Annotated in this window: 44 protein-coding genes and 1 tRNA gene (2 of these 45 only partly in view); 17 read left to right on the top strand and 28 right to left on the bottom strand. The window is 36.7% G+C overall.

Translation table 11 applies throughout. The annotated features are described in order from the left end of the window. Positions 1 to 342 carry the 3' portion of a 2-isopropylmalate synthase gene (locus R1X58_RS08280; RefSeq protein ID WP_240573652.1) on the top strand. The gene continues 834 nt to the left of window position 1, outside the view, so the window shows 342 of its 1176 coding nt (coding positions 835-1176); its start codon lies beyond the left edge, outside the window; the stop codon is at positions 340 to 342. A 13-nt stretch (positions 343 to 355) separates the two neighbouring features. Beyond that, positions 356 to 1474, top strand: a complete 1119-nt coding sequence (gene leuB / locus R1X58_RS08275) for a 3-isopropylmalate dehydrogenase (protein ID WP_240573653.1) — start codon at positions 356 to 358, stop codon at positions 1472 to 1474. A gap of 77 nt (positions 1475 to 1551) precedes the next feature. Here the strand turns inward: leuB and R1X58_RS08270 are convergent, their stop codons facing one another. The 12 genes from R1X58_RS08270 to R1X58_RS08215 form a co-directional block, all read right to left on the bottom strand. Further along, positions 1552 to 2625 (bottom strand): acyltransferase family protein, encoded by a 1074-nt coding sequence (locus R1X58_RS08270; protein ID WP_240573654.1) that lies wholly within the window; start codon positions 2623 to 2625, stop codon positions 1552 to 1554. Positions 2626 to 2757: 132 nt separating this feature from the next. Further along, on the bottom strand, positions 2758 to 4032 hold the full coding sequence (gene argH / locus R1X58_RS08265) for an argininosuccinate lyase (RefSeq protein ID WP_240573655.1): 1275 nt from the start codon (positions 4030 to 4032) through the stop codon (positions 2758 to 2760). 35 nt (positions 4033 to 4067) lie between these two features. Next, positions 4068 to 5135: a M20 family metallo-hydrolase gene (locus R1X58_RS08260; protein ID WP_240573656.1), complete on the bottom strand. Its 1068-nt coding sequence runs from the start codon at positions 5133 to 5135 to the stop codon at positions 4068 to 4070. Between the two features lies 1 nt (position 5136). Further along, positions 5137 to 5919 (bottom strand): acetylglutamate kinase, encoded by a 783-nt coding sequence (gene argB, locus R1X58_RS08255; protein ID WP_240573657.1) that lies wholly within the window; start codon positions 5917 to 5919, stop codon positions 5137 to 5139. Then, positions 5912 to 6850, bottom strand: a complete 939-nt coding sequence (locus R1X58_RS08250) for a Rossmann-fold NAD(P)-binding domain-containing protein (protein WP_240573658.1) — start codon at positions 6848 to 6850, stop codon at positions 5912 to 5914. The genes argB and R1X58_RS08250 overlap by 8 nt, the downstream gene beginning before the upstream one ends. A gap of 20 nt (positions 6851 to 6870) precedes the next feature. Continuing rightward, positions 6871 to 7632, bottom strand: coding sequence for a glutamate 5-kinase (gene proB / locus R1X58_RS08245; RefSeq protein ID WP_240573659.1), 762 nt, complete (start codon positions 7630 to 7632; stop codon positions 6871 to 6873). Position 7633: 1 nt separating this feature from the next. Continuing rightward, positions 7634 to 8830 (bottom strand): glutamate-5-semialdehyde dehydrogenase, encoded by a 1197-nt coding sequence (locus R1X58_RS08240; protein ID WP_240573660.1) that lies wholly within the window; start codon positions 8828 to 8830, stop codon positions 7634 to 7636. 50 nt (positions 8831 to 8880) lie between these two features. Beyond that, positions 8881 to 10020 (bottom strand): aspartate aminotransferase family protein, encoded by a 1140-nt coding sequence (locus R1X58_RS08235; RefSeq protein WP_240573661.1) that lies wholly within the window; start codon positions 10018 to 10020, stop codon positions 8881 to 8883. Between the two features lies 1 nt (position 10021). Beyond that, complete coding sequence (proC, locus tag R1X58_RS08230) at positions 10022 to 10813, bottom strand: pyrroline-5-carboxylate reductase (RefSeq protein ID WP_240573662.1); 792 nt, start codon at positions 10811 to 10813, stop codon at positions 10022 to 10024. Between the two features lie 20 nt (positions 10814 to 10833). After that, positions 10834 to 11817: an N-acetyl-gamma-glutamyl-phosphate reductase gene (gene argC / locus R1X58_RS08225; RefSeq protein ID WP_240573663.1), complete on the bottom strand. Its 984-nt coding sequence runs from the start codon at positions 11815 to 11817 to the stop codon at positions 10834 to 10836. Between the two features lie 94 nt (positions 11818 to 11911). Further along, positions 11912 to 13090: an argininosuccinate synthase gene (locus tag R1X58_RS08220; protein WP_240573664.1), complete on the bottom strand. Its 1179-nt coding sequence runs from the start codon at positions 13088 to 13090 to the stop codon at positions 11912 to 11914. Positions 13091 to 13098: 8 nt separating this feature from the next. Further along, positions 13099 to 13716: a GNAT family N-acetyltransferase gene (locus tag R1X58_RS08215; protein ID WP_240573837.1), complete on the bottom strand. Its 618-nt coding sequence runs from the start codon at positions 13714 to 13716 to the stop codon at positions 13099 to 13101. Between the two features lie 742 nt (positions 13717 to 14458). On the opposite strand from R1X58_RS08215, the gene R1X58_RS08210 reads away from it, so the two are divergent. Together R1X58_RS08210 and R1X58_RS08205 are read left to right on the top strand one after the other, a co-directional pair. Next, positions 14459 to 16363, top strand: coding sequence for an alpha-L-fucosidase (locus R1X58_RS08210; RefSeq protein WP_240573665.1), 1905 nt, complete (start codon positions 14459 to 14461; stop codon positions 16361 to 16363). A gap of 70 nt (positions 16364 to 16433) precedes the next feature. Continuing rightward, positions 16434 to 17822, top strand: a complete 1389-nt coding sequence (locus tag R1X58_RS08205) for an alpha-L-fucosidase (RefSeq protein ID WP_240573666.1) — start codon at positions 16434 to 16436, stop codon at positions 17820 to 17822. Positions 17823 to 17892: 70 nt separating this feature from the next. On the opposite strand, the gene R1X58_RS08200 is transcribed toward R1X58_RS08205, so the two are convergent. The 6 genes from R1X58_RS08200 to ilvD all read right to left on the bottom strand — a co-directional run bounded on the left by R1X58_RS08200 (position 17893) and on the right by ilvD (position 26500). Then, on the bottom strand, positions 17893 to 19485 hold the full coding sequence (locus R1X58_RS08200; RefSeq protein ID WP_240573667.1) for an NADP-dependent glyceraldehyde-3-phosphate dehydrogenase: 1593 nt from the start codon (positions 19483 to 19485) through the stop codon (positions 17893 to 17895). A 196-nt stretch (positions 19486 to 19681) separates the two neighbouring features. After that, positions 19682 to 20947, bottom strand: coding sequence for a threonine ammonia-lyase IlvA (ilvA, locus tag R1X58_RS08195; RefSeq protein WP_240573668.1), 1266 nt, complete (start codon positions 20945 to 20947; stop codon positions 19682 to 19684). Positions 20948 to 20988: 41 nt separating this feature from the next. Next, positions 20989 to 22464, bottom strand: a complete 1476-nt coding sequence (gene ilvC, locus R1X58_RS08190) for a ketol-acid reductoisomerase (RefSeq protein ID WP_240573669.1) — start codon at positions 22462 to 22464, stop codon at positions 20989 to 20991. A 9-nt stretch (positions 22465 to 22473) separates the two neighbouring features. Further along, positions 22474 to 23013 carry an acetolactate synthase small subunit gene (gene ilvN / locus R1X58_RS08185; protein WP_240573670.1) on the bottom strand — a complete coding sequence of 180 codons (540 nt, stop codon included), beginning with the start codon at positions 23011 to 23013 and terminating at the stop codon, positions 22474 to 22476. 13 nt (positions 23014 to 23026) lie between these two features. Next, positions 23027 to 24760, bottom strand: a complete 1734-nt coding sequence (gene ilvB / locus R1X58_RS08180) for a biosynthetic-type acetolactate synthase large subunit (protein ID WP_240573671.1) — start codon at positions 24758 to 24760, stop codon at positions 23027 to 23029. Between the two features lie 54 nt (positions 24761 to 24814). Further along, positions 24815 to 26500, bottom strand: coding sequence for a dihydroxy-acid dehydratase (gene ilvD, locus R1X58_RS08175; RefSeq protein WP_240573672.1), 1686 nt, complete (start codon positions 26498 to 26500; stop codon positions 24815 to 24817). 636 nt (positions 26501 to 27136) lie between these two features. On the opposite strand from ilvD, the gene metK reads away from it, so the two are divergent. Both metK and R1X58_RS08165 read left to right on the top strand, forming a co-directional pair. Beyond that, the gene (gene metK, locus R1X58_RS08170; protein ID WP_240573673.1) at positions 27137 to 28390 is read left to right on the top strand and encodes a methionine adenosyltransferase; all 1254 of its coding nucleotides are present in this window, start codon (positions 27137 to 27139) and stop codon (positions 28388 to 28390) included. 76 nt (positions 28391 to 28466) lie between these two features. Beyond that, positions 28467 to 29834 carry an alpha/beta hydrolase family protein gene (locus R1X58_RS08165; RefSeq protein WP_240573674.1) on the top strand — a complete coding sequence of 456 codons (1368 nt, stop codon included), beginning with the start codon at positions 28467 to 28469 and terminating at the stop codon, positions 29832 to 29834. Between the two features lie 52 nt (positions 29835 to 29886). Here the strand turns inward: R1X58_RS08165 and R1X58_RS08160 are convergent. Both R1X58_RS08160 and R1X58_RS08155 read right to left on the bottom strand, forming a co-directional pair. Next, a tRNA-Tyr gene (locus R1X58_RS08160) sits at positions 29887 to 29968 on the bottom strand. Between the two features lie 146 nt (positions 29969 to 30114). Continuing rightward, positions 30115 to 30942 carry a GLPGLI family protein gene (locus tag R1X58_RS08155; RefSeq protein WP_240573675.1) on the bottom strand — a complete coding sequence of 276 codons (828 nt, stop codon included), beginning with the start codon at positions 30940 to 30942 and terminating at the stop codon, positions 30115 to 30117. Positions 30943 to 31172: 230 nt separating this feature from the next. On the opposite strand from R1X58_RS08155, the gene R1X58_RS08150 reads away from it, so the two are divergent. From R1X58_RS08150 to R1X58_RS08135, 4 genes are all read left to right on the top strand, one after another. Beyond that, positions 31173 to 31961, top strand: coding sequence for a hypothetical protein (locus tag R1X58_RS08150; RefSeq protein ID WP_240573676.1), 789 nt, complete (start codon positions 31173 to 31175; stop codon positions 31959 to 31961). Positions 31962 to 31965: 4 nt separating this feature from the next. Beyond that, positions 31966 to 32580 (top strand): deoxynucleoside kinase, encoded by a 615-nt coding sequence (locus R1X58_RS08145; RefSeq protein WP_240573677.1) that lies wholly within the window; start codon positions 31966 to 31968, stop codon positions 32578 to 32580. Positions 32581 to 32612: 32 nt separating this feature from the next. After that, complete coding sequence (locus R1X58_RS08140) at positions 32613 to 33467, top strand: phosphatase PAP2 family protein (protein ID WP_240573678.1); 855 nt, start codon at positions 32613 to 32615, stop codon at positions 33465 to 33467. A gap of 155 nt (positions 33468 to 33622) precedes the next feature. After that, positions 33623 to 36151: a S9 family peptidase gene (locus R1X58_RS08135; protein WP_240573679.1), complete on the top strand. Its 2529-nt coding sequence runs from the start codon at positions 33623 to 33625 to the stop codon at positions 36149 to 36151. A gap of 66 nt (positions 36152 to 36217) precedes the next feature. On the opposite strand, the gene R1X58_RS08130 is transcribed toward R1X58_RS08135, so the two are convergent. Both R1X58_RS08130 and R1X58_RS08125 read right to left on the bottom strand, forming a co-directional pair. Next, positions 36218 to 38599 carry a sodium-translocating pyrophosphatase gene (locus R1X58_RS08130; protein WP_240573680.1) on the bottom strand — a complete coding sequence of 794 codons (2382 nt, stop codon included), beginning with the start codon at positions 38597 to 38599 and terminating at the stop codon, positions 36218 to 36220. 131 nt (positions 38600 to 38730) lie between these two features. Then, a complete protein-coding gene (locus R1X58_RS08125) occupies positions 38731 to 39255 on the bottom strand; it encodes an inorganic diphosphatase (protein ID WP_240573681.1) in 525 nt (174 codons plus the stop codon). Positions 39256 to 39508: 253 nt separating this feature from the next. Between R1X58_RS08125 and R1X58_RS08120 the strand changes: the two genes are divergently transcribed. Next, complete coding sequence (locus R1X58_RS08120; protein ID WP_240573682.1) at positions 39509 to 41737, top strand: M1 family metallopeptidase; 2229 nt, start codon at positions 39509 to 39511, stop codon at positions 41735 to 41737. 98 nt (positions 41738 to 41835) lie between these two features. After that, a complete protein-coding gene (locus R1X58_RS08115; RefSeq protein WP_240573683.1) occupies positions 41836 to 42366 on the top strand; it encodes a hypothetical protein in 531 nt (176 codons plus the stop codon). Between the two features lie 74 nt (positions 42367 to 42440). On the opposite strand, the gene R1X58_RS08110 is transcribed toward R1X58_RS08115, so the two are convergent. The 6 genes from R1X58_RS08110 to R1X58_RS08085 all read right to left on the bottom strand — a co-directional run bounded on the left by R1X58_RS08110 (position 42441) and on the right by R1X58_RS08085 (position 52537). Further along, a complete protein-coding gene (locus R1X58_RS08110) occupies positions 42441 to 43871 on the bottom strand; it encodes a TolC family protein (RefSeq protein WP_240573684.1) in 1431 nt (476 codons plus the stop codon). A 10-nt stretch (positions 43872 to 43881) separates the two neighbouring features. After that, the gene (locus R1X58_RS08105) at positions 43882 to 47127 is read right to left on the bottom strand and encodes an efflux RND transporter permease subunit (RefSeq protein WP_240573685.1); all 3246 of its coding nucleotides are present in this window, start codon (positions 47125 to 47127) and stop codon (positions 43882 to 43884) included. 20 nt (positions 47128 to 47147) lie between these two features. After that, on the bottom strand, positions 47148 to 48233 hold the full coding sequence (locus R1X58_RS08100) for an efflux RND transporter periplasmic adaptor subunit (protein ID WP_240573686.1): 1086 nt from the start codon (positions 48231 to 48233) through the stop codon (positions 47148 to 47150). Positions 48234 to 48458: 225 nt separating this feature from the next. Beyond that, complete coding sequence (locus R1X58_RS08095; RefSeq protein WP_240573687.1) at positions 48459 to 48851, bottom strand: hypothetical protein; 393 nt, start codon at positions 48849 to 48851, stop codon at positions 48459 to 48461. Positions 48852 to 48999: 148 nt separating this feature from the next. Next, entirely contained in the window at positions 49000 to 51495 is a 2496-nt protein-coding gene (locus R1X58_RS08090; RefSeq protein ID WP_394804320.1) for a DUF5686 and carboxypeptidase-like regulatory domain-containing protein, read from the bottom strand. Positions 51496 to 51559: 64 nt separating this feature from the next. After that, positions 51560 to 52537 carry a pyruvate dehydrogenase complex E1 component subunit beta gene (locus R1X58_RS08085; RefSeq protein WP_240573689.1) on the bottom strand — a complete coding sequence of 326 codons (978 nt, stop codon included), beginning with the start codon at positions 52535 to 52537 and terminating at the stop codon, positions 51560 to 51562. A gap of 249 nt (positions 52538 to 52786) precedes the next feature. On the opposite strand from R1X58_RS08085, the gene R1X58_RS08080 reads away from it, so the two are divergent. The 5 genes from R1X58_RS08080 to R1X58_RS08060 all read left to right on the top strand — a co-directional run. Beyond that, a complete protein-coding gene (locus R1X58_RS08080) occupies positions 52787 to 53533 on the top strand; it encodes an electron transfer flavoprotein subunit beta/FixA family protein (protein ID WP_240573690.1) in 747 nt (248 codons plus the stop codon). Positions 53534 to 53559: 26 nt separating this feature from the next. Continuing rightward, positions 53560 to 54519 (top strand): electron transfer flavoprotein subunit alpha/FixB family protein, encoded by a 960-nt coding sequence (locus tag R1X58_RS08075; RefSeq protein WP_240573691.1) that lies wholly within the window; start codon positions 53560 to 53562, stop codon positions 54517 to 54519. A 121-nt stretch (positions 54520 to 54640) separates the two neighbouring features. Beyond that, the gene (locus R1X58_RS08070) at positions 54641 to 55273 is read left to right on the top strand and encodes a bifunctional nuclease family protein (protein WP_240573692.1); all 633 of its coding nucleotides are present in this window, start codon (positions 54641 to 54643) and stop codon (positions 55271 to 55273) included. Positions 55274 to 55296: 23 nt separating this feature from the next. Then, positions 55297 to 56820, top strand: a complete 1524-nt coding sequence (locus R1X58_RS08065; RefSeq protein WP_240573693.1) for a NupC/NupG family nucleoside CNT transporter — start codon at positions 55297 to 55299, stop codon at positions 56818 to 56820. Positions 56821 to 56961: 141 nt separating this feature from the next. Continuing rightward, on the top strand, positions 56962 to 57671 hold the 5' portion of the coding sequence (locus R1X58_RS08060; protein WP_240573694.1) for a thymidylate synthase. The gene runs 115 nt beyond the window's last position; the window shows 710 of its 825 coding nt (coding positions 1-710); it begins with the start codon at positions 56962 to 56964; the stop codon falls past the right edge of the window.

Genomic DNA, 57671 nt, shown 5'->3' with positions numbered 1-57671 from the left:
ATTTACACGCAGCCAAACAAAGCTATTGTAGGTGCAAATGCCTTTGCTCACAGTTCAGGTATTCACCAGGATGGTGTGATTAAAAATCGTGAAACTTACGAAATTATAGACCCTAAAGATGTAGGAGTTACAGAATCGGCTATCGTTCTTACTGCAAGAAGTGGTAGAGCAGCTTTAGCCTATAGAGCAAAAAATGTTGGATACGAATTAACAAAGCTTCAATTAGATGAAATCTATCAGAACTTTTTAGATTTTGCAGATAAGAAAAAAGAAGTTGAAGATGATGACATCCACTATATTATAGAACACAGCAGATTATACAAAGAGATTGTCTCTGCTTAAAAACACGTAGCTTATGAAATTAAATATAGCTGTTTTACCTGGTGATGGTGCCGGTCCGGAAGTTACAGCTCAAGCCGTAAAGGTCTTGAAAGCTATTGCTATGGAATTTAACCATGTATTTAATTTTACCGAAGGTTTGGTCGGTGCAACTGCCATGCAAAAAACCGGCATCCCACTACCAGAAGAAACCTTAGATCTATGTGAGAACGCAGACGCCGTTTTATTCGGCGCTATTGGAAACACATCTTACGATTTAGACCCTAATGCTAAAGTAAGACCCGAGCAAGGTCTTTTAGGATTACGAAAATCGTTAGGTTTATATACCAATATCAGACCCGTGATTGCTTACGAAGAATTATTAAATAAATCGTCGCTTAAGAAAAGGCAAATTAAGGATACCAATATTCTTATTTACCGCGAGCTTACCGGTGGCATTTATTTTGGTGAAAAGTTTTTAAGTGATGATGGAAACAAAGCCTCGGACATTTGCGAATACAACCGCTTTGAAGTTGAGCGTATAACGCATTTAGCCTTTAAAGCCGCACAGTCCAGAAAACGTAAATTAGCATTGGTTGACAAAGCCAATGTGTTGGAAAGTTCGCGTTTATGGCGTAGAATAGTACAAGAGCTAGCCCCACAATACCCAGATGTAACCGTAGACTATCTTTTTATTGATAATGCCGCCATGGAGCTTATTATCAACCCAAGACAGTTTGATGTTATTTTAACCGAAAACATGTTTGGCGATATTTTATCGGAAGAAGCCAGCGTTATCGTGGGATCAATAGGATTATTAGCTTCAGCCTCCATTGGAGATAAACATGCCATGTTTGAACCAATTCACGGTGCGTATACAAAAGGTGCTAATAAAGGCATTGCTAATCCTATTGCCTCTATTTTATCGGCAGCCATGTTGCTAGAACATTTTGGACTAGATGATGAAGCAGCATTGGTTCGTGAAGGTGTAGACAAATCTATTAAACTACACATTACAACGCCCGATTTAAACACGAAATACGATCATATAACCACAACTAAGGTAGGAGACTTCATCGAGGATTTTATTAATAATCCTGATGAAACCAATCTAAACTTTACCAACATACATTTAGGGCAGTCCACAATCATTTGATTACTTTGAGTTAGTCACCAAAATTAAAATTATTGTAGTCCTTAAAAGCGCATAGTCTCCTATGCGCTTTTTTAATTTTATGCGCCAACCAAAAATCTCGAATAGCGTTTAAAAATTTTTTTAGATAAATAAACCGTAAGCAAACTTAAACCCACAGAATAAACCAGCAACAAAACGGTTCCTGAAATAATATTTAACGGCTCTATTTCATTAAATAACAACACCGATTTAAACAATGACAGAGAACTAAATAATATAAACCCATGTAAAAAATAAATAGCAAATGAATCTCTCGCTACTACATTAAGCCATTTTATTTGCCTGTATTCAAACTTCTTAAACACTAATAAGATTAAAACCGTAAAGCATAGCTTCTGAACGTAAAACAACGATTCTTTTAAAGAAACTTTTCCAAAATAATCCAACTGATTATTATACAAATAAAACAAGCTTAAAGTGCTTAAAATTGCTATTGCAAGAATCTGAAACTTATATGCTTTCAACTTGCCAAGTGTTTCATTTATATCGCTTCCCAACCACATGCCAAAAGCATAGGCTCCGGTAAAATACAGCATCGTTTCAAGCTTTAAAATATACTCATGAGCCATTTGAATTCTTGAAATTACAAGCGGCATCAAAACAATTAACAAGAATAATCCTTTTGTAAAATTACTTTTGTTTTGGAGCCAATCTAAAACCGGAGTAACTAAATACAGAAACACTAAAACAGGAATGTACCACATCACAAAATTGGCTTTCCCGTAAATTAAATTCCGAAAAGTTGTGCTAAGGTAAAATCCAAAATTCTCAAAAAAGCCTTCATGACTTTTAAACCTGATTTTAAGAAACGTAAAAATCAAGGTTAGAAAAATATAAGGCACAATAATGAACTTAAGCTTACTTACATAAAAACGCTTAAATCCTTTTGGTTTTAAAACACTGCTAAAAAGCAATCCCGAAATAATCGCAAAATAAATGGTGCTATCATGATAAAACACCTCGCTAATCATGACTAACAAATAGGATTCGTCGAAAACACCTCGTGCCCCTATAGTAGCAGCAGCAACAGCGTGACCAAATACGATAATTAAAATGGCCAAACCACGAAAACTATGCACATAACTTAAAAACGCAGACTCCTTGCTAGCCATAACCTTTGAATTAACATAAACAATATACGAAGCTTTTAAGCTTAACAGACAGCCTCCATAAAATAAAAAATCACATTAAAAAGCGATTAACTCTCTAATGTGATTTCATTTTTCATTGACCTAAAGGTTAGTTTATTCAGGAAACTTATCTCGAATTTTATCTAAACATAAGTTGTGAATACTACCTTCGTGTGTGTGTTTTTTTGAGGTATCCGGCACATAAGTTCCATCCTGAACTTGTCCACCAATTTTTTGATATGCCTCTCTAAAGGTTTGCCCTTCCACAACCAAGGTATTAATATTATCAACCGTAAATAAGTATTTATATTTTTCGTCGTTGATATCAATATCTTTTACAATAACTTGTTGAATAGAGAAATTGAAAATATCCAGAATATCTTTAATTTCTTCAAAAGCTGCAATCATATTTTCTTTTAACAACTGAAAATCACGATGATAACCACTTGGTAAATTATTAGTAATTAAAACCATTTCGGTTTGTAAAGCCTGAATTTTGTTACACTTACCACGAATCAATTCGAATACATCCGGATTCTTTTTATGTGGCATAATACTACTTCCGGTAGTTAACTCGTCTGGAAAAGAAACAAACCCGAAATTCTGACTCATATACAAACAAGTATCCATCGCGAAACGTGCCATGGTATTGGCTAAACTTCCTAAGGCTGCCGAAATAGTTCGTTCGTTTTTACCACGCCCCATCTGCGCTGCTACCACGTTGTATTTTAACGTCGCAAATTCCATTTCTTTGGTGGTAAATTCACGATCGATTGGAAATGAACTCCCGTAACCCGCAGCCGATCCTAACGGATTTTGATCTACCGTTTTTATGGCTGCATCAATTAAAAAGACATCGTCAATCATTTGCTCGGCATAGGCTGAAAACCATAACCCGAAAGACGATGGCATAGCCACTTGCAAATGTGTGTAACCCGGTAAAACTTTATCTTTATAAACCTCAGCCTGACTTAACAGCGTTTCAAAAAGCGTTTTCACTTTTTCTCTTACTAGACCTAAATTTTCCTTATAATATAAATGGCAAGCTACTAAAACCTGATCGTTTCTTGAGCGTGCGGTATGAATCTTTTTACCGACATCGCCTAAATTGGCTGTTAGTTCGTATTCAATTTTAGAATGTACATCTTCAAACTGAGCATCGATAACAAATTCTCCTGCTTCAATTTCATTCGCCAAAAGGTCTAAACCTCCAAGTAATTGCTCTAATTCAATAGTGGTTAAAATACCAATCTTATGAAGCATTTTGGCGTGTGCTTTCGATGCAATAACATCGTATTTTGCAATATGAATATCAATTTCCCTGTCGTTACCAACAGTAAATTGCTCTATTTTTTTATCGATTGATATACCTTTATCCCAAAGTTTCATTCTATCTCTGTTTATTTGTTTATTCGTTGATTTGTTTAAACGATTACCCGATTTAACAATTCAATATAAATATCTATGCCTTCTTCAATTTCATTCAGATAAATAAATTCATCTGCGGAATGTGAGCGCGTGCTGTCTCCTGGTCCTAATTTTAAGGACGGACAGCTTAACACCGCCTGATCTGATAATGTTGGCGACCCGTATGTTGTTCTTCCCATAGCAACACCTTCCTGAACTAAAGGGTGCTCTACCGGTATACAAGAAGAATTTAAGCGCAGACTTCTTGGTTTAATGCTTGTACAAGGCGATTGTGTTTGTAAAATTTCGGCGATTTCAGCATTACTGTAGGCATCATTAACACGAACATCAATTACCAAATCGACGTGACCTGGCACCACATTATGTTGCGACCCAGCATTAACCTGAGTAACCGTAAGTTTTACATCACCTAAAGCTTCAGACGTCTTTTCAAACTTAAAATCTTTAAACCATTGTAAAACTTCAATGGTATTATAAATTGAATTGTTGTCATTTGGATGCGCGGCGTGGCTCGGCGTTCCAGCCACAACAGCATCGAATACAACTAAGCCTTTTTCGGCCACCGCTAAATTCATTAAAGTCGGTTCTCCTACAATAGCCACATCTATTTTCGGGATGATAGGTAGCATACTGTTTAGTCCGTTTGGCCCGCTACTTTCCTCTTCCGCGGAAGCGACAATGACTAAATTATATTTTAAATCTTCTGTACTGTAAAAATAGGTGAAGGTTGCAATTAACGACACCAAACAACCTCCTGCATCGTTACTTCCTAATCCGTATAATTTACCGTCTTCAACAATGGCTTTAAACGGATCTTTGGTGTAAGCACTGTTAGGCTTTACCGTATCGTGATGTGAGTTTAATAGTAAGGTTGGTTTGCTCTCATCGAAATATTTATTAACTGCCCAAACGTTATTTTGGGTGCGCTTGCAATCTATATTATATCGCTTAAACCAATCTTCAATAAGCAATGCGGTCTGATCTTCCTCTGAAGAGAAAGACTGTGTTTCTATTAATTGTTTTAATAGATTTATTGCATCGTTTTTTAATTCTACTTCCGTCATTTTATAATGTTATGGCTGTAAAATTATCATTTTCCTGTGTCAACATCGAGGTATTTCCCATATTTATAGTTGCAACGCCATTATTAAGTGCATCGAAACAGTTTTCTAATTTTGGCAGCATACCATCGGCAATAATACCTTGCTCTAATAATTCACCATATAACTTGGTGTCTATGTGTTTAATAACAGAATTCTTATCGTTGATATCTTCTAAAACACCATTCAATTCAAAACAATAGTAAATAGATGTCTCGTATAATGCGCTCATTCCAATTGCTATTTGCGAAGTAATGGTATCGGCATTAGTGTTTAACAACTGTCCCTTACCATCGTGGGTAATGGCGCAAAAAACAGGTGTAAAATTAGCTTCAATTAATTTATTAACTGAATGATAAGCCACCGATTTTACATCGCCCACAAATCCGAAATCGACCTCTTTTACGGGGCGTTTATCTGAAGTAATACTGTTGGCATCGGCTCCGGTTAATCCAATAGCATCAATACTTAAAGCCTGTAGCTGGGCTACAATATTTTTGTTGACCAAACCACCATAAACCATGGTTATCACCTCTAATGTTTCGGCATCGGTAATACGACGACCGTTAACCATTTGCGATTCTATACCCAGTTTTGAAGCGATATGTGTCGCGCGTTTTCCGCCTCCATGCACTAAAATTTTCTTTCCTTCTAATCCTGAAAACAATTTTAAAAAGTCAGCTAAAGCGGAAGCATCTTCAATTATGTTTCCTCCTATTTTTACTATGGATAGTTTTTCTTTAGGCATTTTCCAATATTTTCTTTAATACTAATTGCGCTGCATAGGTTCTGTTATTGGCCTGCTGAATAACGATTGAACTATCGCTATCTAAAACAGCATCTTCAACAATAACATTGCGCCTAACCGGTAAACAGTGCATAAATTTAGCATCACCAATTTTATCTTTAGTAATCATCCAACTAGGGTCGGTATTAATTACTTTTCCGTAGTCTTCGTAACTACTCCAGTTTTTCACATACACAAAATCGGCATCTTTTAGAGCTTCTTCCTGATTGTGAATTACAGGGGTATCGCCAACAATGTCCGGACTTAAATTATACCCTTCTGGATTTGTAATTACAAAATCGACATCCATTTTCTGCATGGCCTGAGTAAAACTATTAGCTACCGCATGCGGCAAGGCTTTTATATGAGGCGCCCAGCTTAACACGACTTTTGGTCTGTCTTTTTTCTTGTATTCTGAAATGGTTATCGCATCGGTTAACGCTTGTAGCGGGTGGCCCGTAGCACTTTCCATATTAACTAAAGGTACAGAGGCATACTTTTTAAAAGCATTTAGAACTTCTTCACTTTCATCCTTAGTCTTATCGGTTAATGTTGGAAACGCTCTAACGGCAATAACATCGCAATATTGAGAAACCACGGCAGCAGCTTCCTTAATATGCTCGGCTGTATTTCCATTCATAACAGTTCCATCTCCAAACTCAATACCCCAGGCATCTCCGGAAACATTCATTACAATAGGATTCATCCCTAAGTTTAAGGCTGCTTTTTGAGTGCTTAACCGCGTACGCAAACTTGAATTAAAGAACAATAACCCAAGGGTTTTATTGCGTCCTAATTCAAGATGTTTTAACGGATCTTGTTTTAACTCTTTAGCTTCCTCAATCCAGGAATTGATGTCATCGATATCATGTATGGAGGTGTAATATTTCATCTGTATAGTTCTTTAGTTTTTTATTTAATCTTGGTAAACGGCACTTTGTTTTCGAAAGCATTCAGCATAAAACGATCTTCCAGTCCGTTAACAATCCAAGTCTCAATATTTGCTTTTTTGGCTACGGTGGCAGCTTCTATTTTTGATTGCATGCCTCCGCTTCCGTGTGATGATTTTGAATTAACAACTTCACTTTGTAAAGCTTCAAAATCTTCAACCAGTTCTATGGTTTTTGGCGTGCCATTTTCCATAGATTCTTTGGTATAAATACCGTTAGTATTCGTTGCTATAATGAATAAATCGGCATCTAAAAGCGATGCCGTTAAAGCACCTAGTTTATCGTTATCGCCAAATTTAATTTCATCGGTTGCAACCGTATCATTTTCATTAATGATGGGAATATAATTATTATTTACCAACACATTAATAGTATTAACAATGTTAGTTCTACTTTCTTCCTTTTCGAAATCGGAATACGATAACAAACACTGTGATGTTAACAACCCGTATTCTCTGAAAATCTCCTGATATATTCTTATTAAGTGCGGCTGACCGATAGATGCCAAAGCCTGTTTTACAAAAACATCCTTTTGCTTACTTTCCAGTTTCACAAATTGTTTAGCCACGGCAATGGCTCCCGAACTTACAATAACAAATTCGCAGGTATCTTTTAACTGGGCTATCTGACTTGCCAAATCCTCGATTTTTCCTCTGGAAATATTATCGGTTTCTTTAGTTAGCGTATTTGAACCAACCTTTAATAATATGCGTTTCTTTTTCATTCTACCGTATTTGTCCGTTACCGTAAACATACCATTTATTGGTTACCAAATGCTGTAAACCTATCGGACCACGTTGATGTAATTTATCTGTGCTAATGGCCAATTCTCCTCCAAGTCCTAACTGACCACCATCGGTAAAACGGGTTGATGCATTGTGGTAAACCGCTGCAGTATCTACATTTTCCATAAATACTTTCGCTTCATCCTCATTAGTTGTGATAATTGAAGATGAATGCCCTCCGGAATATTTATTAATCATCGCAATAGCATCCTGTGTTGAACCGATTTCAGCGATAGCGATTTTAAAATCTAAAAATTCTTGGTACCAGATATCGTCAGATTCTATAGCTTCAACACCTTCATATTTCGCTATGTTTTCATCACCTAAAATCTGAACATCAAAATTCTTTAATTCTGAAATTAATGTATTTATAAAGCTTTTCTTATTCGGAAGATTAGCATCAATTAACACTTTATCAAGTGCATTACACGCCGAAATTTTAGCTGTTTTAGCATTGATAATCACTTTTAATGCAATATCCAAATCGGCTTTTTTATGCACATACACAAAGTTATTTCCTCGTCCACTAATAATTACCGGACAGGTAGCATGCTGCTTTACAAAAGCGATTAAACGTTCACCGCCACGTGGCACAATTAAATCGACTTTTTGTGTTGGATTTTCTAAAAACGCCTGTGTTTCGGTTCTGTTGAATTGTAAATATTCTACCCATTGAGTCGACGCGCCATTAGCTTTTAAAGCCTCATGCCACAAATCAACAATTTTTAAATTAGAATCGGTAGATTCCTTTCCACCTTTAAGTAAAATTTTGTTCCCCGATTTAAAGGCAATTCCCGCTGCTTCAACGGTAACATCCGGCCGCGATTCGTAAATAATCAGCACCGTTCCGAAGGATGCTGTTTTATTATACACCTGCATGCCATTATCATGTTTGAAACTAAAACGCTCAACACCAACGGGGTCTGCCTGAGATGCCAAATGCGTTACCGAAGCAATCATTTCATCTACTTTAGCATCGTTCACTTTTAAACGATCGTACATGGAAATGTCATCACCGTCGTAAGCTTCCAGATCTCCTTTGTTTATTTTTATGAGGGCTGCTCGATCTCTTTCAAGCAATTCCGCCATGGTTAATAATACAGCGTTTCTTATTTCAATTGATAATAAGGTGTTCATTTTTTATATCCTTATGTGATTTCTCCTATCGGCGAAATGACACGTTATTTTTATACTTCAACCGCTTCTAGCTCCTTTTTTAAGGCCTTAAAAAACTGATCGATATGTTCCTTTTTAATCGTTAATGGTGGTAAAATTCTTAGTAACTTTTTATTTGAAGCACCACCAGTAAAAATATGATGATCGTAAATTAATTTCTTTCTTAAATCGCCCACTTCAAAATCGAATTCCAAACCAAGCATTAAGCCACGTCCTTTTATATTTTTTATCTGGGGAATGGTTTTAGCAACAGAAACGAAATACTCAGCCATCGCATTCACATTATCGATTAATTGTTCTTCTTCAATGGTATTTAAAACCGCCAAACCAGCTGCACATGCTAAATGATTACCACCAAAAGTGGTTCCTAACATACCGTATTTTGCTTCAATATCCGGATGAATTAAAATACCTCCAATAGGAAATCCATTACCCATACCTTTAGCAATTGAAATTACTTCCGGGGTCACATTATAATGTTGAAACGCGAAAAATTTCCCGGAACGTCCGTAACCAGACTGTACCTCATCGGCAATAAAATAGGTGTTATTCGCTTTACAAAGCGTATCAACCTGCTCGTAAAATTCGGAAGTAGCCTGATCTAATCCTCCAACACCCTGAATAAACTCTACGATAACCGCACAAACATCACCTTTTTCCAACTCGATTTTTACACCTTCAATATCGTTTAATTCAAGAATAGTTACCTCTTGCTGGGCATTGATTGGCGCTATAATACTTGGATTATCAGTTGCTGCTACAGCCGCCGAAGTACGTCCGTGAAAGCCATTTTTAAACGCCACCACTCGGGACTTTCCTGTTTTAAAAGAGGCTAACTTCAACGCGTTTTCATTGGCTTCGGCACCTGAATTACACAAAAATAAGTTGTAACCTTCACAACCAGAAAGTGCTTCCAACTTATCGGCCAATTCCACCTGGATTGGGTTTTGAATAGCATTTGAATAAAATCCTAAAGCATTCACCTGATTGGTAATCGCAGCCACATAATTAGGATGCGCATGACCAATAGAAATTACGGCATGACCACCGTAAAGGTCTAAATATTCCGTATTATTTTCGTCGTAAACGTGAATACCTTTCGCCGATACCGGCGTTACACTATATAATGGATAAACGTCAAATAATGGCATTTTAATTCTTTTTAATTTGATTAATTTTTTCGAATGAAGCTATAAGCCCCTGAATTAAGGCAGAGCTTAATCCATTATGTTCCATAGCATTCAAACCTTCTATCGTACAACCACTTGGCGTCGTTACCCGATCGATTTCCTGTTCTGGGTGTTTCCCGCTTTCAATTAATAAACTAGCTGCTCCATAACATGTTTGTGTTGCTAATTGGTGAGCTTCATGGGCTTCGAAACCTAACTGAATAGCCCCTTGTGTCGTAGCACGAACCAAGCGCATCCAAAACGCAATTCCGCTGGCGCAGATAACGGTTGCTGCCTGTATTAATTCTTCGGGAATCACCAATGTTGTCCCTAATTGATTAAAAATATCCTGTGCTAAACTCACTTTATCCTGAGCCTTATCGTTTGCCGAAATACACGTCATCGATTTACCAATAGAAATCGCTGTATTAGGCATGACACGCATGATATTTTTATCGCTTCCAATAATACTTTCAATCCTTGGGATTTCAACTCCGGCAGCCACAGAAATAACAATATGGTTTTGGGTAATCTTCCCTGAAACTTCTTCCAGAACCTTATCTATATGTTTGGGTTGTAAAGCGAAAATAACAATATCTGACTGCTCTACAGCCCACGAATTGTTGTTAGTCGTTTCAACGTTTTCAACGCCTTTAAACACCTCTAAGCTACTCGCCTTTCGGCTACTTAAATACAATGAAAAGGTGTTGTTTTTAATAAGTCCGTTTGCAATCGAACTTCCTAAATTACCGATTCCTATTACTGCTATTTTCATGTGTTGGTTAGTTCTTTTTATTAGAAATAAGTCGCTTTCAAGTTCAACCCAGTGGTTTCTTCAAGTCCGAACATTAAATTCATATTCTGAACCGCTTGTCCGGAGGCACCTTTTAATAAATTATCTATAATACTCGTAATTAATAATTTTCCGTTGTGCTTATGCAAATGAATCAAACACTTATTAGTATTAACAACTTGCTTTAAATGTAATTCATCATCGGAAACAAACGTAAATTCAGCATCCTTATAAAATTCTGTATAAAGTGCTTTTGCCTCTTCAACCGATCCTGAAAAATCGGTATAAAGCGTCGCGAAAATTCCCCTAGAAAAATTTCCTCGGTTTGGCATAAACAGAATATCTGAATCGAATCCGTTCTGTAATTGTTTCACCGATTGGTTAATCTCTCCTAAATGCTGATGGGTAAACGGTTTATAATACGAAAAGTTATTATCTCGCCACGCATAATGCGAGGTTGCAGACAGCGACGTTCCTGCTCCTGTAGCTCCGGTTACCGCATTAATGTGAACATCTTCATTTAACAATCCGGCATTCGCCAATGGTAACAAACCTAATTGAATAGCGGTTGCAAAACATCCTGGATTTGCAATGTAATTCGCGTTCTTTATAGTTTCTCTTTGTAATTCAGGCAGCCCGTAAACAAAGGTTTTTCCATTAAAAACTTTATCGTCTTCTAATCTGAAATCGTTTCCTAAATCGATGATTTTTGTGTTTTGAGAAAAGCTGTTTTCCGATAAGAATTTAACCGAATTACCATGCCCAAGACACAAAAACAACACGTCAACATCCGGATTTACCGTATCGGTAAACTCCAAATCCAGAGAACCCACAAGATCCTGATGAATTTTACTTATTTTATTTCCTGCGTTAGATGTACTGTATACAAAGTTAAGTTCTGCTTGTGGATGGTTGATTAGTAATCTAACCAACTCACCGGCAGTATACCCTGCACCACCAATAATTCCAACTTGAATATTTTTCATTTTTACTGTTTTTCAAACTCATCATTTAGGAACTGAAACAACACTTCGACTCCGCTCAGTGCGACAATTCAGGATGACAAGCTTTATTTCTATTTTAATTTGAATTTACCTGTTGATAAATCTTGTTCTGGTTTCCGAAGATTTTAATAAATCCTTTAGCTTCATCTGCCGTCCAGCCTTTATTCTCCTCGCCGTAGCTACCAAACTTCGCACTCATTAAATCATGCTCTGATGAAATACCATCTAACGTAAAGTGGTAAGGTTTTAATGTTACAGTAACATCGCCACTCACTTTATCCTGGCTGCTTTGTAAAAAGGCTTCCATATCTCGCATTACCGGATCTAAGTACAAGCCTTCGTGTAAATGCATGCCGTAGAAACTTGCAATATATTCCTTGTGTTGTAACTGCCATTTAGTAAGCGTGTGCTTTTCTAATAAGTGATGCGCTTTAATAGTGATTAATGCTGCAGCAGCTTCAAAACCAACACGACCTTTAATACCAACAATAGTATCACCCACGTGAATATCTCTTCCAATGGCATACGCCGAAGCTAAATTGTTTAGAGTCTCAATATTGATTTCAGGATCGTTTTCAATACCATTAACAGCTACCAACTCTCCTTTTTCGAAGGTTAATTTCACTTTTTCTTCTTCAGAATGTTTTAACTGAGATGGGTAAGCTTCACTTGGTAAAGGTTTTTCAGAAGTTAAAGTTTCAGATCCTCCAACACTGGTTCCCCAAAGTCCTTTGTTAATCGAATATTTTGCTTTTTCCCATGACATATCTATACCATTGGCTTTTAAATAGTCGATTTCTTCCTGTCTTGTTAATTTTTTATCTCTAATTGGCGTGATAATTTCAATATCTGGTGCCAAAGTTTGGAAAATCATATCGAAACGCACCTGATCGTTACCAGCACCCGTACTACCGTGAGCAATATACTCGGCATCAATACTCTTTGCGTACTCAATAATCTCAATAGCCTGAATAATACGTTCTGCACTTACAGATAACGGATATGTATTGTTTTTTAATACGTTTCCAAAAACTAAGTACTTTACTACTTTTTGATAAAACGTTGCTACTGCATCTATATTCTTATAGGTTGTTACACCCATTTTATAGGCATTTGCTTCAATTCTATCAATCTCGGCTTTGGTAAATCCACCGGTGTTTACACTTACCGCATGCACTTCAAATTCTTTTGATAAGCTTACTGCACAATACGAAGTATCTAACCCGCCACTATAGGCAATTACTAATTTTTTCATCTGCTATATTACTTTTGGTCTTTTTTTTTTAAGAACATGGTTTCCTTGATATGTTTTAATCTGTTGAAAACCTTTTCTTTCACTTTTTTCTGTTTTTCTAATTTTGATTTAGGGTCGTAAAGCATCCCTGTACACAAACACATTTTTCGGTTGGTTCTTGTTAAAACATCGTAATTTCTACAAGTCTGACAACCATCCCAAAATGTTGAATCGTCGGTTAACTCAGAAAATGGCACAGGTTTATAACCTAAATCACTGTTCATTTTCATAACGGCTAAACCGGTTGTTATACTAAAAACTTTAGCATCAGGAAATTTAGTTCTTGAATGCTTAAAAATTTTGTGTTTTATCTTTTTTGCCAAACCCACATTTCTGTAATCAGGATGTACAATTAATCCTGAGTTGGCCACAAACTTACCATGTCCCCAAAGTTCTATATAACAAAACCCTGCAAACTTTTCGCCTTCCAAGGCTATAACCGCATTTCCATTTTCCAATTTTTTTGTGATATATTCTGGAGTACGTCTGGCAATACCTGTCCCTCTTACAGCGGCTGATTCAGCAATGGTTTCGCAGATAATTTCTGCGTATTTAGCATGTGATTTATTGGCAATTAATACCTCAATGTTTTTCATAAACCAATCTAGGTTATAAATAAAATGTTATGATAATAAATATTTGTTGCTTGTCTTTAGAATCCGAATAAAATTACTAGAATAAACCTAAAAACACAACATAACACACTGCAAGTGAGTTAAATTTAGGTAAAGTTAAATGGATTCTTTTTTGTTGAAGAAGCAGGGCACACCTACCTCGAAATAAATTATTAAACCCTCAAGGGACGGCGAAAACGACGTGCAGGAATAAATGCGTTAAAACTTATGTTCAAAGACTGAACATTTAAAAATGTAAAAATATAATTTGTCGTTTTCATAATAGTAACTCTAAATCGTCGGCGTTAGCCCCTTTCGTTAACTAGATGATGCAATATTACATAAAATTTTTAATCCAAATTATTACATTTCTTAAAAAGCATGTAATTTTCACAAAAATTAATAATATATTCAATTTTACTTTATTTTGCACATAAATAACTCAACATAAAGCAATTTCATTAAGAATTCAACAAAGAATCCTATTAGCTACTTCACTAAAATCTTGAGTAAACGCAAAAAATAAATACTCAATCTCACATATTGCTTTATTTATATATTTGTTTAGAAACAACTAACTCCAAAAAATTTAATTAAATACTACGTGAAAAGCAACTTTATACTCTTTCTAATTGCTATTTTTTATTCATTTAATTTATCGGCTCAAAATCAAATTATTAATAGAACAAACTCCCCTTATCTAGCTCAAAAAAATATGACAAAACAACTTACCGCCCTTTTCTTCCTTTTAATTTGTTCTTTCCATTCAATCAACGCACAATGGTCTGTACGTGGTAATAAAACGGATAAAAACGCCAGATGGAACCATATACAATTATTTAGCGAAGCAGAATGGGATTCCAGTAATTTTGCTTCTGAAAAAGACATGCAATGGTTCAATGATGCTCGATACGGCATGTTTATTCATTTTGGCCTTTCAACTTATATTAAAAAAGACCTTAGTTGGGGTATGTGCTACACAAGAAAAGCGCCTGATGGCGGTCATGGTCCTATTGCAGACTCCGTTTGGGTTACCTATCCTGAACACTTTAAATTTGAAAATTTCGACGCCAAAAAGTGGGTTAAGATTGCCAAAGATGCAGGCATGAAATACATTGTAACCATCGCTAAACATCATGATGGTTTTCATATGTGGGATACAAAATATTCAGATTTCAAGGTTACAAATACGCCTTTTGGAAGAGATTATTTAAAAGAAATCGCCGATGCCTGTCATGAAGCAAACATGAAATTTGGAATCTATTATTCGCAACGTGATTGGTATCATCCAGATTACGCACCTATAGACACAACGTTGGTTGTCCGTCAAAAAGAAGCACCCTATTTTAACGCTAAGCCAGGTGTTGAAAAAGTCCTTCCAGGACCTACACACGATAAATACAAAGCATATCAATTCAATGTAGTCAAAGAATTATGCACGAATTACGGCAAAGTGGATATTTTTTGGTTTGATGCTTCTTGGTGGGGTGGTATGTTTACTGCTGATATGTGGGATTCTGAAGAATTAACCAGAATGATACGTAAATTACAACCAGGAATTATAATTAACAATCGTGCTTCAATTCCTGGAGATTTTGATACGCCTGAACAAAAAATTGGCATGTACCAGGAGCGCCCTTGGGAAAGTTGCATTACACTAACACATTCCTGGTCTTATTCTGGAACACCACCAAAATCAAAAGAAAAAATCATAAAAATGATAACGTCTACTGCCTGCGGAAATGGTAATATGCTTTTAAGTTGGGGTTCACAATGGAATGGTGCATTTGATGATGTCGAGGTAGAACGATTGGAAGACGTTGGCCAATGGATGAAAACCTACGGACAATCTATTTACAATACTAAAGGAGGCCCTTGGTATCCTCAAAAATGGGGAGGGAGCACGCACGAAGACAAAACCATTTATTTACACATTACCGACAAATCGCTTAATTCATTAAAGCTGCCTGCAATACCCTCAAAAATAAAAAAAGCCCAATTACTTACAGGTGGAGAAATAAGTTTCACTCAAAACAAATCGGAAATTGTTTTTAATCTTTCAAAAGCGAACAAAAACGAAGAAACCATTATTATCGAGCTTACATGCAAAGAAACAATTACCGAAATGTCTGGAGACGCTTTGTCTAACTCCTTATTTTCAGACCCTTTATACGGCAATATTATTTCGGATAATGGGACCTTCACAATAAGTTCACAATCTCAGGAAGACGATTCTAGTTTCCATAATTTATTATTTTCAAACAAACTATTTAACAGCCCTTTTGCTTTTCATAGTAAAGAAGAAAAAGAAGCATTTGCAATTATAGATTTAGGAAAAAATTATCAAGTTAAAGGTATCGATATTTTTAATCAGAAACATTATTTAACCAACGATCTTAATTTTAGTGTCTTTACTTCAATAGATGGTGAAAACTGGAACAAAATTGAAGATAAAAAAGGAAGCTTTTATCATTGGGAAGTTCCGGTAACCCAGTTTAATGCCGGTATTGAATTACCAGGAATTAAAGGACGCTACATAAAAATTTCTGTAGAGTCCTCCTCTACTGCTGCCCTTCATTTAAAAAAATTACAAGTTTACGGTTCTGAAATTAACGAATAAAAAACTCAGGGATATCTAAAATTGAAACGTATTAAAAACAAAACCAACCTTAATTTTTAAAATATTTTACATGAACCTTATAAAATATACTTTACTACTTTTATTTCTTTCAATACAAGTGCTGGTAGCACAAACCGAAGTTCCAATTCCAACACAAGCTCAATTAGATTGGCAAGATGCCGAATTGGTTGCTGTTTTTCACTACGATCTCCATGTATTCGATAACAAACAATACAACCAAAAAATCAACAGAATTACACCGGTTGAGGACATCAATATTTTTAACCCTAAACAACTTGATACCGACCAGTGGATTAAATCGGTTAAAGATGCTGGTTGTAATTTAGCGATTCTTACCGCAACGCACGAAACCGGTTTTGCCTTATACCAAAGTGATGTTAATCCATACTGTTTAAAAGCTGTAAAATGGAAAGATGGAAAAGGCGATATTGTAAAAGATTTTGTTGAATCTTGTAGAAAATACGGCGTAAAACCAGGTATTTATATTGGTATTCGCTGGAATTCGTTCTATGGCATTCATGATTTTAAAGTTCAGGGGACAGGCGAATTCGCCGAGAATCGTCAAAAACATTACAACCGTATGTGTGAAGGTATGGTAGACGAACTGATGTCTCGATATGGCGATTTGGCTATGGTTTGGTTTGATGGTGGTGCTCATGGTCCCGAACAAGGTGGAGCCGACATTTTACCTATTGCTGAAAAACATCAAAAAAATATTATTTTTTATCACAACACACAACGTGCAGATATTCGTTGGGGAGGTAGCGAATCTGGAAAAGTACCTTATCCTAGTTGGGGCACTTACCCATTTCCTTACTCGCATTCTACCAATCAAAAGGTCATTTTTAAAAACAATTTCGAGTTATTAAAGACAGGAGATCCTGATGGCAAATATTACATGCCAGCCATGAGCGATGCCCCGCTTAGAGGTTATAACGGGCGCCATGAATGGTTTTGGGAACCGAATGACGAAGAACACATTTTCCCTTTAGAACACCTAATAGACATGTATTACAACTCGGTTGGACACAACAGCTCTCTTATTTTAGGCATTACCCCAGACCCGAACGGACTAATTCCTGAGCCTGATGTAAAACGTCTAAAGGAATTTGGAGATGAAATCAATCGTAAGTTTTCAACCCCGGTTGGAACAACATCTGGGAACAAATCTAAACTAATTATAAAGCTTTCAAAAACTCAAAACATTAATCAAATTGTCTTGACCGAAAACATTGCCATTGGAGAACGTGTGAGAGCTTTTGTTTTGGAAGGAAAAACTAAGGAAGGCTGGAAAACTATTTTTGAAGGCTCTTGTATTGGGCATAAATTTATCCATAAGTTTGATGAGCTAAATGTTTCACAAGTGCGTTTAAAAATTACCGAATCTAAAGGAAATCCGGAAATTAAATCTTTTGAAGTTTTCAGCACAGACAACTAAAACAATATTCTACATACAAAAAAAATCGAGGGCAAAACCCTCGATTTTTTTCATCTAATTATATCATTTTTTACAAAATATAATCGGTACTTATAAAATTAGACACCTTTTTATCCAGAAGTTCATTTAAAATGGCTCTGTTGTAATCGTTATCTTTTGAAGCTACAAAAGTTCTAATAGAGAACGAACGTAACGCATCATGTACACTTAAGGTACCATAAGCCGAATCCTTTCTTCCTGTAAACGGATAAACATCGGGGCCGCGTTGGCAAGAACTGTTTAAATTCACACGACAAACTAAATTTACCAAAGTATCAATAAGCGGCGCTAACGTATGTACATTTTTACCAAACAAACTCACTTGTTGCCCATAGTTCGATTCTGCCATATCATCTAAAGGTTCTTCTATATCTGAAAATGATATCACTGGAATTACTGGTCCAAATTGTTCTTCCTGATATACACGCATCTCCTTATTTACAGGATAAAGTACAGCAGGATAAATAAAATTTTCTGTTGTTTCCCCGCCCTTTTCATTTAAAATAGTCGCTCCTTTCTCTAAAGCGTCATCAATTAATTCCTGAATGTAAGCTGGTTTTTCAACTTCCGGCAGAGGGGTTAATTTAACACCAGCTTCCCAAGGATTTCCAAATTTTAATTGATCCACTTTATAGGAAAAACGTCTGTTAAACTCTTCAGCTACCGATTCATGAACATACACCACTTTCAATGCCGTACAACGTTGTCCGTTAAAAGATAATGTTCCAGCAATACACTCTTCAACTGCTAAATCTAAATCGGCATCTGGTAAAATAATCGCCGGATTCTTGGCTTCCAACCCTAAAACCATACGTAACCTATTCCCTTTAGGGTGTTGCGATTGTAAAGCGTTAGCCGATTTACTGTTACCAATTAACGCCAAAACATCAATTTTTCCAGATTGCATGATTGGCGTTGCCAAAGTACGTCCGCGACCATACACAATATTAACTACGCCTTTTGGGAAACTACTTTGAAAAGCTTCTAACAGCGGAGTTATTAATAACACACCGTGTTTTGCAGGTTTAAAAATCACCGTATTCCCCATGATTAACGCAGGAATAAGCAATGAAAATGTTTCGTTTAACGGATAATTATAAGGCCCTAAACATAACACCACTCCTAGTGGTCCACGACGAATATGTGCATAAACGCCTTCGCTTTTTTCAAACTTTGCAGAATCGCGATCAATTTGTTTATAAGCTTCAATGGTATCGTAAATATAATCTACAGTTCTGTCGAACTCCTTTTGAGAATCTGGCAGGTTTTTACCTATTTCCCACATTAAAAGTTTTACAATTTCTTCGCGCTTGGTCTTCATCTGCTCGACAAACTTGGTCATGCAAGCAATTCTATCAATCACTTTCATTGTTGGCCATAACCCCTGACCTTTATCGAAAGCTTCTAAAGCAGAATTAAGAGATTCTGCAGCTTCCTTTTCACCTAATTGAGGTACTGTTCCTAACAAGGTAGGCTTATAATCTTCGGTAGAAGAAATAGTAGAAAAAACTTCTGCCGTTTCTCCGTGCCATTCTTTTAGTTCACCGGAAACTAAATAACTATTTTGATGGATTAATGAGGTAATTCTATATTGTTCAGGTATTTCTGAAAATTTCGTCTTCATAGGTTAATCGATTTCACATTAAAAACTATGAATAAAGGTACTCATATTTTAGCTAATAATATTTTCAAAAATCAATATTAAGGATAGAAATATTGCATTTTCAGCATAAAAATGAAACCTCGAAAAAATGCACAGAACGATAACGTTTTCGGTTAAATAAAAAGCAATAAAAAAGCCGCATTTTAATGCAGCTTTTTCACACTAGAAACTGAAACAAATCAGGTTTATTATTCAAATAATCTCCAAAGAAATTACGTTGTTTCATTTTGGTAATTAAAGGTTCCAAATCGTCGGATGATTTTAATTGAATACCTACCACAGCAGAACCATTTTCCCGATTAGTTTTCTTGGCATACTGAAAAAAGGTAATATCGTCGCTAGGTCCTAAAATATCAACCACAAATTCTCGTAAAGCTCCTGCACGTTGCGGGAATTTCACAATAAAATAATGCTTTAAGTTAGCATATAATAATGCACGTTCCTTAATTTCGGCGGTTCGGGTAATATCGTTATTACTACCACTCACTACGCAAACCACGTTTTTACCTTTAATTTCCTCTGCATAAAAATCTAATGCCGAAATACTCAAGGCTCCTGCAGGTTCAACTACAATAGCATCTTTATTATAAAGTTCTAAAATAGTTTCACAGACTTTACCTTCGGGTACCGTAATCACATCATGTAAATTAGCTTTACAGATTTCAAAAGTTAAATCCCCCACACGCTTTACTGCAGCGCCATCAATAAACTTTTCTATCTCGTCCAATTCGGTATTAACCCCATTCTCAATTGAAACTTTCATCGAAGGTGCACCTTCCGGCTCAACTCCTATAATTTTAGTATCTGGAGACAAAGTCTTAAAAACCGTTGATAACCCAGAAGCCAGTCCGCCACCGCCAATGGCAATAAAAACATAATCAATAGACTCGGTTGCTTGCTCTAAAATTTCAAGACCGATGGTGGCCTGACCTTCAATTACTTTCTCATCATTAAAAGGATGTATAAATGTCTTTTTCTGCTCCTCGCATTCTTTCATGGCAGCATTATTCGCATCATCAAATGTATCGCCAATCAGTTTGATTTCAATATAATCTTCACCAAACATTTTTACCTGCTCTACCTTTTGGTTTGGTGTTGGCGCAGGCATATAAATACTCCCCTTAATTTTTAATAATTTACAAGATAATGCCACACCCTGCGCATGATTTCCGGCACTGGCACAAACCACCCCATTAGCAGACTCTTCGGCCGTTAACGAACTTATTTTATTATAAGCCCCACGGATTTTATACGAACGTACCTGCTGTAAATCTTCGCGCTTTAAAAGTATGTTAGCATCAAATTGTTTTGAATACCTTAAGCTAGGGCCTAAAGGCGTAACTGCCGATACTTTTTTAATGGTATCGGCAGCTACTTTAACTTTATCTATGCTAGGAAAATAAGTCGTTTTCCCTTTTTCCATAAATGCTTTTTTTTAGATTTCCACCTTCGTGGAAACACATATTAAACGATTGGCTTCATAGCCGTCATAGATGCTCTTAAGAACGCTCCAACCTTTTCAACAGGATGATTTCTTAACGCTTTATTAACCGCTATTAACTTCGCGTTATCAACACCTTTACCATTATCTTTAGCATACGCTTTACCAATAACATCGGTATCGATTTTTGTCATGAAATCTGCTAATAATGGCTTACAAGCATGGTCGAATAAGTAACAACCGTACTCAGCAGTATCAGAGATTACAGAGTTCATTTCATATAATTTACGTCTTGCAATCGTGTTTGCAATAAGTGGTGTTTCGTGTAACGACTCGTAGTAAGCCGAAGCATCGATGATACCTGAATCGGTCATAGCTTCGAAAGCTAATTCTACACCGGCTCTTACCATAGCAACCATTAACACACCGTTATCGTAAAACTCTTGCTCAGAAATTTCAACATCACCAGCAGGCGTTTTTTCGAAAGCTGTTTCGGCTGTAGCCGCTCTCCATGTTAATAAGTCTTTATCTCCATTTGCCCAATCAGCCATCATACCTGCAGAGAAACGACCTTCCATAATGTCATCCATATGCTTTTGGAATAACGGACGCATAATGTCTTTTAGTTCTTCTGAAAGTTCGAATGCTTTAATTTTAGCAGGATTTGAAAGTCTGTCCATCATGTTAGTGATACCACCATACTTAAGACCTTCAGTGATAGTTTCCCATCCGTACTGGATTAATTTAGAAGCATAACCAGCATCGATTCCTTTTTCAACCATTTTATCGAAACAAAGAATAGATCCTGTTTGTAACAAGCCACATAAAATGGTTTGCTCACCCATTAAATCAGATTTTACCTCAGCCACGAAAGAAGACTCTAACACACCTGCTCTGTCACCACCTGTTGCAGCAGCATATGCTTTAGCTTGTGCCCATCCTTTACCTTCCGGATCGTTTTCAGGGTGAACGGCGATTAATGTTGGTACACCGAAACCTCTTTTATACTCTTCGCGAACCTCTGAACCTGGACACTTAGGCGCTACCATGATTACAGTTAAATCTTCACGAATTTGAGTTCCTTCTTCAACAATGTTAAATCCGTGAGAATATGATAATGTTGCTCCTTTTTTCATTAAAGGCATTACCGCGTTTACAACACTGGTATGTTGCTTATCTGGAGTTAAGTTTAATACTAAATCTGCCGTTGGAATTAACTCTTCGTATGTTCCTACATTAAATCCGTTATCTGTTGCATTTACAAACGATTTGCGTTTTTCAACAATCGCCTCAGCACGTAAAGCATAAGAAATATCTAATCCTGAATCTCTCATGTTTAACCCTTGATTAAGTCCTTGCGCACCACATCCTACGATAACAATTTTTTTGCCTTTTAATGCATTTACACCATCTTCAAATTCTGAAGAGTCCATAAATCTACACTTCGATAATTGGTCTAATTTATCTCTTAACGAAAGTGTGTTAAAATAATTTCCCATTTTTAATTTCTAGTTATTATGATTATTGAATGCCATAAGCATATCGGTTACTCTCATTTCGTCTTTTGTTACTGCAATACGTCCGGCACGCACAAACTGCATGATACCAAACACATTTAAATCTCTGCGTAATGACTCTATTTCATGTCTTCTTCCAGATTTCTCTAAAACAAAAAACTCTCGGTTTACGGTAACAATTCTTGAATTGCTATCCTTAATAATATTTTGAATTTGCGGCTCTTCGAATAATAATGCCGACTTGATTTTAAACATACAAGACTCAGTATAAATCGTTTGTTCATCAGTATGATAATACGCACGAATAACCTCCACTTGTTTTTCAAACTGCTTCACTATTTTGGCAGCCTGAGCTTCTGTAATATTGACAACAATAACAAATCGGAACACATCATCGATTTCAGATTGTGATGTTGTTAAACTTTCAATATTTATATGTCTACGCTGAAAAATTGCCGAAACACGGTTTAGTAAACCAATGTTATTTTCGGTGTAAAGCGAGATTGTAAATGTTTTTATTTCTTCGTTCATTTTTTCTGATTATTTAGCTTAAACGCACATCTGAAACCGAAGCTCCTGTTGGAACCATAGGGAATACATTATCCTCTTTTTCTACACATACTTCAAGGAAATAAGCGTCTTTTGAAGCAATCATTTCTTTAACAGCATCTGCCAGTTCCTCTCTCTTCTTCACACGTTTTGCATCAATGTGATAGCCTTTTGCAATCGTTACAAAATCAGGATTAGTCATTTCGGTAGACGCATAACGCTTATCGAAGAATAACTGTTGCCACTGACGCACCATTCCAAGGAATTCATTGTTCAGTACCACAATCTTAACAGGTACTTTAGTCTGGAAAATAGTTCCTAACTCCTGAATATTCATTTGGAAACCACCGTCACCAATTATCGCAACCACTTCGCGGTCTGGCGCCGCCATCTTCGCTCCAATAGCTGCTGGCAACGCAAACCCCATAGTTCCTAAACCACCCGAAGTAATATTACTTTTTGAAACTTTAAAATCGGCGTAACGGCAAGCAATCATCTGGTGCTGACCAACATCGGAAACTACCGCTGCATTACCTTTAGTTTCTTCATTAATTTGTCTTAACACCTCGCCCATCGTTAAACCTTCCTTAACCGGATGTAGATCACCTTTTATAACTTTTTCGAACTCTATAGCATATAAATCTTTGAATTCTTGTAACCAGGCATCATGAGATTTTGCCTCTAAAAGCGGTAATAACTGCGCTAAACTATCTTTAGAATCGCCTATTACAGCAACATCGGTTTTTACGTTTTTATCAACCTCTGCCGGGTCAATATCAAAGTGAATGATTTTTGCCTGCTTTGCGTAAGAATCTAATTTTCCAGTAACACGATCATCAAATCGCATCCCTATAGCAATTAACACATCACACTCGTTAGTTAATTTATTTGGCGCATAATTTCCGTGCATTCCCACCATTCCAATATTTAATGGATGAGAGGTTGGAATTGCCGAAGCCCCTAAAATGGTCCAGGCTGCAGGAATACCAGCCTTTTCAATAACCGCTTTTAGTTCTTCTTCTGCTTTACCTAAAATAACGCCTTGTCCCCAAACAATCATAGGTTTTTTAGCTGCGTTAATTAAATCGGCTGCAGCCTGAACATCGGCAGGATTGGTTTTAGGCACTGGAATATAACTACGCACACCTTTACATGGCGTGTATTCAAAATCTAATTCACCCACTTGCGCATCTTTAGTAATATCGACAAGCACAGGTCCCGGACGACCACTTTTAGCTATATAAAATGCTTTAGCTAAAGCCTTAGGAATATCGGCAGCTTTAGTTACCTGACAATTCCATTTAGTCACCGGTGTAGAAATACCAACAATATCGGTTTCCTGAAACGCATCACTTCCTAACAGATGAGAAAACACCTGACCAGTAATACAAACTATTGGCGTAGAATCGATTTGTGCATCAGCAATACCCGTAATTAAATTGGTTGCTCCCGGCCCTGATGTTGCCATCGCGACCCCGACTTTACCAGAAATACGAGCATAACCTTGAGCTGCGTGAGCCGCTCCTTGTTCGTGCCTCGTTAAGACGTGATGAATCTGGTCTTGGAACTTGAACAATTCATCATAAACAGGCATAATAGCTCCTCCCGGATATCCGTAAAGGATGTCTACACCTTCTGCAATTAAGCTTCGTACCACAGCTTCGCTTCCTGAAATACGCATTGTTTTACTTGCCACTTCTTGTGTTTTGTTTTCAGTTTGTGTATTCATAATTCACAATTTATATATGTGAGATTTCCGCTTTCGCGGAAATGAAAAATCTAATTAAAATGCGTCAGTTACACAGCCTTTTGAAGCAGAAGCCACCGATTTCGCATATTTATATAATATTCCTTTTTTGTGTTTTAATTCCGGAGCAACCCAAGCCGCTTTACGCTTAGCCAGTTCTTCTTCAGAAATTAATACATTAATAGAATTATCTTCCGCACTAATTCTGATACGATCTCCGGTTTCAACCAAACCAATAGCTCCTCCGGTTTGTGCTTCAGGCGTAATGTGCCCAACAACAAATCCGTGTGTACCACCAGAGAAACGCCCATCGGTAATCAAAGCCACCGATTTTCCTAAACCAGCACCCATAATTAAAGAGGTTGGTTTTAACATTTCCGGCATACCAGGTCCACCTTTAGGACCTACATAACGAATAACAACAACATCGCCTTTTGCAACTTCCCCATTAGAAATACCAGTGTTTGCAGCTTGTTCACCATCGTAAACCACCGCTTTACCTTCAAATACCAATCCTTCTTTTCCTGAGATTTTAGCCACAGCACCTTCTTCAGCTAAGTTTCCGTAAAGGATTTGTAAATTTCCTGAAGATTTTAAGGCTTTATCTGTTGGGTAAATAACATCTTGCTCATCATCAAACTGAAGCGGCTCAACATCTTTTAAGTTTTCAGCTAAGGTTTTACCGGTAACAGTCATACAATCGCCGTGTAAATAGCCGTTATCTAATAAATACTTCATAACAGCTGGTGTGCCACCAATACCGTGTACATCTTCCATTAAGTATTTACCACTTGGTTTTAAATCGGCAATTAAAGGTGTTCTATCACTAACACGTTGAAAATCCTCTAAAGTAAATTCTATATCTGCAGCATGAGCAATTGCCAAGAAGTGTAATACCGCATTGGTAGAACCACCAAGCGCATTTACAATAGCAATTGCATTTTCAATAGATTTTTTAGTAATGATATCTAAAGGTTTTAAATCTAATTCCAATAGATTTTTAATCGCAATTGCGGTTCTTTCGCTTTCCGATAATTTGTTTGGATTCTCAGCTGGTATAGATGAATTATAAGGCAAAGCGAACCCCATACACTCTATAGCCGAAGCCATCGTGTTTGCCGTATACATACCTCCGCAAGCTCCTGCTCCTGGAATCGCACTTTTTATTATTTCTCGGTATTCTTCCTCATCAATCTCTCCTGCTACTTTTTGCCCTAAAGCTTCAAATGCCGAAACAATATTTAATTTTCTTCCTTTATAGTTTCCTGATGCGATTGTTCCACCGTACATCATGATTGACGGACGGTTTAAACGTAACATAGCAATTACAGCTCCCGGCATATTTTTATCACACCCTACCACAGAAATAAGTGCATCGTAACTTTGAGCATTCATAACCGTTTCAATAGAATCTGCTATGATATCACGAGAAGCCAAAGAATAATTCATTCCGGAGGTTCCCATAGAAATACCATCACTTACACCAATAGTATTAAACCCTAAACCGACTAATCCTGCAATATTACACTCAACCTTGACCTCATCTTTAAGACTATTTAAGTGCATATTACAAGGGTTACCATCGTAACCTGTACTTGCAATACCCACCTGAGCTTTTTTCATATCCTCATCGGTTAACCCAACCGCATATAGCATAGCCTGTGATGCCGGCTGAGATTCATCTTGCGTAAGTCGTTTACTGTGTTTATTAAGTTCTTTCATTTTTATTAAAGATATTCTACAATCTATCCTTTATTTTATTTAATACTTTATCTTTTTAAGATTTACTTTATAAATAGTCTAACTTTTCGAATTGAAGTTCGAAAGTAAACCATTAGGTTTTTTAATTCTTATTTCCTTTAATTTTCAAGGTTAAATCCATTACCCTAAAAAACTATTCAAACATCTGATTATCAATAATTTAATTAGATATTTTTATGATGTCCAAAAATTAAAATAATTGCATAAAAAAAGCCTCCCAAATTGGAAGGCTTAATATTTTCTTATACAAAAGTTTTAACAATAGCCTCCCAGTCCCTGTGAAATAATCACAATGACAATAATAGAAATGCTAATTAAAATCTGGTTTCTCATAATTCCTGAACAACAAATATTTAAAATATTTATTTAAACTCCAATTAAATCCTTAAAAAAATCAAAAGTAATTCTCTATTCCTTATTATTTTTTTACTTTTGCCCTCGAAAAATAACAGAGGAAAGATTTGACTGATTGCAACCTCTTTGTATAACCTTATTTTTTTAAACAATTAAAAATGAGATTAATGCAAGCAAAAATGCTAAAGGCAGTGTAAACTTCCTTCGACGTTATCCGTCAAATCTTAGTATAAAAATAGTTTTATGGCATATTTATTTACTTCGGAAAGTGTTTCTGAAGGCCACCCAGATAAGGTTGCTGACCAAATTAGCGACGCTTTAATTGACAATTTTTTAGCTTTTGATAAAGAGTCGAAAGTAGCATGTGAAACTCTTGTAACTACAGGTCAGGTTGTTCTTGCCGGTGAGGTTAAGTCACACACCTATCTTGACGTTCAAAAAATTGCAAGAGATACAATTAACAAAATTGGATACACTAAAGGCGAATATATGTTCGACGGAAACTCTTGTGGTGTATTTTCTGCAATTCATGAACAGTCTGACGATATTAATCGTGGTGTAGACAGAGCTTCTAAAGAAGAACAAGGTGCAGGAGACCAGGGAATGATGTTTGGTTACGCCACTAACGAAACCGAAAACTTCATGCCTTTGGCTCTAGATTTATCACACTTACTTTTAACTGAATTAGCAGCTCTAAGACGTGAAAACAAAGACATCACTTATTTAAGACCAGACTCTAAAAGCCAGGTAACGATTGAATATAGTGATGATAATGTTCCGCAACGCATCGATGCAATTGTAATCTCTACGCAACACGACGATTTCGCTGATGACGATACCATGTTAGCTAAAATTAGAAAAGACATTGTAGAGATTTTAATTCCTCGTGTTATCGCTAAATTACCAGAGCAAATTCAGGCTTTATTTAACGATGATATCAAATATCACATTAACCCGACTGGTAAATTCGTAATTGGTGGACCACACGGTGATACCGGACTTACAGGTCGTAAAATTATTGTAGATACTTACGGTGGAAAAGGTGCACACGGTGGTGGTGCTTTCTCTGGAAAAGACCCAAGTAAAGTAGACCGTAGTGCTGCTTATGCAACGCGCCATATTGCTAAAAACTTAGTTGCTGCTGGTGTAGCCGACGAAGTTTTAGTACAGGTAAGTTATGCGATTGGTGTAGTTGAACCAATGGGTATTTTTATTAATACCTATGGAACTTGTCCGTTTAACATGACCGATGGTGAAATCGCTGAAAAAGTTTCTGAAATATTCGACATGCGACCATTTGCTATCGAAGAGCGTTTAAAACTAAGAAACCCTATTTATAGTGAAACTGCGGCTTACGGACACATGGGACGCACTAATGAAATCGTAACAAAAACCTTCACCCAACCTACAGGTGAAAGTGTTACTTTAGATGTGGAATTATTCACATGGGAAAAATTAGACTATGTAGATCAAGTGAAAGCAGCTTTCAACTTATAATCTGCAATTCCTTATAAAAATTAAAAAACTCCGTAACTTTAAACTTACGGAGTTTTTTATTTCTATACATTTCATCATGCTACACAAATTAACCCTTCTACTTATTTTAGCAATCACCTTAAACTCATGCGCCACAAAAAAAACATGGTTGAGTAATACTGCACAAAGTAAGATTACCTATAAAACACATGAATCTAAAACTCCTGTTCAAGATGTTAATGGAAACTATCTAACCATTGTTTACCTTGAAAATTTAGGATTTAAAAAGCTTGGCGGTTACACAAATTCTGAAAACGTAAAATGGCTGTTAAACCAAGGATATCGGGTTATTGAATTAAACTACAAGAACAATCCAAACGCCATTGCCTCAAAAATCAATCAAGATATTATTGTTATAAATAACGCTTTAGCGGAAGGTAATTTTTGCGGATTTAGCGATTGCTCAAAAATTCAATCATATATATTATTCGAAGGCTACCGAATAAAACGAAATATACCTTATTTTAAAGATGACCCAACGGTTTATAACCGACCTGACCAATACACTGAAGGTGATATGCTAAATATGGATATTATATACCCGGCTAATCCTTCAAAAGAAGTGCCGACTATTTTATCCTTTTCGTATAGTAACAGCTATGCTACGTTCAACAAAGAGAAAAACACTTTAACCGACGACCATAAAAACCTGAGAACCTTTTTACCGTATACATTTTCCGGTTTTAATGATTCATTTCTACAAGGCGCCCCTGCTCATGGTTTGGCATGGGCTATTGCCGATCACCCAAAATACTGTTCATGGGGAAGCGGCAAACCCAAAGAGGGACCAAACGACACCTACAAATCGTATGAGACGAACCCGGATACGGCACAAAAAGTTAAATCGGCTATTCGTACATTAAGAAGTATGACTAATGACTTAGGTCTTTCTGGAGATATTGGTATTTACGGCTTCTCACGAGGTTCTACCGCAGGTTCCATGGCTATTGGTGATAAATCGGTTCCCTTGTTTGAAAATGCCGGTTTTAATATTGGTATTTCAGACGATGTACAAGTCGCTGCACTTGGACCAGGCGTATTCGATTATACTCAAATATACAATACGCTTGACGATGGCGATGGTAATTTAGAATTACGTTGCCCATGGGCCTGGGGTGCTTTAGAAGACAATTATGATTTATGGAAAACTATGGGTTCGGAATATCTTGTTGAAACTTCAGAAACAGCTCCAGTTTTATTCTTCTATAATACTACTGATGATGCTTACTACCAAGACCAAATATTACACTTAAAAAACAAACTTGACAAACTCAATGTACCTAACCAAACTCTTGTAGATTACGGCACAGGTCATGCCGTTCCTCAAACAGAAAAAGATTTAGATACTCTGTATACATTCTTCAAAAAGTATTTAAATCCTCCGACTTTGGAGCTTAAAAATTAAATGAAAGTATTTGAAATAAAAAAGCCTGCGTAATGCAGGCTTTTCAGTTTTGTGGGAAGAGCAGGATTCGAACCTGCGAAGACTTAGTCAGCAGATTTACAGTCTGCCCTCGTTGGCCGCTTGAGTATCTTCCCAAAACCGGGTGCAAATATATCATAGATTATTAAACTACACAACATAAAAATGCTCGTTTTTTTGAAAAAATATTCAAAACCATAATTAACAAGCTTTTACAAATAACTTTTTTTTCAAAAAAAATCTATAATCTATCGTTTTCAGATTAAAATCTGCGGTCTCCGGCACGCTCACTAAACTGAGAACGCATTTCTTCCATTTTCTTTTTTACCAAATCATCGTAATCTGCTCTACTAATCTCCTTCCCTTTTGAAGGTGCTTCAATCGCAACTTTTTCAGCTGGATTCATCACAATTTTTGAACAGTATAACGTGGTTCTATCTACAGTAACCTCTAAAATTAATCCCGGAAGTCCCCAATAATCTCCAGGCCCCTGATTAATTGGAATTTTTAATGTATACCAAGCTTCCACTTCTACCTCCTTGGTTGGAGCTGGTTCTTCCATTTGACCATCGGCATTTGGGCGTCTTCTAAAATTTCCAGGCCCTACGTTAGGCACCGTTCTTTTAGCTGTTGCTTTTAAACACATATATTCGCCAATCTTTTTGGACTCGTTGGTCATCTTCCAATCTAAATTTGGCAATTCATCTTTTATTAAAAACTGCTTACCAAAAAACTCCTGATCTTGTATTAACTGCTTTGCCTTTATATTTTTATACTGAGGACCATTAGAAAAGCTATTCATCATACCTCTCCATCTACCACCGCCGCCACCTGAATTCTCAGTTTCTTCCACTTTATAAAAAGATTCAATTTGATTAAACGTTAAGGTATAGGTTTTATCTAGCATTTCTTTCATACGCTCTACCATACGCTTTTGGCGCTCCGGATCCATATCTCCACCGCCAAAACCTTGTGTATCGACATTGGTATTAGACTTATAGTAGGCAATACCTTGAAAATCTTTTTGAGCAAAGCCCATTATCGAGACAAACAAAGCCGATGCTAAAACTAATTCTTTAATGTATTTCATTTTCATACGTTGATTTTTGTTTTAAAAAGTTAACAATACTCCTTCAGAAAAGTTGATTTCATTGTAGTTAGATATCAAAAATATGATTAAGTTTAATTGCTATATGTTAAAATATAAATAAAACAAGAAATAGCCTTTTTAATATATGTTTAAAAGACAAGGATATAATGACACCAAAAACTGTTTTATTAATAAAAACATTAAGGCTTTTTTGTATTTTTGATTTCTACATGAAACATTTAATATATCTAATTACTTTTTTATCAATCTCGGTACATTCTCAGGAATTTATTGAGACTTCGTTTATTAAAGATACCAAACTGGAAGCTGATAGGTTTGTAAGCGTTTCAAGCTTTGAAGCAACGTTTTATATTTTCGACAATGTTTTATTTAAAAAAGAGAAAAACTCTAAAGGCATTGATATTGGATATAATAACTTTCAATTAGGAGACATTACTTCTGTAAACACATTCAATCCGTTAAAGATTAATTTGTTTTATAAAGATTTCAACACGGTTGTTATTTTAGATAATCGCATGGCCGAAATCACAAAAATAGATTTCAACGCCTTAGAAGAACAAAAATATGTAACGCACGTTTCAACAGGGTACGATAATACCATTTGGGTATTTAATGAAAACAACCAGCAACTCGAACTTTACGACTACAAAACGAAAACTACTCGTGCAAAATCAATGCCTATTCAAAATAATGTTCTGGATATTAAAAGTAATTACAATACCTGTTGGGTACTTACCGAAAAGTACTTGTACATCTACAATTACTTTGGGAGTCTGATTAAAAAAATAAAAAATAAAGGCTTTACAGCATTCGATCAGAGTAACGAAAATATTATCCTGAAAAAGGAGAATACACTATTCTTTTTAAAAAATGAATCTGATAAAATTATCCCTATAAAATTACCAAATTTATTGATAGATGCGTTTTTTGTAACCAAGGAAACCTTGTATATTTACGACAATGAAACCCTACATGAATACCAAATAAAAACCATCTAACACTATGCATATTGCTATTGCCGGAAATATTGGCGCAGGAAAAACCACTCTAACAAAACTACTTGCAAAACATTATCACTGGGAAGCGCAGCTCGAAGATGTTGTCGATAATCCGTATTTAGATGATTTTTACAACCAAATGGAACGTTGGAGTTTCAACCTTCAGGTATACTTTTTAAATAGCCGTTTTCGCCAGATTTTACAAATTCGAGAAAGCGGAAAAGATATCATTCAGGATCGCACCATTTATGAAGATGCTCATATTTTTGCTCCCAATTTACATGCTATGGGACTTATGACAAATCGCGATTTCGAGAATTACCGTTCCCTTTTTGATTTAATGGAATCCTTAGTACAGGGACCCGATATCCTAATCTATTTACGAAGCTCTATTCCTAATCTGGTATCTCAAATTCAAAAACGTGGTCGAGAATATGAAAACTCTATAAGTATTGATTACTTAAGCCGACTTAATGAACGTTACGAAGCATGGATTCATGGTTATAATAAAGGGAAGTTACTAATTATTGATGTCGATAAATTAGATTTTGTATCAAACCCTGAAGATTTAGGCTATGTTATTAACACCATCGATGCAGAAATAAACGGCTTATTTTAGTACTTTTGCGGCCTTAATTTTTATCAACGATAATGACGGCGACAAAATATTTAGCACTTACCGTTACACTTATATGCAGTGTATTCATCAGCAACGCTCAAACAGCAACTGACTCCTTATCTACAACTAAGGAAAAAGGTCGTATTTGGCAAAACCTAAAATACGATGGAGGGTTTGTACTTAAAAGCGTAGGTAATGGATTTACACAACCTTTACGTTGGCAAAAAAAGGACTTTCTAACTGCAGCTGGAATTGTGGCTGGAACTGGTTTATTATATGCTGCCGATACAGATGCTCACACCTATTTTCTTGAACAAGGAGAAAATGCCCCACAGGTTTTAAAAGAATTTGGTTGGTACTTTGGAAGCCCACAAAACTTCTTTATGATTTCGGCTGGAATTTATGGTTTTGGACTTATAACAGATAATGAAAAGGTTCGTGAAACAGGGGTTTTAATTATAGGTTCGGCAGTCACTTCAGGCATTATTCAAACGCTCTCAAAAAACATAATAGGAAGAGCACGCCCAACCGATGGAGACAGAAATGATTTCGATATGTTTTCTAAAGAAGCTGGATACCACTCGTTCCCTTCTGGTCACACGATTTTATCGGTTTCTATGGCTCACGCGATTGCCAAACAATTTGAAAATATCTGGGTTAAAGCCGGTATTTATGCTGTTGGTTCTATTGCGCCAATTTCAAGATTATGGGCAGGAGCACATTGGTTAAGCGATGTAGGACTGGGTTATGCTATTGCTATTGTTACTGTAGATGGTGTTGATAATTTCATGAAGAAAAAAGGGGCCTACTCCTATGCTCAACCAAATAAAATTAGCTGGCAGTTTAAAGCGGGCTATGGTACTTTAGGTATCGTTGGTACGTTTTAATTTCATCCTGTTTATTTTTATTGTTTTTTAAATTAATCACATCATTTCAATCAAATTATAACATTTTTATTAAGGTTTTTAACATTTAATTACCATTTATTACTGGTATGAATGTATATTTTCGTGGCTTCATAAAAATTTGTCGATCATAACCCATGAAAAAAATTACCTTATTTTTCTTGTTAGCTTTACTGGCTAACATATCCTTTTCACAGGAAAATCAGGAAAACCTGACCCCAACACCCAATTACAGGTTGGCCACAAAGTTTTCTCCATACAACATTTCAAAAATGGTGCATTCCACTACTGTTGATCCCCACTGGCTGGAGAGTGGAAACCGTTTTTGGTATCAATACAAAACCACTGAAGGCTCTAACTACTACATTGTAGATGCCGATAAAAGAACCAAAAAGAAACTGTTCGACAATGCAAAAATGGCGAAGTGGTTAACCGAAATCACTAAAGACCCATACGATGCTAAACACTTACCTAAATTCGATTTCGAATTTGTTGATAACGATACAGCCATACGTTTCAAATTAACGTCAAATGAAGAAGTTGAAGTGGTTGATGAAAAAACTAAAAAAGATACAGACTCAATACAAACCGATTCTACCAAAACTAAAAAGGAGAAAAAGAAAGCTCCTAAAATGGAGAAGAAAAAGTACTTTCTTGAATACAAATTAGGTGCTAATGGGTTAACCATTCTCGAAAACGAAAAAGAGAAAAAAGAGCCTTGGAAAAAATGGGCCAATGTATCTCCTGACAGTACAGTAGTTTTATTCTCTAAGAACCACAACCTGTATTGGATGGATAAAGAAAACTTCCTTAAGATTGTAAAAGACGAAAAAGACACCACCGTTGTTGAAAACCAATGGACAAAAGACGGTGAACGTTATTTTGGGTATGGTGGCAGTGACAAGGAAGAAAGTAACACGACTAAACCTGCCGATACTACAAAACGGGAAGCCATCTACGGTTACTGGTCTCATGACTCTAAAAAATTCGTATTTGCTAAAAGGGATTCTCGTCATATTAAAGATTTATGGGTTATCAACTCGGTTGCAAAAGGGCGTCCTGAACTTGAAACTTATAAGTATCATATGGCTGGTGAGCCGGAGTTTTATAAGACAAGTGTATTAATCTTCGACATGCCTTCTAAAGAAATTAAATCGGTTCAATTAGATAGTACTGTTCAACAGACAATTGCAATCTATGCACATGAATACAAAAAGACCGATAAAAGAGAACACAAACCACGCCTTTTACTTTCTGAAAAAGACAAAATCTATTTCAGTACGGTTAGTCGCGACCGTAAACGATTAGACATTCATGTTGCCGACATCAATACAGGTGAAGTAAAAACCCTAATAGAAGATCACTTCAATACATTTGTAGACAAGAAGAACATTGTTTTGTTAAACAATGAAACCGAAATTCTACACTGGTCTGAACGCGATGGCTGGGGGCATTTCTACTTATATGATGCTAACGGAACATTAAAAAATCAGGTGACTTCAGGTGAATTCCACGTTGATGATTTTAAAGGTATAGACGAAAAAACACGTACCGTTTATTTCGTAGCTACCGGAGTAAATAAAAATGAAGACCCTTACTACGAGCATTTATACAAAGTAAACTTAAATGGAAGCGGGTTTAAATGTTTAAATGAAGGCGACTTCAATAACAGTATCGATTTATCAGATTCTAATCTTTTCTTTGTTAACAACTTTTCAAGAGTTAACACCGTACCTAAATCGGAACTTCGAAACAGCAACGGATCAGTAATTTTAGAATTAGAAGAAGCCGATTTATCACAACTTATGGCGGCCGGATATAAATTCCCGGAACCGTTTAAATTAAAAGCTGCCGACGGTATCACCGATTTATACGGAGTCATGTACAAACCTTACGATTTCGATGAAACTAAAAAGTATCCGATTTTAGAATACGTATACCCTGGCCCGCAAACCGAAGCCGTAAATAAATCGTTCTCGGTAAGCATGCACAACACCGACCGTATGGCTCAGGTAGGCTTTATTGTGGTTACAGTTGGTAACCGCGGTGGTCATCCGGCGCGTTCTAAATGGTATCACACTTATGGTTACGGAAACCTTAGAGATTATGGTTTAGAAGACAAAAAATATGTTGCCGAGCAATTAGCCGATAAATACAATTATATAGATATTGATAAAGTTGGAATTTATGGTCACTCGGGTGGCGGATTCATGTCTACCGCAGCCATGTTAGTCTATCCAGATTTCTTTAAAGTTGCTGTATCATCTGCCGGAAATCATGACAACACCATTTACAACAGTTGGTGGAGTGAAACCCACCATGGAATTAAAGAAGTTATTGGAGCTGAAGACAAAATTTCATTTCAGTATAACATTGATAAAAACCAGTCTTTGGTGAAGAACTTAAAAGGAAAACTAATGCTTGTTACAGGAGACATTGACAACAACGTTCATCCTGCTTCAACCATTCGAGTTGCCGATGCGTTAATTAAAGCAAACAAACGTTTCGACTTTATGGTTATGCCTGGTCAACGCCATGGCTTTGGTCAAATGTATGAGTATTTCTTCTGGCTAAAAGCGGATTATTTCAGCAAATACTTATTGGGTGTTGAAGTGACCGACACCGATATCAAAGAAATGAATATTGACATGCCACGAAAACATTAAACAGTTTTACAGTAAAAAAAAGCCACACTTTAAGTGTGGCTTTTTTTTACTGTAATTTGTTCAACTTTAGTCTCCAATTTCAGATTCTACGTCCCTTACAACTTTCTTCACGATGATATGATCACCTGATTTTTCACCTAAAGCTTCAACACTAGACTTCACTTCATCTTCTGTTCCCTCAAAAGTATCATACGATGTTGATGTTTCTCCATTAGAAGTCGTTACCGTAGTTACTATTGCTTTTACAGTACCATCATCATTTTTAGTCATATTTACTTTCACTTCTTTAGCGACCTCAACTTGATTTGAAGCATAAGCCGTATCGCCATCTAAAGATAAGGCAATACTAGGCGCAATAACCAAAGCCACAACACTCATTAATTTCAATAAGATATTTAACGAAGGACCCGATGTATCTTTAAACGGATCTCCAACCGTATCTCCTACCACTGCAGCTTTATGCGCATCAGTTCCTTTTCTTCCTTGTTCTTCAATGGTTTTTTTAGCGTTATCCCAGGCACCACCAGCATTAGACTGAAAAATTGCCATAAGTACACCACAAGTCGTCACTCCAGCTAATAAACCGCCTAACATTTCTGCTCCTCCAATAAATCCGATAGCTACAGGTACGGCAATCGCCAAAAGTCCTGGCAATACCATTTCTCTTATCGACGCTTGTGTTGAAATAGCCACACATTTTTCGTATTCTGCAACCCCATCGGCTTCATCAAATATTTTTCTATCAGCTTCCGAAGCTTTACTCATATCTGAATCGTATTTACGCATCACTTCTAAAGCTGCCTTTAACTTTGGAATATCTCTAAACTGACGACGAACTTCTTCAATCATAGCCATGGCTGCACGTCCAACAGCATTCATCGATAAAGCTGAAAACACAAAAGGCAACATTCCTCCTACAAGTAATCCCGCCATAATATCTGGTTGCGATACATCGATAGCCGTTACATTTGCTGTTTTCATAAAGGCTGCAAATAACGCCAAAGCTGTTAAAGCTGCCGAAGCAATCGCAAATCCCTTTCCAATGGCTGCTGTAGTATTTCCAACTGCATCTAATTTATCGGTACGCTCACGAACTTCACTTGGTAATTCCGCCATTTCAGCTATACCACCAGCATTATCAGAAATAGGTCCGTAAGCATCAACTGCTAACTGAATTCCTGTGTTTGCTAACATCCCCACTGCCGCAATAGCGATACCATATAATCCTGCAAAATAATGCGACACTAAAATAGCCGCAGCAATTAAAATAATTGGAATTGCTGTAGACATCATCCCAATACCTAATCCGGCAATAATATTAGTTGCAGAACCTGTTTCAGATTGCTTAACAATTGAATTTACTGGAGCTTTACCTGTTCCTGTATAATATTCGGTTACTTTTCCAACGGCTAAACCAGCTATCAAACCTGCAATAACCGCTATAAAAACACCTAATGATCCGTTTGGCAAACCTTCGGTTCCCGTTGGAATCATGGTATTAATAATAAAATAAGAGGCAACAACCATTAACCCTGCTGAGCCGAACTCACCAATATTTAAAGCGGTTTGTGGATTCCCGCCGTCTTTAACCTTTACAAAGAAAGTACCTATAATAGACATAATAATACCTACAGCCGCTAATACCAACGGTAAATAAACAGCTCCAAGTCCATTAAAATCAGGAGTGATAATAAAGGCACCTAGCACCATGGTTCCGATAATAGATCCCACATAAGACTCAAATAAATCGGCTCCCATTCCGGCAACATCTCCTACGTTATCTCCAACGTTATCGGCAATGGTTGCTGGGTTTAACGGGTGATCTTCAGGGATACCTGCTTCCACCTTCCCTACTAAATCGGCACCTACATCGGCAGCTTTGGTGTAAATTCCACCGCCTACACGTGCAAATAATGCAATTGACGAAGCTCCAAGAGAAAATCCGGAAAGCACATTAAGCACTTCGTTGATGCCCCAGCCCATTTCGCTATAAATCATGAAAAGGCCGCTTAATCCAAGTACACCTAAGCCCACAACACCAAGTCCCATAACAGCACCACCAGCAAAAGCCACCTCAAGTGCTTTCCCTAAGGATACTCTCGCGGCACTTGTAGTTCTTACATTGGCTTTAGTAGCTACTTTCATTCCTATAAAACCTGCTAACGCAGAACAAATAGCGCCCACAATAAATGATACTGCAACCATACCGTTAGAGCCTGCTTCGGCACTTCCTTTAAAATACAATAAAACGGCTACGGCAATAACAAATATTGATAAAATTTTATATTCGGCTTTAAGGAACGACATAGCCCCATCGGCTATATTTTTAGCAATTTTAATCATTTTTTCATTGCCCTGATCCTGCTTGGACACCCAGGCACTTTTAATAAATACAAATGCTAATGCCAACACTCCGAAAAGCGGTAAAAAGTTCACTATTAATTCCATATTAGTTTATTGGTTTTATGTTAATATATTTTTTTAATACTGCTAAAAATAGGAAAATATAAGTGATAAAAAAAGCCACCTTTTGTTAAAGATGGCTCATTCATTTTACAATATTTTATTAATCTGTGAATTTAGATTGTAAAGGTTCTTTTTTTCTTGTGGTCGCTTTCTTCATAACGCTTCACACACTCCTGGTAAATTCTAACCGCATCGTCTGCATTACCCCATCCACCTGTATCTACTTTTTTCTTCTCTAAGTCTTTATATACCTGGAAGAAATGCTCGATTTCTTTTAAACGGTGTGGGTTAATATCGCTAATATCCATCTTTTTACTCCAGATTGGATCTGATACAGGAACACAAATAACTTTTTCATCCGGACCTTTCTCATCAGTCATATAGAAAACACCAATTGGTCTTACCTCCATAACTATCATTGGGAAAGTTGGCTGATGCCCTAAAACTAAAATATCTAAAGGGTCTTGATCTAGTGCTAAGGTTTCAGGAATAAAACCGTAATCACCCGGATACATCATCGATGAAAACAACATGCGATCAAAACGGATTTTGTGTAATGTAAAATCGTACTCGTATTTATTTCTACTACCCTTTGGGATTTCTATTAAAACATCAAATGTTACTTGTTCGTTGCTCATTATATTCGTATTTGGTCGTGCAAATGTACTGAACACTTATGCATTTAACAACAAAAGCTTAGGATTTATAATCATAATTTAAGGTTAAACGTTTGAACTCATTTTCTTTAAATTCCAAATCAAATTTTATCTGTATAATTTTACGGGAAAAACCCACTTATTCCAAGTATAATGCAATTCTCGGCCTGTTTTAACAACTCGACTCAAACTATTTATTATCTTGTCCTTCTATTGTGACTAACTTTAAATATTTATGCGTTTACATTACTTACTTCTATTGCCCGTCTGTGCCATTTTTTCTGCACAGGCACAAACCAAACCATGGCAAGGCAAATTTGAGCCAATCGATAATATGATTGCACCACCAAACTCTTACCGTACCGCTAGTGGCGCTCCCGGACGTGAATACTGGCAACAACGAGCCGATTACAAAATCAAAGCTTCAATAGATGAAAAAACAAATGTTTTAACTGGAGAAGAAACCATTACGTATTACAACAATTCACCAGACGACCTAACCTATTTATGGCTTCAACTGGAACAAAACGTCAACAAAAAAGAAAACCCTGATTTTGGTGATGCCTTAGGTGGTGTTTCCGATGGTATGAACAGCCGACAAATGCAATTCCTTACCAGAGCTATTGACTTCCCGGCAGGTTATTCCATTAAATACATAAAAGATACTTCTGGAAACACAATTAAAGCCTTGGTGAATAACACCATGATGAAGGTTCTTTTAAACACACCTTTAAAATCGGGTGAAAACTTAAGTTTTTCTTTAGGCTGGTCTTACCCGATTACCGACAGAAGCATGTTTATGTTAAGTCGTGAAGGTTATGAATATTTCCCGGAAGATGACAATACCATTTATTTAATTGCGCACTGGTTTCCAAGAATGGCGGTTTATAACGATACCGAAGGCTGGCAAAATCAACAATTTAGACGCTTAGGTGAATTCGCTTTGGAGTTTGGTGATTACGATGTTGAAATTACCGTTCCTGAAGATCATGTGGTTGCAGCAACTGGAGAACTTCAAAATAGTGAAAATGTATTAACAAAAACACAAAGAAAACGCTTTGATGATGCCAAAAAATCGTTCGACAAACCTGTTTTAATCATCACTCAGGAAGAAGCTGCCGCTAATAAAAAAACAAAAAGCTCAAAAACGAAAACATGGAAATTCCATGCTGAAAACGTAAGAGATTTTTCTTTCGCTTCTTCTAGGAAATTTATCTGGGATGCTCAGGCTGTAAAATTACCAACCAATACAGTAATGGCGATGTCTTACTTTCCTGAAGAAGGTCTTCCGGTGTGGGAAGAAGAATCTACAAAAGCGATAAAAAATGCTTTGGAAGTGTATTCTGAAGCCACTTTCGACTACCCATATCCAGTAGCTATTTCGGTGAACACTTCTAATATTGGTATGGAATTCCCAATGATTAGCTTTAATGGTGGTCGCCCAAAAGATGGCAAAATGAGTGACGGCGCTAAAAAAGGAATGATTGGTACCATTGTCCACGAAGTGGGACATAACTGGTTCCCGATGATTATAAGTTCAGATGAGCGTAAATGGATGTGGATGGACGAAGGTTTAAACACGTTTATCCACCAGCGTACTATTGAAGAACGCTATCCTCAATTCAGTTATACCACACCAAAAAGCATTGTGCCGTTTATGAGTGGCGATAAAAATATTTTACGCCCAATCATGACCACTTCAGATAACGAATTATTAACCCAATTTGGAAACAACTTTTACCAAAAACCAACGGTAGGATTACAAATGCTTCGCGAATCAATTATTGGCAAAGAATTATTCGACCAGGCATTTAAAGAATATGCTAATCGCTGGAAATACAAACACCCAAATCCAGGCGATTTATTCAGAACACTTGAAGATGCTACAGCTACCGATTTAGATTGGTTTTTTAGAGGCTGGTTTTTCACTGTGGATCATGTTGACATGGAATTAAGCAATGTAAAGTGGTATAAAGTTTACGAAGAAAACCTGAACATTGAAGATCAGCAGAAAAAGAAATCCGTGAAAATTGAAGGGGAAAGCACTGCTGAAAACCCAAAAGATTTTTCAAACGGACCAGAAGTGATTACCATGACCGACACGCCTGATAATGCTTACGGCGGATTTTTATCCAGACTGGATGAAGCCGAAATGCGTAAACAATTACAAGGCAAAAACATTTATGAAATCACCATAAAAAATGTTGGTGGTTTAATCATGCCTGTAACTATTGAGTGGGTATATACCGATGGCTCAAAAGAAACCGACAAATTACCTGCCGATATCTGGAGACTTAACGAATATGAAGTGACAAAAACCTTCTTGAAAGACAAAGAAGTAAGCACGGTTAATTTAGATCCTAATTTTGAATTTGCCGATACCGATATGAACAATAACAGCTTCCCGAAAACGGAAACTCCATCGGATTTTGATAGTTTTAAAGAGAAGAAAACTCAAAAATAAACAGTAATAATTTATAATTTTGACCCCAAATAATAAAGTTATTTGGGGTTTTCTTTTAAACCTCATTTCTTAATGATATGCCTTAAATTTTATTGAACATGGTAATAAAAACTATTAAATATCTTCTCGCATGCACTTACTTAATTCTCACCTATAGTTGTGACAATTCCAAAGATGATGATTGTACCAAAACTATAACCGTAAATAATGTTTATTTCGTAAATAATCAATCTTATTATTACGAAACAACAATGGAAGTTCCTTGTGACACTCCTGACCCAGAACCTATTGAAGTTAATGCGCCAATATTAGAAAACTTCAAATATGAGATTATTAGTTTCAATTACACCCCTGATACTAGCAATGACACCTCTAGACTTCAGTTTGAAATCAAACTTAATAACCCAAATAATTTTCCTGTGGAAGGTATTGCTGTATTAACCATTAAATCTGATAATGTTGAATACACTTCTGGCAACTACTATGCTTCTAATGCAACAAATCATTGCTATAGCATTGATGCTAATTCTTCCTGTACACTCACTTTTGACAAGGAAGAATCATTAATTTATGGAAGTGCAAGTACAATGGAAATCATAAATGTAGAATACTATTTAACAAATCAATAATAGTTTTAATCAAAAACCCCAAAAGACCAAATCCTTTGGGGTTTTCTCATCAAAACACTAAAATCAGGAGGAGCTTAATCCCAACCTCCTCCTAAAGCACGATACATATTAACCATCGCATTCATTTGCTCCTTTTTAGTTTCAACCAACTCAAATTTAGACTCTAATGCTTCTCTTTGAGTTAACAACACTTCTAAATAATCCGCTCTTGCCGACTTAAACAAGGTATTCGAAATATCGATTGAACGGGTAAGCGCATCTACTTTCTGCGATTTCAAATCGTAGCTTTTATCAAGATTACTAATTTTAGAGAGCTGATTAGCAACTTCGAGATACGCGTTCAACACCGTTCTTTCATAATTAAATACTGCTTGTATTTGCTTTGCGCTGGCATTATAATATGCCGCTTTTATTTCATTTCTATTAATAAGTGGCCCGGCAATATCACCAACCACAGAATACAATAACGACTCTGGCGTTTCGGTTAACAGCGATGGTTTAAAAGCCTCTAAACCTACCCCTGCCGAAATACCAAGTGATGGATAAAATCTCGCTTTCGCTACTTTAATATCCAATTTTGCTGCTTCTAGTTCCATTTCCGCCTGACGAATATCCGGACGATTTTCCAACAATTGCGTAGGCACACCAACCGCTAAATGTTCAGGAATTAAATCGTAAAACGAGTCCGAACTTCTAATAACCGTCTGCGGAAATCTACCCACTAAAAAGTTGATATTGTTTTCGGTTTCCACAATTTGCTGTTTAATATCAAATTGTAAACTTCTGGTGTGCATCACCTCGGCTTCAAAACGTTTCACTGCCAGCTCGGTAACGCGAGCTGCCTGCTTTTGAAGTTTTACAATATTTAAGGCGTTAGATTGAATTTTGATATTTTCTTCAACAATACGCAACTGATTATCTAAAGCCAGCAATTCGTAATAGGAATTGGCGATTTCTGAAATCAGATTTGTCACCAAAAAGTTTCGGCCTTCAACCGAAGCAATATAACGCTGGTAGGTTGCCTTTTTTGCATTGCGCAACTTTTTCCAAACGTCAAGTTCCCAACGCGCCTGAAGCGCCAAACCGTAATTCGGTAAAGGCTCAGGAAATTCCTCTCCCGGTCTGATATCGGTATTGGCGTCATTCGCACCCTGGCTGGTATAACGCCCAACTTTTTCAACTTCAGCGCCAGCTTTAAAATCTACAAAAGGCAAGTACTCTCCTTTTTTGGCTTTCACTTCATTACGGGCAATTTCAATTTCCTGTAAGGTAATATTCAACTCCTGATTATTTTGTAATGCCGTTTCAATTAAAGCATACAAATGCGGATCGGTAAAATATTCCTGCCAGTGAACATCGGCTGTATTTGTTGTATCGGAAGATTGATTTTGAAATTGTTCCGGTACATCCTTTCGTTCCTTCATCACCCCAATAGTCGGCACACAAGAATACAGACTGGTTAAAACGACAGCGCCCAGCAACCCTATTTTTTTATAGTGTAACATATGTTTTCTTTTATTGTTCATCGCCTGTTCTTTTGGTTATTTTTTTTAAAAGATTTGTTAATTGATTCACCTTATTTCGTAACCTACCTTCTTCCTCATTAACACGTATAAACTCTTCTGAAATGGGCTCTGTACTTTCATCTTTTATTAATGTTTTACCATCGGCTAAAGTTCCAAAAATGTAGTACAGCCCCGGAATAACAATAACTCCAAACAATGTTCCTAAAAGCATACCACCCATGGCTGATCCACCAATGGTACGGTTACCAATAGCTCCGGCTCCTGTTGCAATTACTAACGGAATTAACCCGGCAATAAACGCAAACGACGTCATTAAAATAGGACGGAAACGCGCTTTAGCACCTTCGATGGCTGCTTCTAAAATGGTTGCACCCTCGCGTCGCCTCTGTACCGCAAACTCTACAATTAATACGGCATTTTTACCGAGTAGTCCGACCAGCATGATGAGCCCGATTTGAGCATACACATCGTTTGCTAAGCCCATACCTTTAAGCAATACAAACGACCCGAAAATACCAACCGGTAATGATAAGATTACAGCTAATGGCAATAAGAAACTTTCGTATTGTGCAGCTAAAACGAAATACACGAAGATTAATACCACCGCGAAAATGTAAATGGATTCGTTTCCGCGGTTTGCTTCATCGTAAGTCAATCCTTCCCAGGCAATATCGTAGCCACGTGGTAACACCTCAGCAGCTACTTCTTTAATAGCATTAATTGCATCTCCACTGGTGTAACCCTTAGCCGGTAACCCACGAATAGCTGCCGAATTGTACAGGTTATATCGTGTAATCTCGTTAGGCCCCAATTGTTTTTCTAAAGTCATGAATGCTGAATACGGCACCATGTCTCCTTCTTCATTCTTCACATAAAGTTTTTCTAAATCTGAAGGTATTCTGCGGTATTCCGGTGCAGCCTGCGTATATACTTTAAAGAAACGACCAAAACGAATGAATCCTTGCTCGTAAGTACTACCTATTAAAATATTAAGGTTTTCCATGGCTTTACCAATGGTTACCCCTTTTTGCATGGCTTTTTTATTATCAATTTTTAAATGATACTGCGGATAATTTGCAGAATAAAACGTAAACAATCCAGTTAACTCTTTACGAACTGATAACGCATCTAAAAACTGATTATTTATGCGTTCGAATTCATGATAATCGGTAGAATTGGTTTTATCTAATAAACGCATAGAGAAACCACCTGAAGACCCGAAACCTGGTACTGCCGGCGGCTCGAAATACTCAATAACCGCACCTAAATCTCTGGTTTCTTCCTCTAACTCTTCCATGATTTCGTGTACCGAATGATGACGTTCGCTCCATGGTTTTAAGTTAATTAAACAGGTCCCCGCGTTCGATCCACGACCTTCGGTCATAATCTCGTAACCTGCCAAAGATGATACCGACTCTACGCCTTCGGTTTCTTCACATATTTTTTGAAGTTTTCTGGCCACCTCGTTAGTACGCTCTAAGGTTGCTCCCGGTGGTGTTTGAATAATGGCATAAATCATTCCCTGATCCTCACTTGGAATAAATCCTGCCGGTAACGATTTATTGGCAAAAAAGATACCTACACAGAACGCAATTAACATTCCGAAGGTTAACACGCGTCTGGCTACAATTTTATTCAACACGTTAACATAACGTCCGGTAAGTTTTTCGAAACCGCGGTTAAACCAATCGATAAATTTATCTATAGGTGATTTTTTTCTTGGTTTACCGTGGTTGTTTTTCAACATCATGGCACATAAAACCGGTGTTAATGTTAATGCTACGACTGCTGAAATAATAATCGATCCCGCCATAGTAATCGAAAACTGACGATAGAACACCCCAACAGGTCCTGTCATGAATGATATTGGTAAAAATACCGACACCATCACCAAAGTAATAGCAACAATAGCACCTCCAATTTCACTCAAGGCTTTGTATGATGCCTGATAAGGCGTGAGATGTTCTTCTTCCATTTTCAAATGGACGGCTTCCACCACCACAATCGCATCGTCGACCACAATACCAATCGCCAATACCAAAGCAAATAGGGTAATTAAATTTATGGAAAGCCCGAACATTTGCATGACAAAGAAGGCTCCGATTAAGGATACCGGTACCGCAATAATTGGAATTAATGTTGATCGCCAGTCACCTAAAAACAAGAACACTACAACAGCCACTAAAATAAAGGCATCCCGCAAGGTATGAAGCACTTGTTCGATAGATGCATCTAAGAAATTCGATACGTCGTAACTGATTTTATATTCTATTCCCGGAGGTAAATCTTCTTCTAACTCTTTCAATTTATCTTTAACAGCATCAATAACATCACTACCGTTACTGCCGAAGGTTTGTTTTAAGACAATAGACGCTGATGGATTTCCATCTAAGTTGGAATAAATATCGAAGAACTCACTACCAAGCTTTACTTCGGCAATATCGGCAAGCCTTAAAGTTTCGCCTTCTTCATTTGCTCGAATAATAATGTCTTTATACTGTTCTGGTTCGCTATATCGGTTTTCATAAGTCAACACATATTCTAATGACTGCGAAGCAATCCCAGAACTTCTTCCTAATCGACCCGGTCTGGCCAGAATACTTTGATCCTGCATGGCTTCCAGGACCTCTTCTGCCGAAATATTATAGGCACGCATACGGTCTGGTTTTAACCAAACTCGCATCGCGTATTTTCTACTTCCTAAAATCTGAGCACTGGCAATACCATTAATACGTTGAATCTCCGGGATAATTTTAGTGTATGCATAATTGTAAAGGAACTTCTCATCGTTATCTTTTTGCTTACTAAACAAGTTCACATACATTAACATACTTGGCTGAACCGGTGTAATAATTACCCCCTCACGTTGTACCAGCTCCGGTAATAAAGGCATAACCTGGTCGACACGTGTTTTTACCCGAACTACCGCCTGGTTGGGATCGGTTCCCGGTTCGAAAATAATACGCAGTGTTCCTTCGCCGGCACTGGTGGCATCAGATGCGATATAACGCATACCTTGAACCCCGTTAATTGCTGTTTCTAAAGGAATAAGCGTGGAGTTCACCAAAACATCGGCACTAGACCCCGGATAAGCAATAAAAATATTTACCGTGGTAGGTGCTATTTGTGGAAACTGAGAGATGGGCAGCTGCTTGATAGCGAGCAAACCCGTAAATACGATAATTACCGAAATGACGATAGCCAGCACCGGTCTTTTTATAAATTTCCTAAACATAATGTTGTAAGTTTTTTAAATTACTCTGCATACATATCTAAGCCCGCCATAACCACATTAGGTTTTTCAAACTTGACATGAATCTTTTCACCATTTTTCACCATTCTAATACCTTCAAGTAGCACATTATCTTTAGTAGACAATCCTTTTTGAACAATGAATAGATGTGGTAATTCGGCTTCTATGGTAATTTCACGTTGTCTTACGACATGGTCTTTATCGATAACAAAAACATACTTTTTGTCTAAAATTTCGAAGGTCGCTTTCTGCGGAATAATCATGGCTTCGTTGTAAGGTACTTTCATAAGAATACTTCCGGTTTCACCATGTCTTAAAATCCCTTCCGGATTATCGAAAGTTGCTCTGAAAGCAATATTTCCGGTTTCATTATTAAATTCTCCTTCAATTGTTTCCACTTTTCCATCGTGCGGAAACTTTTTATTATTGGCCATTAAGAGGCTTACCTCTTTCGCACTTTCCTTAGAATGATTCATGATATAATCTAGATACTCGGCTTCAGGCACATTGAAGTATACCCACATTTTGCTGTTATCTGATAAAGACGTTAATAATTCACCTTCATCAAGCAAACTACCTTCACGGACATGCAGGTGATCCATAATACCATCAAACGGCGCACGGATATCTGTAAAGCTTAAATGTGTTTCTGCCAAGGCAACTTCAGCTTTAGCTTTATCGAAATTAGCTTTACTCATATTTAATTCGTTTGCAGAAACCACATCGTTATCGGCTAACATTTTTGTGTTTTTATATTCAATTTCTGCAACTTCTGCTTCCGCCTTAGCTTTTTGTAAATCGGCCTGATACACGTTAGGCATAATGTCGAACATTTTCTGTCCTTTTTTTACCGTCTGCCCTTCATCAACATGAATCGCTTTTAAATATCCTTTTTCCAATGCTCTTAATTCTATATTTCTGATAGAATGAATTTGGCACACGTAATCTTTTGTTATTGTGGTGTCCATAACCACAGGATTGGTTACTAAAAAGGCAACTTCCTTTTCCTTTTTTTCATGTTTTGATTCGCAACTAGTTGATAGTAACAAGGCGCACATACCTGTTACCAATAGAAACTTTTTTGTCATCTGTTTATAGGGTGTTTTGATTCAGATTAAAACGCACCGAAGCATAGCGCAGCTCATAACAAGCCAATAGCCTTGCCACAATGCATTTTGTAATAATTAATAAATTTGGTTTGCTTATTTCCAGAATATAGAGATACAAGCAGGCATTCCTTTTTTGTGATAAAAAAGAATGTAATTTGGCATAAGTTTGCCAGCAATAAGACCCTTTTTGGTCTTATTCAGATTCTATATTCTAAATACCTGGAATAAAATGTGACGCTTACTAAAGAGCGTATAGCAAAAAAGCCCGTTAGGAATCAGGCTTTTGTTATTAATATTGTAGTAATGTTCTGAAGCTAAATGAAATACGGTAAACGCATTATCCTGCCCTATCTTTTTTGAAAGTGCCTTTTCACTCTCTTCAATTTCTATTTCGGTAACCTTTAAATCTAATGACTCATCTGAAGTTGCATGAGTAAAATTTAACTGGTGATCAGCTGAAACCTGATTAGAATGGTTATGCTTAATGCATGGCAAACAATGGTTGTCTTGCTCAATTACATTAGCATACAACTGATTATATCCGTTTAAAACGAATACAAGGAGAAAAAGAAGATATTTAAAAAATGCTTTTTTCATTCAGGAAAACAAAACTATATCGGGTTATTTAACTAAACAAAAGGTTTGACATAAAAATTTGTTAAAATGACAATTAATATTATTTTGATTTTTTTGAAACTAAAAAACTATCAATAAAGCATTTAACAGTCTAAATAAAAACAAAATTCTAAAAATAGAAGCCAAAAGTTCCTGTTACACCGAATTTTCGAGCATCAGGATTGTCGAAATAATTACCTCTGAAGTTAAAATCTATTCGAAACACTTTAAAAATATTTCCAATTCCAAAGCCATATTCATAATAGATTTCATTACTAGGAGCAATTAACGGAACGGCATATGGATTATCTGTAGTATTTAAAGCTATATTTTCGTCTGAAAGTTCTCCCCAGGCACTTCTAAAACTTACAATTTCACGCCAATTAAGTTTTCTTAGAAACGGAATTCTTGAAAATAAACGTCCGTTAAAATTATGTTCTACATGAAACGACGCATACGTGTCGGTAACAAACTCATAATAATCAAGTTGTGAAAAGGTGTTGTAAATTGAAAAATACGATTGATTTCCGGGCACGATACTTAATAACCCAAGAGGTACCTCTCCTATCGTTTTACCAGCTTCAACCACGGTAGTTAAACGGCCAAAACCACCAATTTGCCAAGGTTGTGTGTATGAAAATTGCAATTTTGTATAATCGAAATCGCTGTTAAAAAACTCTTTATCACCTCTCGTTACCTGCGCAAAAAGGCTCGCATAATCATCATTGGCATGTAAGCGTTCAACCCCGAAACCTGTCATTTTTCGTTTTGGAAAATAAGACACCGACAGCGAAGATTCAAATTGTTTAATTTCAGAAGCTATGCCGTCTTCCGTATTATAATCTAAACTAAAGGTTGGTGATGCCGATTCTAGAGTTCGATAGTTTCCACCTATTTTGAAAACCACATTCTTTAACGGTTCGGTTTCGATATACAAACTCGTTAAATTAATACTAGTTAGTTTATCATTAGGTCCTGTAGTGATCAACCCAGAGGAAGCAAAACTTCTACCCAATACATCGGTATTAGTCGTTAAATTCACCCCGATTTGCTCTACATCGCGTCTGTTTCCGGCAGAAATAATAAATCTATTCTTTTTATCTAAAAGCCATTTTCCTGAAAAGCCATACTTAAACTTATCATCTTTAAAACCATAGGCTAGATACCCTTCTAAACGCCATAAATCATTTTTACCAAAATAGGTTCTACCTCCAGTTCGGATACGAACGCCCTCAACCTCATTAAATCCGAAGCTTGAAAAAATAGGTCCGTAATCTAATGGCAAGGTATTGAATTCGATATAACCCGACGTTAAAATGCTTCCTAAATTATAAAGATGTTTAAACTTCTTAACTGTTTTTAAGGTGTCTAACATTTTATAAACCCCTTTTTCATCTTTATTTAAAGCTTCCATTCGGTTTGCATCCCAGAAAGCATCATCCCGATCGTAAACATCCTGATCGTAATTAAAAACTTCGTCTTCGTAAAACTTCTTATCCTTGGTTATATCGAATTTATAATTATTGAATAAAGTAGTTCGTTTTCCATAAATACCACGTGCCTCTTCTTTTTTCTTAAAAGCAAAATCAGACATCATATAATCGCGTTTCACCAGAAATACAGAATCACTCACTACCTCAAATTCCTGTTCAATATAAATATCTTTAACCCAGTTTATATTCGCACTTTTAGAGGCCTGAAGATTTATTTCTTTTATGGCATAGGTTGAATCGGCCACCCAGAAATCGCCTTTAAAAGTCAATTCGTTTTTGCGTCTTGGATAATATTTAATATTGTAGCACCATTTGTTATCTATATAAGCACTATCCATTAACACATAATTATACGTATTAATTCCTGTGCGTGACAAAGGACTCACGAAGCTTTTGTCGAAAAACTTCATGTAGTTTTCATAAATATTATAATCGGAATACAGGTCATCTACAAAATCGATAATTACCTGATTATCGCTGAAACCAGAGTTTTTATTTCCGTTTAAAACTTCCTTTTCTTTACTTATTATATTATCACCGTAAACCGTAGACACGGCTTCATTAATAAAGATAGGTAGATAGGTTTTACCTGTAACATTAGAGGTATCGACTTCTTCGAACACAAATTCCATCCCTCGAAATAGTTTACTTTTTATAAGTGCACTATCTATGGTGTTAATGTCGAATTCTACTTTTTCGTATTTATCGTATTGGTACTGGTTATACAATCGCAAACCATTTTTACGTTTGTGTTCCCAAATTTTTCGAAGAATATCAATCGCCGGATTGTTCTTTTTAGATTGTTTACCAGACACAATTAATACCTGATCTAATTGCGCTGCTTCTTCTTTTAATATGAACTTTAAATTATAATTGACTTTTTTCTCTAACGGAATAACTAAGGTTTCATAACCAATGAAGGATAATGTTAAGGCTTCCCAAGTTTCGTCGGATTCTAAATAAAATTTACCATTCTCGTCGGTAATGGTTCCTTTCGTAGATCCTTGAAACAATACGTTGGCAAATGAAACCGGCTGGTCGTATTCATCGAACACATAGCCACTAACCTTTGTTTGAGCAAAGGCCGTAATCATTCCGAAATAAAAAAATATAAAAAGTAGTCTTAAGTTCATATTACAAAAAAAACTTCACCAACAGTTATGTTGATGAAGTTTATATAACGTAAAAATAATATTTTTATTTATACAATACCTTCTTAACAGCCTTAATAACATCTTCGCTGTTAGGAAGCCATTCTTCTAATAACACCGGTGAATAAGGGGCTGGTGTATCAGCAGTATTGATTTTTACAATTGGAGCATCTAAATAATCGAATGCCTCAGATTGTACCACATAAGTAATCTCAGAAGACACGTTAGCAAAAGGCCAGGCTTCTTCTAAAATAACTAATCTGTTTGTTTTCTTTACCGATTCTAAAATCGCTTTCTTATCCATTGGACGAACGGTACGTAAATCGATAATTTCACAAGAAATACCTTCTTTAGCTAATTCATCAGCAGCTTTAAATGCTTCTTTAATGATTTTACCAAAAGACACGATAGTTACATCGGTACCTTCGCGCTTCACATCGGCAACACCAATTGGTAAAACGTATTCACCTTCTGGCACTTCACCTTTATCTCCATACATTTGCTCACTTTCCATGAAAATAACCGGATCGTCATCACGGATAGCCGCTTTTAATAATCCTTTTGCATCGTAAGGCGTCGATGGTACGATAACTTTTAAACCTGGCGTGTTAGCAAACCAGTTTTCGAAAGCCTGTGAGTGTGTTGCTCCTAACTGTCCTGCAGACGCTGTTGGCCCACGGAAAACGATTGGACATTTAAATTGTCCACCAGACATTTGTCTGATTTTAGCAGCATTATTTATAATCTGATCAATTCCAACAAGAGAAAAGTTAAACGTCATGTACTCTACAATCGGTCGGTTACCAGTCATTGTAGATCCTACAGCAATACCCGCAAAACCAAGCTCTGCGATAGGTGTATCGATTACACGCTTTGGTCCAAATTCATCTAACATTCCTTTTGATGCTTTGTAAGCACCATTATACTCTGCTACCTCTTCACCCATTAAGTATACGCTCTCATCACGACGCATCTCTTCGCTCATGGCTTCGCAGATAGCTTCTCTAAATTGTATTGTCTTCATTAAATCTATTTTAATTCGAGTCACAAAAATAGGAATAAAAGCTATATTCTTATTAAAGAATTATTTAAAATTTATTATGCATGCATAATAAATATTCAGAATAAAATAATTAACTTCGTAGCCGCAACCAAAATAGACTTATTAAATAAAAATTATTATGAAATGAGCCGTAGCAAAAAGTTAACTTCAACTGAATGTTTACAGGCGAATTCCATCTGACCTTTACATAACAACTAAAAAATAATACAGATGAAAATATTAGTGTGCATTAGTCATGTTCCAGACACTACATCAAAAATTAATTTTACCGATGGTGACACAAAATTCGACACCAATGGTGTTCAATTTGTGATTAACCCAAATGATGAGTTCGGACTAACTCGCGCCATGTGGTTTAAAGAAAAACAAGGTGCCCATGTAACCGTGGTTAACGTTGGTGGTGCTGAAACAGAGCCTACACTTCGTAAGGCTTTAGCGATTGGAGCCGACGCTGCCATTCGTGTTAACACCCCTGCTACCGATGGTTTTTCTGTTGCTAAACAGTTGGCAAATGTGGTAAAAGATGGTGGTTACGATTTAGTAATTGCCGGTCGCGAATCGATTGATTACAATGGCGGAATGGTTCCGGGAATGATTGCCGGATTAACCAACGCTAACTTTATAAATAACTGTATAAAACTAGATGTTGAAGGAACATCGGTAACTGCGGTAAGAGAAATTGATGGTGGAAAGGAGACTGTTTCTACATCTCTACCACTTGTTATTGGAAGTCAAAAAGGACTTGTAGAGGAAAGCGATCTCCGCATTCCAAACATGCGTGGTATTATGATGGCACGTCAAAAACCTTTAACTGTTGTAGATCCTGTTGATACAATTACAGAAACTGCTTCTGTAAAATTCGAAAAACCAGCTCCAAAAGGTGCGGTTAAATTAGTATCTCCAGATAACCTAGACGAATTAATAAGCTTACTTCATAACGAAGCTAAAGTGATTTAATTAACCTTCAAAAAAACAAAACCAACATGTCAGTTTTAGTATATACAGAATCAGAACAAGGAAAACTTAAAAAAGTAGCATTCGAAGTGGCTTCTTATGCTAAAGCCGTTGCCGACCAGTTAGAAACAACGGTAACTGCAATTACAATAAATACCGACGACACTTCTGCTTTAGAGAATTACGGTGTAGATAAAGTATTATCCGTTTCAAATAGTGAATTAAATACTTTTAATGCCAAAGGATATGCCGAGGCCATACAGCAAGCAGCAGAAAAAGAATCATCTAAAGTTGTCGTATTAAGCTCAAGTGCTAACAGTAAATATTTAGCTCCACTTTTGGCTGTGTTTTTAAACGCAGGATATGCTTCAAATGTTATTGCAGCACCTTCAAATACTGCTCCATTTACTGTAAAACGTAATGCCTTTACAAATAAGGCGTTTGAAGATATGGCTATCAGTACAGACGTAAAAATCGTTGGTGTTTCCAGTAATGCCTTCGGATTAGTTGAAACCTCAGGAAGTGCTACTACTGAAGCCTTCTCTCCTTCTATTACCGATTTAGGAATAAAAGTAGAGTCTGTTGATAAAGCTTCAGATAAAGTAAGCATTGCCGATGCCGATATCGTGGTGTCTGGTGGTCGCGGACTTAAAGGTCCTGAAAACTGGGGTATGATTGAAGAATTAGCCGATGTTCTTGGTGCTGCCACCGCCTGCTCAAAACCAGTATCTGATTTAGGTTGGAGACCACATGGTGAGCACGTTGGTCAAACCGGTAAACCAGTCGCTTCAAACTTATATATTGCTATTGGAATTTCTGGGGCTATCCAGCATCTGGCTGGTGTTAACGCTTCAAAAGTTAAAGTGGTTATTAACTCCGATCCGGAAGCTCCTTTCTTTAAAGCTGCCGACTATGGGGTTGTAGGTGATGCCTTCCAGGTTGTACCTGAACTTATTGAAAAATTAAAAGCGTTTAAAGCTCAACAATAAATTATTTTTTATAAATTGTATAGTTTTAAAGAACTGCTTAAATTGGCATTATATTCGTAAATCTGCCCAAGGCAGTTGCTAAAGTCCTAATTTAAGCAGTTCTTTGCGTTTTTTATAACATATGAGTTTAGTAAGATTAAATATTAAAGGAATTTCTTATAGCCAGACACAAAATGGTGCTTATGCATTGATTTTAAATGAAGTAGATGGCGACCGAAAATTACCTATCGTGATTGGTGCTTTTGAAGCGCAATCTATTGCTATTGCTTTAGAAAAAGAAATTCGTCCTCCAAGACCATTAACACACGACTTATTTAAAAATTTTGCCGACCGATTTGATATTGTTGTAAAACAGGTAATCATTCACAAATTGGTTGATGGTGTTTTTTACTCAAGTTTAATCTGCGAACGCGATAAAATTGAAGAAATTATTGATGCCAGAACCAGTGATGCTATTGCCTTAGCATTGCGTTTTGATGCTCCTATTTTCACTTATAAAAATATTCTGGATAAAGCTGGAATATATCTTAAAGTAAACCCTAAAAAAGAAGACGAAGAAAACGACGAATCTCAGGATAGCATTCTTGTTGATGATTTGTTAGCCGACGAAGTAGAGTCTACAAGCTCTTCGCCTCGTGAAAACTATAAAGGAAAAACTTTAAAGGAATTACAAAACTTACTCGATGAAGCAGTTGCTAATGAAGACTACGAAAAAGCAGCACATATTCGGGATGAAATTTCTAAACGGGAATAACCCTCAAACAACTTAAGTATACTATGAAACACGTATTTTTGTCATTTGCCCTAATTCTGTCATTACTTACTTCAACAGCCTTAGCACAAAGCAAAAATACACCACCCGATAGTATTCAAACTGAAATAGCAGAACCGACTGCTTCTCAAATCGATTCTTTAACTCCAACGACTTCAAATTCTGAAGAAATTATTGTAGTTGAAGAAACAGAAACTACGGTTAGCTCACCTATTGTTCCTAGTCAAGGCTTCTCTTTTAGTAGCCTTTTGCGAGGTGCCTTAGGCATGCTATCGTTAATTTTTATCGCTTTTTTATTCAGCAGCAACCGAAAAGCTATCAACTGGAAAATTGTAACAATAGGTTTAGCCTTTCAGTTACTAATCGCTTTTGGAGTCTTGAAAGTTGATTTTATAAAAACCGTATTCGAATTTATTGGTGGATTGTTTGTTTCTGTACTTGAATTTACAAGAGCTGGAAGTAAATTTTTATTTGAAGGCTTGGTTGTTGACATGGATACCTTTGGTTATATTTTCGCTTTTCAGGTACTACCAACTATTATATTCTTTTCAGCTTTAACCTCTGTACTTTTCTACTTAGGCATCATTCAAAAAGTAGTAAAAGGCATGGCGTGGTTGCTTTCTAAAGCATTAAAAATTTCTGGAGCGGAAAGTTTAAGCGTTGCAGGAAATATCTTTTTAGGTCAGACTGAAGCACCACTTTTAATTAAAGCCTATTTAGAAAAAATGAATAAATCTGAAATGCTTTTGGTTATGATTGGCGGTATGGCAACTGTTGCAGGAGCTGTACTTGCGGCATACATTGGCTTTTTAGGTGGCGACGACGAAGTGATGCGTTTATTCTACGCCAAGCACCTTTTAGCCGCATCGGTTATGGCTGCTCCAGGCGCCATTGTAATTTCTAAAATACTATATCCGCAAACCGAAGATGTGAATACCGATGTTTCAGTTTCTCAGGAAAAAATTGGTGCTAACTTTTTAGATGCCATTGCCAACGGAACTACAGAAGGATTAAGACTTGCTGTAAATGTTGGTGGTATGCTTTTAGTTTTTGTGGCTTTCATTGCCATGTTTAACGGTATTTTAGGTTGGCTTGGCGATGTCTCCACTTTAAATATTTGGATTACTGAAAACACAAGTTATAACAGCTTATCAATCGAGTTAATTTTAGGCTATGTTTTCGCACCTTTAATGTGGCTTATTGGCGTTGCTAAGGAAGATATGATGATGATGGGGCAACTATTAGGAATCAAATTAGCTGCCAGCGAATTTATTGGATACATCCAACTTCGCGACTTAAAAGATGCTGCCAACGGTGTTCATTTAACTTACGAAAAGTCAATCATTATGGCCACCTATATGCTTTGTGGTTTTGCCAACTTCGCCTCTATTGGCATTCAAATTGGAGGTATTGGTTCTCTTGCTCCGGGACAACGTAAAACCTTATCAAAATTCGGGATGAAAGCCTTAATTGGAGGAACTATAGCATCTCTTGTTTCAGCTACCATTGCTGGTATGATAATCGGTTAATCTTTCCATAAGCCCATCGTTAATAACTTTAGAATAAATTAAAAGAATTTCAAGTCTTTAGCTTACCGCTTTTTTCTATTTTTATCCCTTGAAAACTGGTCGCTTATTTTTTGCAGACCATTTTCATTTACCAATGACATTATGAAGCAATATCACGATTTAGTAAAACATGTTTTAGAACATGGAAATGAAAAAGGAGATCGTACCGGAACAGGTACGAAAAGTGTTTTTGGATACCAAATGCGATTCGATTTAAGTGAAGGGTTCCCTATGGTTACCACAAAAAAATTGCATTTAAAATCTATTATTTACGAACTACTTTGGTTCTTAAAAGGAGATACCAATATTAAATATTTAACCGATAACGGCGTGCGTATCTGGAACGAATGGGCCGACGAAAACGGCGATCTTGGTCCTGTTTATGGTCACCAGTGGCGTAACTGGAATAGTGATGAAATCGACCAGATTAAAGAGGTTATCGACACGTTAAAAAACAACCCGAATAGCCGTCGTATGTTGGTTTCGGCTTGGAATCCCTCGGTATTACCGGATACTTCAAAAAGTTTCAGTGAAAATGTTGCCAATGGTAAAGCAGCTTTACCGCCATGCCATGCTTTTTTTCAGTTTTATGTAGCCAATGGAAAATTATCTTGCCAACTGTATCAGCGTAGTGCAGACATCTTTTTAGGTGTGCCATTCAACATAGCATCTTATGCCTTGTTTACAATGATGATGGCACAGGTTTGCGGTTACCAACCAGGTGAATTCATTCACACCTTTGGTGATGCTCATATTTACAGCAACCATTTTGAGCAGTTGGAATTACAACTGTCTCGTGAAGCAAGACCTTT

It is taken from the genome of Aestuariibaculum lutulentum, assembly GCF_032926325.1.
In the GTDB taxonomy this organism is placed as follows: domain Bacteria; phylum Bacteroidota; class Bacteroidia; order Flavobacteriales; family Flavobacteriaceae; genus Aestuariibaculum; species Aestuariibaculum lutulentum.
This window is presented reverse-complemented; position numbering and strand designations above follow the sequence as displayed.

Bases quoted from the DNA above. Each gene is read 5' to 3' on its own strand.
- R1X58_RS08210 (WP_240573665.1), top strand. From the start codon at position 14,459: ATGACAAAACAACTTACCGCCCTTTTCTTCCTTTTAATTTGTTCTTTC.
- R1X58_RS08100 (WP_240573686.1), bottom strand. From the start codon at position 48,233: ATGACAAAAAAGTTTCTATTGGTAACAGGTATGTGCGCCTTGTTACTA.
- R1X58_RS08260 (WP_240573656.1), bottom strand. From the start codon at position 5,135: ATGACGGAAGTAGAATTAAAAAACGATGCAATAAATCTATTAAAACAA.
- R1X58_RS08130 (WP_240573680.1), bottom strand. From the start codon at position 38,599: ATGGAATTAATAGTGAACTTTTTACCGCTTTTCGGAGTGTTGGCATTA.
- ilvB (WP_240573671.1), bottom strand. From the start codon at position 24,760: ATGAATACACAAACTGAAAACAAAACACAAGAAGTGGCAAGTAAAACA.
- R1X58_RS08095 (WP_240573687.1), bottom strand. From the start codon at position 48,851: ATGAAAAAAGCATTTTTTAAATATCTTCTTTTTCTCCTTGTATTCGTT.
- argH (WP_240573655.1), bottom strand. From the start codon at position 4,032: ATGAAACTTTGGGATAAAGGTATATCAATCGATAAAAAAATAGAGCAA.
- R1X58_RS08115 (WP_240573683.1), top strand. From the start codon at position 41,836: ATGGTAATAAAAACTATTAAATATCTTCTCGCATGCACTTACTTAATT.
- R1X58_RS08165 (WP_240573674.1), top strand. From the start codon at position 28,467: ATGCTACACAAATTAACCCTTCTACTTATTTTAGCAATCACCTTAAAC.
- R1X58_RS08125 (WP_240573681.1), bottom strand. From the start codon at position 39,255: ATGAGCAACGAACAAGTAACATTTGATGTTTTAATAGAAATCCCAAAG.
- ilvD (WP_240573672.1), bottom strand. From the start codon at position 26,500: ATGAAAGAACTTAATAAACACAGTAAACGACTTACGCAAGATGAATCT.
- R1X58_RS08250 (WP_240573658.1), bottom strand. From the start codon at position 6,850: ATGAAATATTACACCTCCATACATGATATCGATGACATCAATTCCTGG.
- R1X58_RS08140 (WP_240573678.1), top strand. From the start codon at position 32,613: ATGACGGCGACAAAATATTTAGCACTTACCGTTACACTTATATGCAGT.
- R1X58_RS08065 (WP_240573693.1), top strand. From the start codon at position 55,297: ATGAAACACGTATTTTTGTCATTTGCCCTAATTCTGTCATTACTTACT.
- argB (WP_240573657.1), bottom strand. From the start codon at position 5,919: ATGCCTAAAGAAAAACTATCCATAGTAAAAATAGGAGGAAACATAATT.
- R1X58_RS08105 (WP_240573685.1), bottom strand. From the start codon at position 47,127: ATGTTTAGGAAATTTATAAAAAGACCGGTGCTGGCTATCGTCATTTCG.
- R1X58_RS08200 (WP_240573667.1), bottom strand. From the start codon at position 19,485: ATGAAGACGAAATTTTCAGAAATACCTGAACAATATAGAATTACCTCA.
- R1X58_RS08205 (WP_240573666.1), top strand. From the start codon at position 16,434: ATGAACCTTATAAAATATACTTTACTACTTTTATTTCTTTCAATACAA.
- R1X58_RS08110 (WP_240573684.1), bottom strand. From the start codon at position 43,871: ATGTTACACTATAAAAAAATAGGGTTGCTGGGCGCTGTCGTTTTAACC.
- leuB (WP_240573653.1), top strand. From the start codon at position 356: ATGAAATTAAATATAGCTGTTTTACCTGGTGATGGTGCCGGTCCGGAA.
- R1X58_RS08155 (WP_240573675.1), bottom strand. From the start codon at position 30,942: ATGAAATACATTAAAGAATTAGTTTTAGCATCGGCTTTGTTTGTCTCG.
- R1X58_RS08235 (WP_240573661.1), bottom strand. From the start codon at position 10,020: ATGCCATTATTTGACGTTTATCCATTATATAGTGTAACGCCGGTATCG.
- R1X58_RS08075 (WP_240573691.1), top strand. From the start codon at position 53,560: ATGTCAGTTTTAGTATATACAGAATCAGAACAAGGAAAACTTAAAAAA.
- proB (WP_240573659.1), bottom strand. From the start codon at position 7,632: ATGAAAAAGAAACGCATATTATTAAAGGTTGGTTCAAATACGCTAACT.
- R1X58_RS08135 (WP_240573679.1), top strand. From the start codon at position 33,623: ATGAAAAAAATTACCTTATTTTTCTTGTTAGCTTTACTGGCTAACATA.
- R1X58_RS08085 (WP_240573689.1), bottom strand. From the start codon at position 52,537: ATGAAGACAATACAATTTAGAGAAGCTATCTGCGAAGCCATGAGCGAA.
- ilvC (WP_240573669.1), bottom strand. From the start codon at position 22,464: ATGGGAAATTATTTTAACACACTTTCGTTAAGAGATAAATTAGACCAA.
- R1X58_RS08240 (WP_240573660.1), bottom strand. From the start codon at position 8,830: ATGAACACCTTATTATCAATTGAAATAAGAAACGCTGTATTATTAACC.
- proC (WP_240573662.1), bottom strand. From the start codon at position 10,813: ATGAAAATAGCAGTAATAGGAATCGGTAATTTAGGAAGTTCGATTGCA.
- argC (WP_240573663.1), bottom strand. From the start codon at position 11,817: ATGAAAAATATTCAAGTTGGAATTATTGGTGGTGCAGGGTATACTGCC.
- R1X58_RS08120 (WP_240573682.1), top strand. From the start codon at position 39,509: ATGCGTTTACATTACTTACTTCTATTGCCCGTCTGTGCCATTTTTTCT.
- R1X58_RS08080 (WP_240573690.1), top strand. From the start codon at position 52,787: ATGAAAATATTAGTGTGCATTAGTCATGTTCCAGACACTACATCAAAA.
- R1X58_RS08070 (WP_240573692.1), top strand. From the start codon at position 54,641: ATGAGTTTAGTAAGATTAAATATTAAAGGAATTTCTTATAGCCAGACA.
- R1X58_RS08090 (WP_394804320.1), bottom strand. From the start codon at position 51,495: ATGAACTTAAGACTACTTTTTATATTTTTTTATTTCGGAATGATTACG.
- ilvN (WP_240573670.1), bottom strand. From the start codon at position 23,013: ATGAACGAAGAAATAAAAACATTTACAATCTCGCTTTACACCGAAAAT.
- R1X58_RS08145 (WP_240573677.1), top strand. From the start codon at position 31,966: ATGCATATTGCTATTGCCGGAAATATTGGCGCAGGAAAAACCACTCTA.
- R1X58_RS08150 (WP_240573676.1), top strand. From the start codon at position 31,173: ATGAAACATTTAATATATCTAATTACTTTTTTATCAATCTCGGTACAT.
- R1X58_RS08270 (WP_240573654.1), bottom strand. From the start codon at position 2,625: ATGGCTAGCAAGGAGTCTGCGTTTTTAAGTTATGTGCATAGTTTTCGT.
- metK (WP_240573673.1), top strand. From the start codon at position 27,137: ATGGCATATTTATTTACTTCGGAAAGTGTTTCTGAAGGCCACCCAGAT.
- ilvA (WP_240573668.1), bottom strand. From the start codon at position 20,947: ATGGAAAAAGGGAAAACGACTTATTTTCCTAGCATAGATAAAGTTAAA.
- R1X58_RS08220 (WP_240573664.1), bottom strand. From the start codon at position 13,090: ATGAAAAAATTAGTAATTGCCTATAGTGGCGGGTTAGATACTTCGTAT.